The sequence below is a fragment of the Desulfovibrio sp. 3_1_syn3 genome, from assembly GCF_000145315.2.
GTDB classification, from domain to species: domain Bacteria; phylum Desulfobacterota; class Desulfovibrionia; order Desulfovibrionales; family Desulfovibrionaceae; genus Desulfovibrio; species Desulfovibrio fairfieldensis.
The window spans coordinates 1,795,001-1,850,767 of sequence record NZ_ADDR02000001.1 but is presented as its reverse complement, the minus strand read 5'-3'; the positions used below and the strand labels follow the sequence as shown (position 1 = coordinate 1,850,767).

Annotated in this window: 53 protein-coding genes, 1 tRNA gene, 2 rRNA genes and 1 other RNA gene (2 of these 57 only partly in view); 11 read left to right on the top strand and 46 right to left on the bottom strand. The window is 57.3% G+C overall.

Translation table 11 applies throughout. From position 1 onward, the window contains the following. Positions 1 to 158: the 3' portion of a hypothetical protein gene (locus tag HMPREF0326_RS07845; RefSeq protein WP_008684791.1), read on the top strand. Its footprint begins 55 nt before the window's first position; 158 of the gene's 213 nt are visible here — the last part of the coding sequence; its start codon lies off the left edge, out of view; the stop codon is at positions 156 to 158. Between the two features lie 359 nt (positions 159 to 517). On the opposite strand, the gene HMPREF0326_RS07840 is transcribed toward HMPREF0326_RS07845, so the two are convergent. After that, positions 518 to 832 carry a hypothetical protein gene (locus HMPREF0326_RS07840; protein WP_020990418.1) on the bottom strand — a complete coding sequence of 105 codons (315 nt, stop codon included), beginning with the start codon at positions 830 to 832 and terminating at the stop codon, positions 518 to 520. 353 nt (positions 833 to 1,185) lie between these two features. On the opposite strand from HMPREF0326_RS07840, the gene HMPREF0326_RS07835 reads away from it, so the two are divergent. Next, complete coding sequence (locus HMPREF0326_RS07835; protein WP_008686331.1) at positions 1,186 to 2,124, top strand: IS1595 family transposase; 939 nt, start codon at positions 1,186 to 1,188, stop codon at positions 2,122 to 2,124. Here the strand turns inward: HMPREF0326_RS07835 and HMPREF0326_RS07830 are convergent. The 10 genes from HMPREF0326_RS07830 to trbL form a co-directional block, all read right to left on the bottom strand. Continuing rightward, positions 2,114 to 2,857: a DNA-binding protein gene (locus HMPREF0326_RS07830; RefSeq protein WP_008686332.1), complete on the bottom strand. Its 744-nt coding sequence runs from the start codon at positions 2,855 to 2,857 to the stop codon at positions 2,114 to 2,116. The genes HMPREF0326_RS07835 and HMPREF0326_RS07830 overlap by 11 nt on opposite strands. 1,825 nt (positions 2,858 to 4,682) lie before the next feature. After that, entirely contained in the window at positions 4,683 to 5,297 is a 615-nt protein-coding gene (locus HMPREF0326_RS07825; RefSeq protein WP_020990416.1) for a phage tail protein, read from the bottom strand. Positions 5,298 to 5,324: 27 nt separating this feature from the next. Then, the gene (locus HMPREF0326_RS07820; RefSeq protein WP_020990415.1) at positions 5,325 to 5,852 is read right to left on the bottom strand and encodes a hypothetical protein; all 528 of its coding nucleotides are present in this window, start codon (positions 5,850 to 5,852) and stop codon (positions 5,325 to 5,327) included. 67 nt (positions 5,853 to 5,919) lie between these two features. After that, positions 5,920 to 6,201 (bottom strand): hypothetical protein, encoded by a 282-nt coding sequence (locus tag HMPREF0326_RS07815; RefSeq protein ID WP_020990414.1) that lies wholly within the window; start codon positions 6,199 to 6,201, stop codon positions 5,920 to 5,922. Beyond that, on the bottom strand, positions 6,161 to 7,015 hold the full coding sequence (locus tag HMPREF0326_RS16020) for an HNH endonuclease signature motif containing protein (RefSeq protein ID WP_020990413.1): 855 nt from the start codon (positions 7,013 to 7,015) through the stop codon (positions 6,161 to 6,163). The genes HMPREF0326_RS07815 and HMPREF0326_RS16020 overlap by 41 nt, the downstream gene beginning before the upstream one ends. A 5-nt stretch (positions 7,016 to 7,020) precedes the next feature. Next, a complete protein-coding gene (locus tag HMPREF0326_RS07810; protein WP_008686436.1) occupies positions 7,021 to 7,296 on the bottom strand; it encodes a hypothetical protein in 276 nt (91 codons plus the stop codon). 88 nt (positions 7,297 to 7,384) lie between these two features. Further along, positions 7,385 to 7,648 carry a hypothetical protein gene (locus tag HMPREF0326_RS07805; protein ID WP_008686434.1) on the bottom strand — a complete coding sequence of 88 codons (264 nt, stop codon included), beginning with the start codon at positions 7,646 to 7,648 and terminating at the stop codon, positions 7,385 to 7,387. Between the two features lie 19 nt (positions 7,649 to 7,667). Next, positions 7,668 to 7,973 carry a hypothetical protein gene (locus HMPREF0326_RS07800; protein WP_020990412.1) on the bottom strand — a complete coding sequence of 102 codons (306 nt, stop codon included), beginning with the start codon at positions 7,971 to 7,973 and terminating at the stop codon, positions 7,668 to 7,670. Next, positions 7,960 to 8,256, bottom strand: coding sequence for a hypothetical protein (locus tag HMPREF0326_RS07795; RefSeq protein ID WP_020990411.1), 297 nt, complete (start codon positions 8,254 to 8,256; stop codon positions 7,960 to 7,962). The genes HMPREF0326_RS07800 and HMPREF0326_RS07795 overlap by 14 nt, the downstream gene beginning before the upstream one ends. Positions 8,257 to 8,361: 105 nt before the next feature. Beyond that, on the bottom strand, positions 8,362 to 9,516 hold the full coding sequence (trbL, locus tag HMPREF0326_RS07790) for a P-type conjugative transfer protein TrbL (protein WP_008686419.1): 1,155 nt from the start codon (positions 9,514 to 9,516) through the stop codon (positions 8,362 to 8,364). Here trbL and HMPREF0326_RS16750 point away from each other — a divergent pair. Next, positions 9,482 to 9,853, top strand: a complete 372-nt coding sequence (locus HMPREF0326_RS16750) for a hypothetical protein (RefSeq protein WP_147568393.1) — start codon at positions 9,482 to 9,484, stop codon at positions 9,851 to 9,853. The two genes, trbL and HMPREF0326_RS16750, sit on opposite strands and share 35 nt — an antisense overlap. A gap of 8 nt (positions 9,854 to 9,861) precedes the next feature. Here the strand turns inward: HMPREF0326_RS16750 and trbJ are convergent, their stop codons facing one another. The 5 genes from trbJ to HMPREF0326_RS16010 all read right to left on the bottom strand — a co-directional run bounded on the left by trbJ (position 9,862) and on the right by HMPREF0326_RS16010 (position 13,194). Further along, on the bottom strand, positions 9,862 to 10,662 hold the full coding sequence (gene trbJ / locus HMPREF0326_RS16015; protein ID WP_020990409.1) for a P-type conjugative transfer protein TrbJ: 801 nt from the start codon (positions 10,660 to 10,662) through the stop codon (positions 9,862 to 9,864). A gap of 40 nt (positions 10,663 to 10,702) precedes the next feature. Then, positions 10,703 to 11,461, bottom strand: coding sequence for a nucleotide-binding protein (locus HMPREF0326_RS07780; protein ID WP_232224921.1), 759 nt, complete (start codon positions 11,459 to 11,461; stop codon positions 10,703 to 10,705). Beyond that, positions 11,448 to 11,861, bottom strand: a complete 414-nt coding sequence (locus tag HMPREF0326_RS07775) for a TraK family protein (RefSeq protein WP_147568392.1) — start codon at positions 11,859 to 11,861, stop codon at positions 11,448 to 11,450. The genes HMPREF0326_RS07780 and HMPREF0326_RS07775 overlap by 14 nt, the downstream gene beginning before the upstream one ends. 23 nt (positions 11,862 to 11,884) lie before the next feature. After that, the gene (locus HMPREF0326_RS07770; protein WP_020990406.1) at positions 11,885 to 12,919 is read right to left on the bottom strand and encodes a helix-turn-helix domain-containing protein; all 1,035 of its coding nucleotides are present in this window, start codon (positions 12,917 to 12,919) and stop codon (positions 11,885 to 11,887) included. 201 nt (positions 12,920 to 13,120) lie between these two features. Further along, positions 13,121 to 13,194: hammerhead ribozyme type II (locus HMPREF0326_RS16010), an RNA gene on the bottom strand. Between the two features lie 12 nt (positions 13,195 to 13,206). On the opposite strand from HMPREF0326_RS16010, the gene HMPREF0326_RS16745 reads away from it, so the two are divergent. Beyond that, positions 13,207 to 13,692: a plasmid fertility inhibition factor family protein gene (locus HMPREF0326_RS16745; RefSeq protein ID WP_147568391.1), complete on the top strand. Its 486-nt coding sequence runs from the start codon at positions 13,207 to 13,209 to the stop codon at positions 13,690 to 13,692. Here the strand turns inward: HMPREF0326_RS16745 and HMPREF0326_RS15540 are convergent. The 3 genes from HMPREF0326_RS15540 to dsrO form a co-directional block, all read right to left on the bottom strand. Next, positions 13,652 to 14,227, bottom strand: a complete 576-nt coding sequence (locus tag HMPREF0326_RS15540; RefSeq protein WP_020990405.1) for a hypothetical protein — start codon at positions 14,225 to 14,227, stop codon at positions 13,652 to 13,654. The two genes, HMPREF0326_RS16745 and HMPREF0326_RS15540, sit on opposite strands and share 41 nt — an antisense overlap. Positions 14,228 to 14,507: 280 nt before the next feature. Beyond that, complete coding sequence (gene nrfD, locus HMPREF0326_RS07755; RefSeq protein ID WP_008686416.1) at positions 14,508 to 15,455, bottom strand: NrfD/PsrC family molybdoenzyme membrane anchor subunit; 948 nt, start codon at positions 15,453 to 15,455, stop codon at positions 14,508 to 14,510. Next, positions 15,448 to 16,185, bottom strand: a complete 738-nt coding sequence (gene dsrO / locus HMPREF0326_RS07750; RefSeq protein WP_008686415.1) for a sulfate reduction electron transfer complex DsrMKJOP subunit DsrO — start codon at positions 16,183 to 16,185, stop codon at positions 15,448 to 15,450. The genes nrfD and dsrO overlap by 8 nt, the downstream gene beginning before the upstream one ends. Before the next feature lie 302 nt (positions 16,186 to 16,487). Here dsrO and HMPREF0326_RS16005 point away from each other — a divergent pair, with 302 nt between their 5' ends. Then, entirely contained in the window at positions 16,488 to 17,192 is a 705-nt protein-coding gene (locus tag HMPREF0326_RS16005) for a DUF2726 domain-containing protein (RefSeq protein WP_198012618.1), read from the top strand. Positions 17,193 to 17,736: 544 nt separating this feature from the next. Here HMPREF0326_RS16005 and HMPREF0326_RS16000 read toward each other — a convergent pair. After that, the gene (locus HMPREF0326_RS16000; protein WP_020990403.1) at positions 17,737 to 18,969 is read right to left on the bottom strand and encodes a reverse transcriptase domain-containing protein; all 1,233 of its coding nucleotides are present in this window, start codon (positions 18,967 to 18,969) and stop codon (positions 17,737 to 17,739) included. Between the two features lie 860 nt (positions 18,970 to 19,829). Between HMPREF0326_RS16000 and HMPREF0326_RS17395 the strand changes: the two genes are divergently transcribed. Further along, positions 19,830 to 20,273, top strand: a complete 444-nt coding sequence (locus HMPREF0326_RS17395) for an ATPase (RefSeq protein ID WP_232224919.1) — start codon at positions 19,830 to 19,832, stop codon at positions 20,271 to 20,273. 47 nt (positions 20,274 to 20,320) lie between these two features. Here HMPREF0326_RS17395 and HMPREF0326_RS07735 read toward each other — a convergent pair whose 3' ends face one another. From HMPREF0326_RS07735 to HMPREF0326_RS07710, 6 genes are all read right to left on the bottom strand, one after another. Then, positions 20,321 to 20,692 carry a hypothetical protein gene (locus HMPREF0326_RS07735; protein ID WP_008686411.1) on the bottom strand — a complete coding sequence of 124 codons (372 nt, stop codon included), beginning with the start codon at positions 20,690 to 20,692 and terminating at the stop codon, positions 20,321 to 20,323. Between the two features lie 145 nt (positions 20,693 to 20,837). Beyond that, positions 20,838 to 22,100 (bottom strand): MobV family relaxase, encoded by a 1,263-nt coding sequence (gene mobV, locus HMPREF0326_RS07730; protein WP_020990402.1) that lies wholly within the window; start codon positions 22,098 to 22,100, stop codon positions 20,838 to 20,840. 87 nt (positions 22,101 to 22,187) lie between these two features. Further along, complete coding sequence (locus HMPREF0326_RS07725) at positions 22,188 to 23,987, bottom strand: AAA family ATPase (protein ID WP_020990401.1); 1,800 nt, start codon at positions 23,985 to 23,987, stop codon at positions 22,188 to 22,190. Further along, positions 23,980 to 24,207 (bottom strand): helix-turn-helix transcriptional regulator, encoded by a 228-nt coding sequence (locus HMPREF0326_RS07720; RefSeq protein WP_008686408.1) that lies wholly within the window; start codon positions 24,205 to 24,207, stop codon positions 23,980 to 23,982. Before HMPREF0326_RS07720 ends, HMPREF0326_RS07725 begins: the two co-directional genes overlap by 8 nt. A gap of 102 nt (positions 24,208 to 24,309) precedes the next feature. Then, a complete protein-coding gene (locus HMPREF0326_RS07715; RefSeq protein WP_008686407.1) occupies positions 24,310 to 25,509 on the bottom strand; it encodes a tyrosine-type recombinase/integrase in 1,200 nt (399 codons plus the stop codon). Between the two features lie 264 nt (positions 25,510 to 25,773). Then, positions 25,774 to 25,860 (bottom strand) — tRNA-Leu (locus HMPREF0326_RS07710). A 403-nt stretch (positions 25,861 to 26,263) separates the two neighbouring features. Between HMPREF0326_RS07710 and HMPREF0326_RS07705 the strand changes: the two genes are divergently transcribed. After that, complete coding sequence (locus HMPREF0326_RS07705) at positions 26,264 to 26,824, top strand: hypothetical protein (RefSeq protein ID WP_020990400.1); 561 nt, start codon at positions 26,264 to 26,266, stop codon at positions 26,822 to 26,824. 13 nt (positions 26,825 to 26,837) lie between these two features. Here HMPREF0326_RS07705 and HMPREF0326_RS07700 read toward each other — a convergent pair whose 3' ends face one another. The 10 genes from HMPREF0326_RS07700 to HMPREF0326_RS07655 all read right to left on the bottom strand — a co-directional run bounded on the left by HMPREF0326_RS07700 (position 26,838) and on the right by HMPREF0326_RS07655 (position 39,361). Next, positions 26,838 to 27,395: a histidine phosphatase family protein gene (locus HMPREF0326_RS07700; protein ID WP_269545671.1), complete on the bottom strand. Its 558-nt coding sequence runs from the start codon at positions 27,393 to 27,395 to the stop codon at positions 26,838 to 26,840. A gap of 23 nt (positions 27,396 to 27,418) precedes the next feature. Next, the gene (locus HMPREF0326_RS07695; RefSeq protein ID WP_008686404.1) at positions 27,419 to 28,654 is read right to left on the bottom strand and encodes a DVU_1551 family NTP transferase; all 1,236 of its coding nucleotides are present in this window, start codon (positions 28,652 to 28,654) and stop codon (positions 27,419 to 27,421) included. Continuing rightward, on the bottom strand, positions 28,651 to 29,799 hold the full coding sequence (locus HMPREF0326_RS07690) for a DVU_1553 family AMP-dependent CoA ligase (protein WP_232224916.1): 1,149 nt from the start codon (positions 29,797 to 29,799) through the stop codon (positions 28,651 to 28,653). Before HMPREF0326_RS07690 ends, HMPREF0326_RS07695 begins: the two co-directional genes overlap by 4 nt. Beyond that, a complete protein-coding gene (gene trsS / locus HMPREF0326_RS07685) occupies positions 29,796 to 31,238 on the bottom strand; it encodes a radical SAM (seleno)protein TrsS (protein WP_008686402.1) in 1,443 nt (480 codons plus the stop codon). The genes HMPREF0326_RS07690 and trsS overlap by 4 nt, the downstream gene beginning before the upstream one ends. Then, the gene (locus HMPREF0326_RS07680; RefSeq protein WP_020990398.1) at positions 31,235 to 31,720 is read right to left on the bottom strand and encodes a DVU_1555 family C-GCAxxG-C-C protein; all 486 of its coding nucleotides are present in this window, start codon (positions 31,718 to 31,720) and stop codon (positions 31,235 to 31,237) included. The genes trsS and HMPREF0326_RS07680 overlap by 4 nt, the downstream gene beginning before the upstream one ends. Next, positions 31,717 to 32,445 carry a DVU_1556 family methyltransferase gene (trsM, locus tag HMPREF0326_RS07675; protein ID WP_008686400.1) on the bottom strand — a complete coding sequence of 243 codons (729 nt, stop codon included), beginning with the start codon at positions 32,443 to 32,445 and terminating at the stop codon, positions 31,717 to 31,719. Before trsM ends, HMPREF0326_RS07680 begins: the two co-directional genes overlap by 4 nt. Next, on the bottom strand, positions 32,442 to 32,657 hold the full coding sequence (locus HMPREF0326_RS07670; RefSeq protein WP_008686399.1) for a DVU_1557 family redox protein: 216 nt from the start codon (positions 32,655 to 32,657) through the stop codon (positions 32,442 to 32,444). Before HMPREF0326_RS07670 ends, trsM begins: the two co-directional genes overlap by 4 nt. Continuing rightward, complete coding sequence (locus HMPREF0326_RS07665; RefSeq protein WP_008686398.1) at positions 32,654 to 35,119, bottom strand: pyridine nucleotide-disulfide oxidoreductase/dicluster-binding protein; 2,466 nt, start codon at positions 35,117 to 35,119, stop codon at positions 32,654 to 32,656. Before HMPREF0326_RS07665 ends, HMPREF0326_RS07670 begins: the two co-directional genes overlap by 4 nt. 433 nt (positions 35,120 to 35,552) lie before the next feature. Next, a complete protein-coding gene (locus tag HMPREF0326_RS07660; protein ID WP_008686397.1) occupies positions 35,553 to 38,276 on the bottom strand; it encodes a molybdopterin-dependent aldehyde oxidoreductase in 2,724 nt (907 codons plus the stop codon). A 59-nt stretch (positions 38,277 to 38,335) separates the two neighbouring features. Next, positions 38,336 to 39,361 (bottom strand): molybdopterin-binding protein, encoded by a 1,026-nt coding sequence (locus HMPREF0326_RS07655; protein ID WP_442852258.1) that lies wholly within the window; start codon positions 39,359 to 39,361, stop codon positions 38,336 to 38,338. Between the two features lie 451 nt (positions 39,362 to 39,812). Here HMPREF0326_RS07655 and HMPREF0326_RS07650 point away from each other — a divergent pair, with 451 nt between their 5' ends. Together HMPREF0326_RS07650 and HMPREF0326_RS07645 are read left to right on the top strand one after the other, a co-directional pair. Continuing rightward, positions 39,813 to 40,211, top strand: a complete 399-nt coding sequence (locus HMPREF0326_RS07650; protein ID WP_008686395.1) for a DVU3141 family protein — start codon at positions 39,813 to 39,815, stop codon at positions 40,209 to 40,211. 202 nt (positions 40,212 to 40,413) lie between these two features. Next, positions 40,414 to 41,979, top strand: coding sequence for a polysaccharide biosynthesis/export family protein (locus tag HMPREF0326_RS07645; protein WP_008686394.1), 1,566 nt, complete (start codon positions 40,414 to 40,416; stop codon positions 41,977 to 41,979). 78 nt (positions 41,980 to 42,057) lie between these two features. On the opposite strand, the gene HMPREF0326_RS07640 is transcribed toward HMPREF0326_RS07645, so the two are convergent. Next, a complete protein-coding gene (locus tag HMPREF0326_RS07640; protein WP_008686393.1) occupies positions 42,058 to 42,651 on the bottom strand; it encodes a hypothetical protein in 594 nt (197 codons plus the stop codon). A 250-nt stretch (positions 42,652 to 42,901) separates the two neighbouring features. Here HMPREF0326_RS07640 and HMPREF0326_RS07635 point away from each other — a divergent pair, with 250 nt between their 5' ends. Continuing rightward, entirely contained in the window at positions 42,902 to 43,759 is an 858-nt protein-coding gene (locus HMPREF0326_RS07635; protein WP_008686392.1) for a DMT family transporter, read from the top strand. A 7-nt stretch (positions 43,760 to 43,766) separates the two neighbouring features. Here the strand turns inward: HMPREF0326_RS07635 and HMPREF0326_RS07630 are convergent, their stop codons facing one another. Next, positions 43,767 to 44,399, bottom strand: coding sequence for a helix-turn-helix domain-containing protein (locus tag HMPREF0326_RS07630; RefSeq protein WP_008686391.1), 633 nt, complete (start codon positions 44,397 to 44,399; stop codon positions 43,767 to 43,769). Positions 44,400 to 44,531: 132 nt separating this feature from the next. Between HMPREF0326_RS07630 and HMPREF0326_RS07625 the strand changes: the two genes are divergently transcribed. Further along, the gene (locus tag HMPREF0326_RS07625; RefSeq protein ID WP_020990397.1) at positions 44,532 to 45,365 is read left to right on the top strand and encodes a nitroreductase family protein; all 834 of its coding nucleotides are present in this window, start codon (positions 44,532 to 44,534) and stop codon (positions 45,363 to 45,365) included. A gap of 51 nt (positions 45,366 to 45,416) precedes the next feature. On the opposite strand, the gene HMPREF0326_RS07620 is transcribed toward HMPREF0326_RS07625, so the two are convergent. From HMPREF0326_RS07620 to HMPREF0326_RS07585, 8 genes are all read right to left on the bottom strand, one after another. Continuing rightward, positions 45,417 to 47,063: a Ppx/GppA phosphatase family protein gene (locus HMPREF0326_RS07620; protein ID WP_020990396.1), complete on the bottom strand. Its 1,647-nt coding sequence runs from the start codon at positions 47,061 to 47,063 to the stop codon at positions 45,417 to 45,419. After that, positions 47,048 to 47,857 carry an HD domain-containing protein gene (locus HMPREF0326_RS07615; RefSeq protein WP_009301900.1) on the bottom strand — a complete coding sequence of 270 codons (810 nt, stop codon included), beginning with the start codon at positions 47,855 to 47,857 and terminating at the stop codon, positions 47,048 to 47,050. Before HMPREF0326_RS07615 ends, HMPREF0326_RS07620 begins: the two co-directional genes overlap by 16 nt. Positions 47,858 to 47,882: 25 nt before the next feature. Beyond that, positions 47,883 to 50,048, bottom strand: a complete 2,166-nt coding sequence (ppk1, locus tag HMPREF0326_RS07610; RefSeq protein ID WP_008686387.1) for a polyphosphate kinase 1 — start codon at positions 50,046 to 50,048, stop codon at positions 47,883 to 47,885. A 139-nt stretch (positions 50,049 to 50,187) separates the two neighbouring features. Then, positions 50,188 to 51,429 carry a pentapeptide repeat-containing protein gene (locus tag HMPREF0326_RS07605; RefSeq protein WP_008686386.1) on the bottom strand — a complete coding sequence of 414 codons (1,242 nt, stop codon included), beginning with the start codon at positions 51,427 to 51,429 and terminating at the stop codon, positions 50,188 to 50,190. Positions 51,430 to 51,863: 434 nt separating this feature from the next. Next, positions 51,864 to 52,685, bottom strand: coding sequence for a DUF4851 domain-containing protein (locus tag HMPREF0326_RS07600; RefSeq protein ID WP_008686385.1), 822 nt, complete (start codon positions 52,683 to 52,685; stop codon positions 51,864 to 51,866). A gap of 470 nt (positions 52,686 to 53,155) precedes the next feature. Further along, positions 53,156 to 53,647, bottom strand: coding sequence for a hypothetical protein (locus HMPREF0326_RS07595; protein WP_020990395.1), 492 nt, complete (start codon positions 53,645 to 53,647; stop codon positions 53,156 to 53,158). A 314-nt stretch (positions 53,648 to 53,961) separates the two neighbouring features. Then, a 5S ribosomal RNA gene (gene rrf / locus HMPREF0326_RS07590) occupies positions 53,962 to 54,076 on the bottom strand. A 45-nt stretch (positions 54,077 to 54,121) separates the two neighbouring features. Next, a 23S ribosomal RNA gene (locus HMPREF0326_RS07585) occupies positions 54,122 to 55,767 on the bottom strand (it continues 1,286 nt past the right edge of the window).

Genomic DNA, 55,767 nt, shown 5'->3' with positions numbered 1-55,767 from the left:
CCGCGTGGTGGGAAAAGCGAAAATGGGCGATTGCCCTTGGTGTCGTCACTGTGACCTTGTTGCACGCCCTCATCGGCATGGGCATCATTGATCTGCGGGCCACGTTTGTTTGGCTGGCCATCTGGACCAAGCCTCTTACAGGGCTTTTTCTCTTCTGAAGTATCTTTTCAGCATTGCCGGGGGTGGGCTTGCCTGCTAGGCTGACCCGGCACGGCTACCCTCTGGCCTGAAAGCGTCGGCACGGCGCAAACGGAAAAAGGAGGGCACAGCCATGCGGAAACTTGTTTTCGCTCTACTTGTCGCTGTGGCCCTGGTCCTCTTACTGACGTCTGACGTCAGATAAGAGTTGACCCGGCCCATCTGCGGTGGGCCGGGTCGAAAAAAGTAAACCCGTATTGGTAGCCGTGCATGGGGCGCTAACCGCGCCGTGCCAGCCCCGGTATCTGTCCCCACAGATGCCGGGGTTCCCTTTTTAGATAAGGCAGCAGCGGGTGAATGTCCAGCTACCTTTCATCTTCTAAATAGCCTTAATCTGCTGGAGTAAAATATCCATCTTCACCGGAACGCCGGGGATTGTTCCCTTTCCACGGATTTTATCACCTTCCAGAGTCCCGGTAATGGTTAATTCATTGCCCCCTCCCCCCATATTATACCCACCGTGGGCGTGCTGGATACGGGTTAAATTGGCAGAAAGAGCTTCACCGGAAATGGTGTAAGTTCCATAAAAGGCATGTGTTCTGTCACTACCATAAATTTTTCCATTATCTATGAATACAATACCTTCGTTCCTATCCCCCGGCACACTATAAATAGCTTTATAAAGTCCGTTCATTTTTAGCACTCCTCCTAATTTTTTGTTAACATAGTAACTAATCGCCCAGAGTCAATGCTGTTTACGCTAATTTTACCATGCTTTTGTAAATAATGAGGAAGTGATACCTAGAGATGCAGCAGAAAGACATGCAGGAACGCCATTGGGATGGTGAAGCTGCTATGTACCCCGACCGGTCAAAGTCACTTTCTGGGGGGATTTATATGTTTAACTCCCACTCCTTGATTGGTACTTCGATGGCTTCCTTACAAAATAGCGGAGCTGTTTTTCAAAACATTTTATATACTTTACTACCATAGAAAGAAAGGTTATACTTTTCTTCAGTAGGAAGAAAAGTCGTAACGGAGTGAAAAATGAGCCGAAAGTATCTTCCCCGTACCACGGTCTCTGTGCCTGAGTTCATGTCCCGTTTCCCCAATGAGGAATTGGCCAGAAAACACATTGAGGAAATCCGCTGGCATGGCAATCCCATCTGTCCCTTCTGCGGCACCGAGAAGGCGTACAACCGTGGCGATACCGCCCCCGGTTACTACCGTTGCCGCAAGTGCCGTCAGGACTTCACCGTGCGCGTGGGGACTATCTTTCATCGCTCCCACATCCCGCTGCACAAGTGGCTGCTCGCCATCTACCTTGTGATGACGGAACGCAAGGGCGTTTCCAGCGTCCAGTTGGCGCAGGAGCTTGGGATTACGCAGAAGTCGGCATGGTACATGCTCCAGCGTATACGTGAAGCGCTGGGCAAGAACGATCCCAGCGGTTCCGGGGGTGGCTTCCTGAAGGACGTGGTGGAAGTGGACGAAGCCTACCTCGGGGGCAAGGCTGAAAACCGCCACGACGGAAAGTCTAATCTCAGCAAGGCCGTTATCGTGGGCTTGAGGGAACGCCATACGGGACGCACTCGGGGCTTTGTGGTGGGAAACACCACGAAGCCCACGCTGCAAGGACTTGTCTATGAAAACGTGGTTGCGGACAGCATCGTCTGTACGGACGACAGCATGGGCTATGTCGGCCTCAACGAGAGCTTCATCCACAAGAGTGTGAACCACTCCGCTAAGGGATATGTTGACGGCATGGCGCACACCAACGGGATCGAATCCTTCTGGGCTGTCCTGAAGCGCGGTTTTTACGGCGTGTTCCACTGGTTCACAAAAAAGCACACACAACGTTACGTCAATGAATTTTCCTTCAGGATGGATGCAGGCTCGGTCTATCACCACACGTATGACCGTGTGAATTCCGCCCTGGAAAAGATGTTCCTTGGAAGGACGACCTACGCTGCCATCATTGCATAGACTCTGAATGTTGATTGGCGGCGGCCTTGGCCTTTTTCTTCTCGTTCTGCTTCCGCTTCTTCACCTGAAGATACTGGTATCGCCATTCCCTTTGAGCGGGCGTCAGCTCTTCGTTCCGTCTCTCGGCTATTTCGTATCCTTTCAATCCGTCTATCATCACTCCCCGGCTCTCCACCCGCTTTGGCGGGGATGTCTTCGCTCGCCTTCTCTGTTGCTTGATCTCGTTCAGTTCATCCCTGTATTTACGGTACAGATCCTGCTGGGCTGGCGTCCTCCGCCCAGGCCTCATCCTGCGGATCTCGGCAAAGGAGGCTCCATCCACCATCAAGCGGGCCTTGGCGGACTCGCTCTTCATGGCTGCTTTCAGGATGCTGCTGTCGGTGATCCGGGTCACAGCAGCCTTGCCCGTGAGGACGTTGGTCAGTACGTCCACTTTGGCCTTTAACTCTTCGTTCTCCCTGGCGAGTCTCTGAAGCTCCTCGTTAGGCTCAAGCCGTCCCATCGCCTTGTTTTCGCCCATAAAACGCTCAAGCGCCTTTATGAGGTAGTCCGGGAGTTGGTTCTTTACCCTCACGGGCGTGGGAAGGTTCAGTGCCTTGATGATCCGGGAAATCCGATCCTGTGTTCCTCCGCCCATGAGTGCGCGGACGTTCCTGACGGTCGGCACTTCTCCGTTGGCGTAAAGTTCGCGAGCAGCCTGGGCGATCCTTTCATCTGTGAATATTAGTCTCATCCTCTGCCTCCTGTCTTTTTCATACGATCATATACGAAGGAGCAGATGGTAGAGAACGTCCTGTTTAAAATGGAGAAGAGGAAAGCCCTTCTCATTGCTGGAGTTATGCGGGCTGGAGGAGGAAATTTTTTTACAGGTTGATAAAAACAGGCGTTTAGAACCTCCTGATTTTGTTTATGTAGTCAAGTATATAAATCCGCTTTCTGGGGGCCACGTTCGCGTACCCGGAACTGTCCGCGCTTCTCGGCAGCCAGGTGCCGGATTTCAGGGGGTTATTTCTCAGGGGGCACGGAGGAAAATCGGCGGAGCTGGGCGTCCAGCAGGGCGATGCGATACGAAACGTAACAGGTACTTTCGATGCAAGAGTAGCGGGAATGTGGCGAGAGGGAACAGGACCGTTCAGAGTCGGAGGCGGCGGAGGGCAGAAGGTCGCCGTAGACGGATACGGCTATCCTTACGACGTTAGCTTTGACTTGTCGCGATGCGTGCCCACCGCCTCCGAAAATCGCCCCGTGAATCAGGCCGTGCGTTACCTGATCCGCGCGCTCCCGTAGCCCTTTATAACGGCCCAGGGCGCGTACCCGGAACTGTCGGCGCTTCTCGGCGGCCAGGTGCCCGATCTGAGGGGGTTATTTCTCAGGGGGCATGGCTCACAGGACCACATCCAGAACAACGGCACGACCGTGGGCATTACGTCCACCACGCACAGTTCTGGAGCCCTGGGGCAAGTACAGGGCGACGGTACGAGAAATGTTACCGGAACAATTGGTCCGTCTATTGATGCCGGTTCATCAGGTATTGTATACCGGAATGGGCAATCAGGTTATATGCTTCCATCCGCAGCCCATTATGCAACTGCTTTTCATCACATAGACATCTCACGCGTTGTGCCCACAGCAGCGGAGAATCGCCCCGTGAACACCGCTGTTCGTTACCTGATCCGCGCCCGGCCATAGGCCGTTTTCTGGCCAGTGCGGCGCATACCCGGAACTGTCCGCGCTTCTCGGCGGCCAGGTGCCTGATCTGCGGGGGCTGTTTTTGAGGGGGCACGGGGGGAACAGCGCTGAATTAGGCTCACCTCAGGGGCATGCCATGCGCGACATATCTTCAGCGGGCAGCATCAGCGTAGGGTTCGGAGGGTATCTGACAGGAAATGGGATTTTTAAGCCTGTTGGTAGTCATGGCGTGGTTGTCATTAGGGGCTCGTGGGACGGCAATTGGGGGAGCACTGCTTATGGACTTGATCTTTCTGCCGGTGGTGTACCTGTGGCCAATGAGGTTCGGCCTGATAACCAGGCGGTACGATTTTTAGTCCGCGCCCGCCCGTGAATTATGCTCTCCGCGTGCCACCCGGATTTTTGGTCAGAGTCCGGGTGACTCGCAGGAGTAACACGAATGATCTTGCGGTCGCTGATCCGGAACCAGGCTGGCCAATAACGTAACCTGTTGAATTTCTACAGAGCGGCTTTTTAGGCCAGTAGCACGAAATTACAAAATCCCATTTTCCTATGGCCGGGCACGGACAAGGTACCGAACCGCCTGATTGACAGGGCGAGTTTCATCGCCGGTGCCGGGCAAGGTTGTCCATGATCCTCCTGCCTGGGGATATGGAGCATAGGCCCAGCCGTCCCATCCTCCGCCGCCCAGGTCGATAAAGGCCGTGGCTATTTGTATGCCGCTGCTGGCGGTTGCCTGGTCCTGTGTGGTCCCCAGAGCGGCGCTCTTGCCTCCGTATCCACGGAGAAAAAGCCCACGCAGATCGGGCACCTGGCCGCCGAGAACCGCGAACAGTTCCGGGTATGCGCCGCACTGGCCAGAAAACGGCCTATGGCCGGGCGCGGATCAGGTAACGAACAGCGGTGTTCACGGGGCGATTCTCCGCTGCTGTGGGCACAACGCGTGAGATGTCTATGTGATGAAAAGCAGTTGCATAATGGGCTGCGGATGGAAGCATATAACCTGATTGCCCATTCCGGTATACAATCCCTGATGAACCGGCATCAATAGACGGACCAATTGTTCCGGTAACATTTCTCGTACCGTCGCCCTGTACTTGCCCCAGGGCTCCAGAACTGTGCGTGGTGGACGTAATGCCCACGGTCGTGCCGTTGTTCTGGATGTGGTCCTGTGAGCCATGCCCCCTGAGAAATAACCCCCTCAGATCGGGCACCTGGCCGCCGAGAAGCGCCGACAGTTCCGGGTAAACTGACGGTGATATGCTTTGTCCGTTACATTCCAGCCAGTTATCCATATCTTCCGGATTCTGGCCAACTGGCCACGCGAGGATCATTCCGACCGGGACGCCGCCGGAGCCTTTGGCCTTAACTTCCACCCTCGTGGGGTCAAAGCTGGTGGCGTCAGCGCCGTGGATCGGAGAGGACGCCAGAAGGGGCAGGAGGAAAAACAGCGCTGCAAAAAGGCTTAAAATGCGTTTTTTCATGTGGGGGCTCCTGATTGTCCAAATCGGTTACTTGCAGCGCAGGGTGTATTCTTTTTTCTGCGCTGAGTAGTCCAGTTTGCATTGCTTACCATTGAGCCAGAGAGTAAGCGCCTCAATGTCCAGAGCCATGTCGCCCATATCCGCGTTGAGCGAATAAACGGCAATCGCCTTGTCCTGGTCGCCCCCCATGGCTTTCGGCGGCCTTTCCGGCGTGAACGTCACCTTGCGGATGTTTTTCAGATTCACGGAAGACGGGCCATAAATCATTCCCGTATAGCGGATGATCTTTCCCTGGTGGAATTCAATCATCTCCGGGGAGGACGGGAACGCGATCTGAAGCCTTTCGGCCTTGATGGGAATGTTTTCGAGCATGTAACTGAGACAAGCCCCGTCAAAGCCCGGCCCTGTGACCACCATCCAATCACCGAAATCAGAACCCTCCGGCGGACTGGAAAAAACCTTGGAGACAGCCGCATGCGCGGACATCGGCACGCTGACCAGCAGAGGCAGCAGCAGGAATGCCGCGCAGAAAAGGGAAAGAATGCGTTTTTTCATGGAGTCTCCTTAATTATTTTTCAATGCAAATAATTTTTTATTGTAAAAAATATTTGCATAAAAATTGTTATATGTTGTCCGGCCTTGGGTGCTGGGCCTCAAGGATTTTCTGCATTCGGGGCGAAAGGAGGTGTTTGAACTTCCAGGCGAGGCGGGTCAGTGCGCGCTCCTGGGCGTTGTCCAATTCTCTACGTATTTGCGCCTCAGTCAGCGAGAAATCCACTTTCTCACTTTCTTCTTTAAGAGCCGTATTCAGATAGCGGTCCACTTCCGGGTCGTCAGAATCGTAAATATCGTCCAGAAACAATTCAGGCTTCTTCCGGCTGATTCTCTTTCTCTGGTTCTTCATCGTCGATCTCCTTTTGGCGTTCTTCTGCTTTGAGAAATAGTTTGACAATGTTTAATCCTGCTTTTGTGTATTCAGGATCGGAAAATCTTAATTTGCGTTTGTTCAAGTGGAAGTGTTCTTTTCTATTTACCTTGATAAGATTGTTTTCGTTAAAATTTGTTTTGTCTCCATCAGCAAATATGATACAATATCCGTCTGGTACTGGCCCGTTCTTTTGCTCCCATAAAAATCTTTGCTTTGGAATCCACCCTTTTTTGGTTTTTATAAGGTATCCATCCTTACCAAGGTGTTCTGTGAATAACGGTTGATCAAAAGTGACTCCATTAAAAAATCCAAGGCTGTAGCATTTATTTTTCAGAATGCTTTTTGAGATGTTAACAGAAAAATATTTATTGAATTGAACTGTTAATTCATTATAATTTATATTTTGTATATTTTTTTTGATGAACTTAATCATTTCATCCGTAAATACAAAGTGTTCAGAATTTTTTTTACCTTTCCCGTTATATATCTTATGGTAAATACAAAAAGATTTTATTTGTCGAACTGATTTATTAGTTTTAAATTTTTCATTAACTATTTTTGTTATTTTACTGTAGCTTAATCCTGATATGATATCTTTTATAAATTCTTTAATCTCGTTGTCATATCTAACTTTTTTACATAGTTCATTATCAAAGCAAACTCTCTTAATAGCCCGAATAGATTTGTTTTGTCCAAATCTTTTGTTAAATTCTTTTGTGAGCTCAATATATTTCATTTTCTCTTTATGCTCACGAAGAAAGCTGATCATTTCGCCTGAATATCTGAACATACAGTCTACTCCTCAAGAATTTCAGGCAGTATCTTGTTTCCGATCAGCAGATTATTAGCCGCTACTCTGGACCGGATTACAAGGGTGTTGGCCGCTATGATCCGGCCTGCAATTCTGCTGATGGCCCTGGTACGGCCAGCTTCATTCTGAATATTCTCCTGGGTCTCTTCTTCGTCATCTATGGGCAGCTCTGACAGATGATCCAACTGCTTCCGAATCGCTTTTCTGGCCTTGCCCTGATTGTGGATAGCCTTCTGCATTCCGTGCATTCTGTTGGGCATTCTGAATACTCCATATGAAGAGGATGAGGGCAAGGCAGACGCCGGGATCAGACGGATTCCGGCGTCTGCCTTGGTCAGGCAACACCCCTTATTGCCGTGTGTCCGCGTCCGGCCCGTAGTCCGCGCCGAGGATCGAGGGCAATATATTATCTCCCCGGACGGTGTTGTCCGCGGCGATCCTTGCCCGCAGCATCAAGTCACCGCTATTGATAATGCGGTCGGCTATATGCCCCACCGCCAGCGAGCGCTTGATCTCTTCTTTGAGAGCCTCGCCCTTCAGATTTTCGTCTCCAAGGCGCTCTAGCTCGGCAAAGAGATGATCATTCAGGTTAATGATCTTGTTCTTGGCCATGAGGTTTTTCTCCTTGCGATTAGGCGGTGGGAAGCGTGTCGGATTGTTCCAGGGAATGCACCAGGCTTTCCAGGCATTCGCATTGAGCCTGAAAGCATTTCTCAACGTCAGGGTGGCGGATCAGGAGCATGGGGGCCTCGTTCCTGATCTGCTGGAGCAGCATCATGTTTTGCGGGATCAACTGCGCGAGCTCTGCCTTGAGGCTGAGCTTTTTGGAGCGGGCCAGCTCCGCCTTCATGGCTTCGCCGTTCAGGTTTACATTGCCGAGTCGCCCAACCTGATCAAGAAGCTCTTCATTGATCTTCTGGTGGTTAATCTGAGACATGGGCATTCTCTCCTTTGTTTTTCTTGATATTTGTAATGTAGTTTTTCAGAAATTTAATATAACTTTTTTTATCGTCTTCACATTTCACCTTGATGCCAACTATCACCACGGCTTTTCGTAAGCAGGAAGAAATATTGAGTATGCATATTCCTCTTCTTAAATTACGCTCGGCATCTTCAATAAATTTATTACCAATCTCCTCCTGTTCATCTAGGTAATCCTCTATTTCCCCTATGATGGCATTAAGCTCTATTTCTTCCGACGACGCATCGAAGTTTTCCACGACTTACCTCCTACCCGGAGCCCCGCAGAGCTCAGTTGTTATTTGTGGGTCCGGCAAGTCGAGGAGCCGAACCAGATTAACCAGGAACTTTTCTTACTCATGGGCTTAGTCCTTCTTGCTCTGACTTTTGGCTGCACTTTCCACGCGCGCCCTTTCAATCTGATCCCGTAGCGACGAAGCGACACTGCCCTGGCGCAGGCCCTTCTCGTGATTGGCTTCTCGGCTGGCGTTCCAGAGATTGCTGGCCGTGCCCCTGACCATGCCGCCTACTCCCTCCGCCCCCTGGGCCTTGGCAGCCTGGGCGGCCCGGCCTATATTGGCGATGCCGGAGCCAGCGGCCATACCCGCGCCAGCAAGCCCGGCCCCCATAGCCATGACCGTGGAGGTCAGAGCTTGGCCGGAGCTGACGTGCGAACCCTGGATGATTCCGGCCACTGTGTCGGGGAGAGACTTGACCAGAGCATAGAGAACGATGGCGACGCCGATGATTATGCAGATAGTAGGTAAGTCCGCTTTTGGAGTGATGGCATCTTTCATAAACGAATACCCAATACCTATAACAAGCTGCATGACAAAGAGCTTGAATGCTACGGCTAAAATATATTTTAATACATTTACTGCATAATCTCGAAGAAAAGTTGTTGCACCAAATCCAACTAAGATACAAGCGGCAAGCATGGCAATGTATGCTTCACACTTTATAAATATTACCTGAGCTGTTATAAGACAAAAGCATACAATAACTATGAATAAGGCGATTACCATGCCAAAAATAGTCCCTATTTTTGTAGGGCTTATAGTGCCTATGACCTCCCAAACTTGACCGCACAAATCCAGCCCCATCTTAAATACATTGTCTGACGAATGCTGAATGTCACCCATTTCACCAGCTATTGAAAGCATTCCATTGATTACTTGGTGTGACCATTCTTGATAGTTATTGATGACAGCTAGAAAGAATCCGGCCGCAAGCAATACAAAACAAAAATTTTTGATCGTTTCACGCATGTCAGAAGTGCCAAGAGACATTTTTACGCCAAGCCATGCAACTTCTAAGACCGCGCACCAATAGAAAACTATTTTTGCATATTTTTGAGCTACGCTTGTCCACTTGTCGGTTTTACTTGCAAAGCTATTGACAATTTTTGCAACAATGTCAGAATCGGCATTGCTAGCAAATGCAACACTGTTTGAAAACTCTAGAATAAAAAGAGAGGAAACAACAATGAGAAGTATTTTTATTGCTGTGCTTATTTTCATTTTTATGCCTAGTATTGTTTTTGCATCATCAATGAGTGATATGTTTGGATTTTGGATCAGTGAAATAGCACTTCCAAGCACGGGAAAGAAAGAAGTTCTAATTATTAATCAAGATTCTTTTCAAGAAGGAAAACAGCCTCCGATAGAATGCGAATTTCACAAAGATGATGGCGATATAATTATAGATTTTACTGGTCCTTTTGGAGTTAAGTTAAAATATATTGTAACTATAAAAGATAAAAAATTATTTCTCGATTTTCCTAGTGCAGTTGGTGGACGTTCACAACGAAGTTATACTCGTATTAATGAAGAAGAAGCTCGACAGTATTTGAAATAGACACATATTTAAAATTCTGGATCGTCTATGGGCTTAAGATTGAGCCTTTTGAAATCTGTAAGCTCACGCGCCACTTCTTCAGAAAACTGTGATTGCTTTTCCGCCTTCACTTGGCCCGCCAAGTCCGATTGAACCTTAGTCGCTATGAGTTCGCGGAGTTGGCGGGCTTCTTGTATCTGGAGCGCCGCAAGCTGATTCCCGGCCATAAGGGCCTTTTGCTGGCCGTCAGGCGAGGAAAGCAGCTCGTTCATGTAGGCTTCCAGTTCGCCGGATTCTTCCAGGTCTTTGAGTTGGCTTCCTGAGAGCTGGAAAGTGGCCCTGGTGGACTCGTCCACCCGGCGGCTCCAACTGTCCCAATTGGTCCGGTAGGTAGCGCCGCCCTGGGAAAGCATGTTCTTGGGCAGACCGGCCAGTTGCTTGAACTCGTCCTGGGTCTGATAAAGGGCGTCATAGACGTTTCCCAGCCCGGCGACATCGTTGCGCAGGGTGTTCAGCGCGCCCGTGATCTGGCCGACCTTGGAGAGTTCGGAAGAAATCTTCCGAATAATATTCGCGGGCAGCATGACGGTATTCTGCACCATATTGGTGTACTGCTCGATGTTCTGTTGCACCATCTGAAGTTGGGCGGCAGTCTGTTCAATAGCCTCGTCGTATTCCTTGAGCAGTGTTTTGAGCTGTTCAAGACTGGTGGCCTTCTCAATGGCCTGCGTCACTCTCGTGCTGCAATTGGTGCAGTATACCGTTCCGGCATAGGCGTTCAGAGGAGCGGAAAGAGTCAGAAGATAAATCATCGACAAAGAAATTCTCATGGCTTTTCTCCCTGGAGTTGCCAACGGTCCAGGCCGCCGCCTACAGAATATCCGCCTGCTCAACGCAGGAAAGAAGCTGGTTCCAGTACCTTTTCAGCCGGGCCTTCACCGCGATGGAAGTGGAACTGCCGTTGATCCCCGCCTCGAAACTTTGCCGCTTGGCCAGAAGGTCTTCCAGGTCTTTGCCGATCAGCGCCCTGTTGCCTTCCGGCAGCCGGATCAGGGCATGGAACTGGTGCGAGTGATCCTTGTAGATTTTGAAGTCCTCGAAGCTCATGCCGTCCATGGAAATCTCCCCAAAGAAGGAATTGAGCCAGATCACCAGCGGTGAATCGGGGAAGCCCCGTACCAGCTGGACAAGTCCCTGAATCGTATCGCCCAGGGCCTGGCCGCCGGTGATGATGGAATGGAAAAAGACCGTGTGCCCGGCATCGGCCAGGAGCGACAGCACATCATTTTCTTGCAGATACGCGCCCAGGGCGATGAAGGAGGAAGCGCCGTTGTCAACGATGACGTGCGAACCTTCCGGCGCGGTTACAAGCGCCTCAAGCAGGACATCGAACTTGCGGGCGTCAATGTTCCCGTCCCTCATGATGGCGAGCGTGGTGACATTGAACTCCTTGAAAGCCGCCAGCGTGGCATTGACCGGGTCCGTGTCGTAGGCGATCACGTCTTTGCCGAAATGCCGCAACGACTGGTACAGAAAGGACGCGACCATGGATTTTCCCACGCCGCCTTTGCCCTGCAAAATGAAGTGGACTGTCGCCACCGCGTACTCCTTGTGTTCAAAAAATTTCATCAGGATCGACTTTCACCTGACCAAAGGGGGCTTTTTTTTCCACCCCCGCTTTTCTGGGGCCGCTCCTGGCCGGGGCGCTTTCTTGCTCTGCCGTGGCCGGGGGGCTCGCTTGCCCTGGAACCGCTGGAAGGGCCGCAGTTGCCGATTTTTCAGGATCAGACGGCGTTTTTTCAGCGTGTTGTCTGTGCTCATGCTCCACCAACGCATCTTTGTCCTTTTCGTCCTCTTTTTTGAGATAGCGACCGGATACATAGCGCGAGAAAGTTGTGTAGCTCATGGTTATCTTTTTCCCGGAGACAAGTTTCCTGTATATTGCCGCAAACCTGTACCCGGCGGATAACATTGCCTCTATCTCCTTTTTCAAGGATAGAAATTCCACATATCCCATGCCGTATTGCATAATCATGTCTCAATGCCGCTTTTCTAAGCCGCAGCTTCTTTCATGGGCCTGAAAGACCAATCCTTGAGGAAGTCTAGGATGCCCATAGCCGTATCAGCCTCATGGGCTCTTGGCGCTTTTCCCTGACGGTGGAGCAGGGACCACAGGCCCCAGGCCGGGCCGCGCTTTCGCTGGCCATCGGCAAAGCGTGACAAAAAAGCCTCAAAGGCTGGCCGTGCAGCCTCCAGAGCCGGATCAGTCCGGTGCTGATCCTCCAGGCGCTTCATGCAGCGCCGGACCTGTTGGGCTTGCTCCGGCGTCACGGTCTGCTTATCCACTGCCGACGCCGAGGCCTCGGGCGCTTCATCCAGCCAGCGCCGACCACGGAGCCAGTTGACGAGGTACGGCACAAAGCGGCCATGTTCTCGGTTCCAGCTCGTCGAGGACCGGAAGCGATCCAGGGCCGCCAGCAAGGAGTCCAGGGCCGGAAGTTCGCCACGCCGCCAGAGCTGATGCCATATGGCGCGGGCCTGTTCTTTGGCTTCATTGCGCGGGTAGGTCGCGCAGAGCCGTTCAAAAGCTGAATTACTCAGAAGGAAATCCCCCCCACCCCCACGGCCTTTTCGCTCCACTATTCCGCTGCGTGACGTTTCATGTTGTTTTGACGTTGGGGGGTAGGGGGGAAATTTTTCTAGATTTTTCCTAGAATTATTTATGTAGCCAAAGTTTGCCTGGGGGTGGTCAAAGTTTGACCCCCTCCTGACCGGAGCGGCGGAGGCAGTGGACGCCGCCCCGGTACGGGGCCGCAGCAGCACATAGGTGGAGGACCGGCAGGCCGCGCGGCGGATGGTCAACAGCCGGGCGCGCACCAGCTCGCCCAGCCAGTTTTTGATGCTTGAAACGCAGTAGCCCAACTCCTGGGCCAGGAACCTATGAGATGGCCAACAATGGTCTTTATCGGAAGCGTGATTGCAAAGAAGCGCGTAAAGCATCTTTGCACCGGGAGAAATGTTTTCCCGCAGCACAAATGCCGGTAGAATAGGGCCGGTGATCTGACCCTTGGGGGTGAAAGTTTCCATGTCTGCTCACTCCAGGCCACGAAAAAGAGCGTAAAACAGAGCTGCGGAGCTTGACGCCGCTAAGCCTTTCGACTAGAGTTGAGCTACAAAATTTGCGGTAGCTCACTCCCGCAGATGAGCCTACGTGTTTGCCGCACGTAGGCTTTTGCCTTTTCTGGGCCTATGCTTTTCTCAAATACGCTCCTGCGCTTGAGTGAATCCGGGCGGCTGGCTCGTCAGGCCGTGGGCTCCGATCCCACGACGACGCTGGCCGCAAATGCGCCAGCGTTTCGCCATAGTGAGGTAGCATGTCAGAGCATCCTTTTTCCAAGCACGTTTTTCCCCCTTGTTATGTTCCTCAAATTTTAACTATCTACAAAGTTCCAATCAAAAAGTGCACTGACTTTGTCTATATGAAGCCAAATCAAAATGTTGATAGCTCATATTCTTGTGTTTTTATTGCTTCAGAAAAGTTCCGTGAAATATGGAAAGATCGAGTTCAAGTAGACTCTCCTCCATTCTTCAGGGGAATGCTTTATACCGAAACAGAAGCATTGTGGCCTCTTGATAGAAAAATCCTTTCTGGAAATATGGACGTTGTATTTTCTTATGGAATAAATAATCCTGTTCCAGCTTCTATAGTTGACATATTTTCAAATTCGGAACTTCATTTGACTGATGGAATTACAAGAATATTGTATCTCCTTTTGAATAAGGCAGAAGCCTTTCCGATCATGTGCCCCAATAAATATGTTAATGATCTTCTAGCGATAGCTGGGATTGAGAACTTTTAATGTCCACCTCGCGTTTTATATGTTCGGCAAGACTTCGCGCAATAATTGCAGGGTCCTCCCCGGATGGGGCATTGGGCCGACCTGTCCACGGACGAGGAAAGAAGGGAGAAGGCCGGGGCTGCTTTGCATCAAGGAGAGTAAGAAGGCAGTTAAGGAACACATCAGTATCCCGAATCCAGCTCTCTACCCACACGGCTTTTTCCAAAAAGTCTGGAAGTTCTTCTTGCAAAAATTGAAGGAGTTGCCGGTTTTCATCAATTTGCTTCCAAATTCCCCGTCCGCAATCGAATCTTTTGCAAAGCAGCTCAATACACGCCAGCTTGCGCACAACTTTAGCGCTGGTCTGTGAAGGAACTAGATACTGTTCTCCTTCTCCTGTACGGACCCAATGTGGGTTCAGACCGAACCGCTCTAACAGCGCCAGCAGGATGTCCGGACTGATATTGAAAATTCCAAGTTCTTGGATCAGCTCCGTTTGTTCGGTACAGCCCGTGGCTCTCAGTATCCGGGCATAGGCTTCAGAAAAGGCTTCCATCTGAAAATGCTCCTGCAATTTGCAAAAAAGTTAATCATTTCAATGAGTCGCATTTGGCTAGCAATGTTTTGATAATAAAAAAAGAGTGTCACACCAGATAGGCGTAACACTCTTTAATCATTAACTTCTTTTTAATATATCGCTACATTTGAAAGGCTGCGCAGTTTCAAAGTTTCATCCCGCCGAAAACAATGTTTTTCGGCTGAATCCTCGCCGCGTTGCGGCGCGCCGCACCATGTACGGCGTTAGAGCCTTTCAAAGTTAAAAAGCCCAAGTCGGCTCAGGCGGGTTCTTTCGCCGCATTCCAGGGAAAAAGCATGGAAAGCAGCAAGGCCAGCGCCAGCCAGAGACCGGCGCCGCCTGCCAGAATCAGCAGGGAACCGGGAGAAACAATATCCAGAAAAGCCGCCCCATCGGAAAACGTGGACGCATTTCTGCCGAAGGCTTGTCCCATATGGATGATTTTCCAGAAGACCATGAAGGCGCTCACACAGGTCATGGCTCCGGTCAGGCGGAACCAGCGGCGGGGGCGGATTGCGGCGATGACGGCGGCGATCAGGCAGATGGTTTCAGGCGCGTGCCACCAGTATGTGGCGAATTGGGCAAAACCCTCGGGCGCGCGAAAGGCTAGAGCCGCCAGCGCGCAGACAAAGGCGGCTGCCGCGCTGGCCCAGGGCAGCAGGGAAAAGGCGCCATCCGTGCGCGGCGCCATAAGACAGGCGAAACCAAAGGCCGCGCTCAAGCCCGCGAGAATGAAACCCATGGGCAGCAGAGGCCGCGCCCAGAGCACACGGCCCACGCAATCCATGATCTCGCTGTCCGCATAGATGAAAACGGCGCAGGCCGCCCCGATGGCGGGCAGAAACCAGAGAGGATGCACGCGTCCTTTCCGGCGCGGCCAGACCAGGGGCGCGGTGCACAGCAGGCACAGCGGAATCAGAAAGCCGCCCCAGGCCGTCCAGGAAATGAAATGCGGACGGAGATACAGCTCATAGGCGCGCAAGGGTTGTTCCAGGCCCATCAGCAGGCAGGCTTGGCCGGCAAGGCCCGAGGCCAGCGCAACCACGCCGAACAAGCGCCCCGCTCCGGCGGACGCGCGCCGCCAGAGGGCCGCGCAGGCCAGGATGGCAGCCGCCGCCCCGACAGTCAGAAAGAAAAACGCCAGCGGCTCCCAGACGCCCCAGACTTCCGGCGGCGCGATATTGGAAAGCTCCATGAAACTAGGCATGGCTTTCCTCCTGCTGCGGCAAGCGCGGCGACATGGGGGTCGCCACGTTGTCCGCGGCAACAAAAACGTCGTCAAGATGCAGATAAAACACAAAGGGCTCCGTGCCCTTTTCCGGATAGAGCACCTTCAGCGCATCCTTATGGGCGTCCAGCGTGCGCCGGATCAGACTGTCGGGCGCGTTGAGATCGCCGAACAGGCGCGCGCCGCCCACGCAGCTTTCCACACAGACAGGCAGCAGCCCGGCTTCCAGGCGATGGGCGCAGAACGTGCATTTGTCAGCCGTGCGGGTCTGGCGGTTCAGAAAGCGCGCGTCATAGGGGCAAGCCTGCACGCAGAAACCGCAGCCGATACAGGCGGAAGCGTCAATGACCACAATGCCGTTGTCGTGTTGGTACGTGGCTTTGACCGGACACACCGGCAGACAGGCCGGTTCTTTGCAGTGATTGCACAGGCGCGGCAACGGCGCGATATACATGCGCTCTTCCCCTTGCGGCCTGAGCGCGTACTCTCCCACGCTGGTCCGGAACGCACCCGGCGGCACGGCATTCTCCATGCAACAGGATACGGTGCAGGCCTGGCAGCCCACACATTTTTTCAGGTCAATAAGCATGCCGTAACGGGGGCCGCGCCCCTGCTCCGAGGCAGGTACGCCGCCTTGGACCGGCGCGGCAAGCCCCAGACCGGCCATACCGGCCAGCCCGGCAAGCTGTAAAAATTTTCTTCGCTGCATATGAAAACCACTGTGATTTCGGGTTAGTTGCACTTTTACGGCGGATTACGATACCCGCCCAAGGATAATGGTTACAAACATACCCGATATGCCCCCACTGTCAAGAATGGGCGAGAAAGACAGCGGCAACTCAACACGAAATGCGGAAACAAAGAGGAGAGAAAGGAGGCGGCGAGAAAAATGCCCGAAACGCTGCGGACCTAAAACTGCGGGAAAGCGAGGGCCAGGACTACTGCCCTCCGCGCACGGCGCGACACGGTGTCCGCAAGGCCAGACTGCCCTCGATCAGGGAGAAGTGCTGGTTGAAATATATTTTTGGGTCAGCAACCGCTCATAAATTTCAAGGGCGTGAGCATGATGTAATAATCATGAGTACTGTTTTGGATAGTTCGTGGAGCGCGGAAAAAGGGGGCGGCTTTGTAGATGAAGCGTGCCTGGTCAATGTGGGTGTTTCACGAGCACGGAAGCAATTCGTATTGGTAACGGACAATGAATTATTCCAGAAAAATGGACATCATGTACATGAGCTGTTGAGGTATATTCAATATAATACGTTAGATGAACACATAATCAATAGCCAAATTGTTTCCGTTTTTGACTTGCTGTATAAAAATTACTCGAATAAACTTGATACGTTGAAGTCAAAACTACTGTATAGATCTAGATTTATGTCAGAAAATATCATCTTTACGGCTCTGAAAGAGATTCTTCAAGAGCCAAATTATTCTCACTACGATATAGCTGAGCAAGTCATGTTGCGCAATATAATCAGGGAAACAAGCAGACTTGATACTCGTGAGGCCGACTTTGTCAACAACGGAGCTTCTATTGATTTTGTTATATATAATAAGCAAGACAAAAAATGTACTCTTATTATAGAAGTTGATGGTTTTGAGTACCATGAAAATAATCCTGAACAGCTAAAGAGGGACGCGGTTAAAAATTCAATTCCGGATAAGTATGCTATACATCTTCTACGATTGGCTACAAACGGGAGGGAGAAATAGAAAAGGTAAAAATCAAACGTGATGGAGTGAAATGATCTCAAGCTCATGGACGCTGAGATTGAGTAGGTGATCACGTCTGAGTCTGGACAAATTTTTCTGCACCAAGTGCATAGAAGTTGCCGCCGTTATCTAACGAATCCTGCCGAAACCTGTTGGTAAATTTTCAAATCGAGGCAATTCTCGGAAAAAACAAACAAAAAGACCGGAATTCTGATTTTTCAGAAATTCCGGCCTTTTTAAATTTGTGGTGAAGGGGAGACTCGATTGTATCATTATTACACTGATTTATTTGAGTAAAAAATATTTATTTTTTTGAATACCAGCGCCTGTACCAACAGTACTCGCCGATGTTGGGAGTTCGAGTATGGTGGGGCCATCTATCAAGAAAGACAATCTACTGTAATACTTAATTCAGCCTCTTCCCGCTGGTCTTTAAAATACAAAGAAGGTACCATGAGTTAACTCATTGATAGACACACAGTTTTTGATCGGTTCAATCCACAAGCTAGAATTGAGTTAGAGTTTTTGACGTCAAAAAGAGTCATTAGAATTTTGAAAGTACAGATTGAAAACCAAGGAGTAAATATTTCTCGCGATCCGTACGTTGCGCTTGTATAATTTTGTGTGTAGCGATCATATATTCTTCGACAAGCTTGGCAATATCTCGGTCAATTTGAGTAAGATACGCTTTGTCTGTACAGAATCTATAAGCGTCTGCCCATCCTTTTACTTTAAGTCTAGTATAATTGAGTACTGCTGAGTATGAATGCTTCTTTACATCAAAATCTTTATCTTCATGCATCTTTGCGATACTTTTACTAAATTTTTCACTCAAGCCGCCAAGTAAGTTATTTCTTGACTTGTTTGACGGTCTTATCGCTCCTGGCTGGATAAAACACCCAAGAAAATTCACACCTTGTTGTAACAATCCTCTTTCTGCTTTAGTATCAGGCTCATCGAGCGTATATACGTTTAACTTGAGTTCTGACAACATCTTTATTGCAATATCAAACGACTCAAATACCTGCCGTTCTCCACCTATAATAATAAAGTCGTCAATATATCTGATACATTCTGTATGCCTTGAATGCTGTTGCTTATCAAATTCATAGAGCAACATATTGCCCAATAGAGGAGAAAGGCAACATCCTTGGATAATTCCAATTTGATCCTTAGGAAATAAATCAATATATGTTTCTATATTGCTTGCTGTAGCATTTTCTAATTCACAATGTATAGCATTTTGAAGCAATTCATTCATACTGTCATCAGGGAGAAGCTTAAAAATCGAGCCGAGTGCATTACTATGCGGTATTGAGCCAAAAAAATTCTTTATGTCTGTTTTTATAAAAAATCTAGCTCCATTCCTAGTTTTCTCATTCAGAACACCAATTGCTTTTCTAACTCCACCCTCTTTATTACCTCCAAAACTATTTTTATTATTTACAGCATTTTTTATTGAGTTTACTTCAAGAAGAGTATTTAAAATAGAACGTTGTATTATACGATCATCAATACGTGCGATGCCAATGGGGCGGTATTTCCCTTTTCCCTTCTGTAAGAGAACTCCCTTTACAGGAGAAAAAGAAAAGCTACCCCGACTTAATCGTCGTTGTAGCTGTTCAAGATTTTTAAAGAGTTCACCAGAATAGTTTTCTACGTCTGACCTTATTTCCAAATTAAGAGACTGGCTACCAGAGGCATGCACGGTTTTCCATGCCTCAAACAGGCTTTGCTTTGATATAGCGCACTTGAAAAGGGTCTTACGTCTCGGCATACGATGTCTTTTCTGGGGCGGGCTTGTCAGTTAACCATGCCCAACCATACAGCATTGTTGCATCTCGTCAGCTTCCCGTACGGGCCATCTGAAACGTTGCCACTACGAGCGACGTTGCACCTCCACTCCATCAGGCCAGCTATCAGGCTGACTATCCGGGCCAGTGCCAAGATGGGCCAAAGCGAGAGACGAAGCCTCACCTGGAAAATCGCTTTGGCACGTTTTTGCATGCAGCTTTAGTCATGGTGTCTCCTTTGAGTTAGGGTAGCTTTTTCACCTTGGCTGTCAACTGTATGCGTCCGGGGCCATCCTCCGCCGCACAAATAATGCTGCTGACCGCCTGACAAGGCCCGCGCAGGGTAATGGTTACGGTCACACTAAGTATGGTTGGGCGGACGTTGCATCTCGTCAGCTTCCCGTACGGGCCATCTGAAACGTTGCCACTACGAGCGACGTTGCACCTCCACTCCTTCAGGCCAGCTATCAGGCTGACTATCCGGGCCAGTGCCAAGATACAAAAGGGACATAATCATAATTAACCGCACGTCAAGGCAAATTCTAAAAAAACATAGCGCTGCCTTTCAACGCTTCCAAACTTCATGCCTTGACTATTGCGGCGTGGTGTGCTTTTAGTTCTCCAGGTGCCTAAGAACACCTTTCCAGCGACGGCTCCCACCCTGTTAGTTTGTGGGTTTTCTTGCGCCCTTTTTTGGGGCGTGATTCCTGCATTATGTCTCCGGGTGTGGGTGAAATACAACACCGGCTTGCCGGGAAATAGCCCGCCGTCTCGCTGGCGGTTCTTAGCACCCGGAGTCTTTCATTTTGAAAGGCTCCAATAAGAAAACCCAGCGAGGTGTCTTATGTCCAGTGTTGAATCAACTCCGCATTATTCTCAATCTTCTCCCACGCCTCCTACTCTTCTCGATTTTGCCGCTCTGGCTACGTCACTCCAAGAGATCGCACAATCTCTGCTTGTCTGTGCGCCACAGGGGCCGACAAACTCCACAGCCATGCCGTCAGCAAGCCGGGAAGATGGGGAAACCCGTTCCTTCTATTTTCCCCAATCCGCCATTCACATGGAAAGGGAACTTCTGCGCAAGTATCGGGCGACAGATTTTCAAGGGTTATTGGAAGAAGTATATACGTTACTGGTCGGCTTGGTCAAACTCATGCAGAGCGTCCACAAGGATGTGCGCGTGAGAGGGTATGTCATTTCAAGTCTGGGAGCACAGCTTGACCACGCAGCCGCGCTTGTGCTCCGGATGCGTCACATTTATGAAAGGGTAGTACCGGTACAAGGATAGAAACCTGAAAGGCCTCCGGTTTTTGACCGGGGGCCTTTTTGTCCAAGCTACAAATCTTCCGTGCCTTGTGCGGAGAAGAAAGTTGTCCTTTTTGTCATACCCGACGTATCCTCTTGCGTCGCGTTTTCAGTGCTCACAGGCGGCGGGGGTGTGTCTTTCTTTCCTCCCTTCTCGCGTCTGGATTCGTTCAGGTACTTAGCCAGTGTGGGCGGCTTTATTTCAATGCCCTTCTCATGGAGTTTTTCGGCAATCTCCTGGATATCGAAGCCGCGCTTTTTCATCCGTTCCAGCGTCGAGGCCAAGGCGAAAATCGCCTCCTTCACGGTGAGGTTACGATTTCCGTCGAGAGTGACTTTTACGGGCTTGAGCTTGGCGAACTCCGTTCTGATTTCCTTAACTTGGGTAGCGTTGATGTCCATGTTATTTGCCTTCTATATTTGTAGCGGGGTCATGCCCCGGATTTGTCTTTCTGCCTTTGGCGGTCGAGCGGCACGGTCGCCCACGTTTTACGAAGTAAAGCATAGTGGGCTATGCTTTTGCCTTTCGCAAAGACTCGACGCGGACTCAACGGCCCATTCCCATACCGCGCGGCCTCTGCTCCATGCACTGCACTCTTTCCCGTTCGCGCTCCAACTGCTGCGCCTCTTTTTCTTTCGTCAATTCAGCTTCTCGACGCTCCTGCTGTTCTCGTTCTTGGGCCAGCCGATTTTGCTCCGTTGCTTTCCGTTGTGCTTCCTGCCGTTGCTCTTGTAAGTAATCAAGGTGCATTTTGTTGGCCTCCGGATTCCAGCGGAAAAACTTTTCGATTTCTTCCAACCGAGCGGATAAATTGCTATGGTCTTTCATCCATCTCATCAGTGTTTTGTCGCTTCTTTGCTGCTGTTCGTTTTTTTCTCTTTCCAGCCGCGCAACCTGTTCCTTCAAAGTGAACACAGCGTTACTCAAGCCCTGAATCTCGGCCTCCTGTTTTTCACTTTTCGCGGTGACAATGCCTTTTGCCGCAATCACCTTTTTCTGGCGTTCGATAATGGCTTGATCGGCTTCCAGCGCAACCTTGTAGTTGAGCATTGACGCCTTGGGAATTTCGGTCTGCTCGGAGAGTGCTTTTTCCGCCTCCTGAGCTTGCTGCTCATAGGACTGTAAACGCTCTTGCATGGCGAATTCTTCTTGCTGGCGCTGTTCCAACTCGGCATTCACGGCCTGAGCTTCCCGTTGCAGACTGTTCAACGCTTCTTGTTGCTGTTTGAACTCACGGGTATCCAGATGCTTTTTCGTCGCTCCCGGCATTTGCTCAACGCCACGCTGCACATTGAAGCCTCGGCTTTGCAGATACGCGGGCAACTCTGTTTGCAACTTTTTCAGGCTTTCCCGCGTGTAGATTTTGTTAGCGTTAAGTCGCCCATCAGACGTTACCGGCACATGCAGGAAGTGCATGTGCGGCGTTTTCTCGTCCATATGAACCGTTGCGGAAATGACGTTTTCCGAGCCTACGAAATCCGCCAGAAACGCTTTGCTTTCCTCGAAAAAACGCTTGGTTTCCTCCGGAGGGAGCTTTTCAAAAAAGGCGCTGTCCGACGAGATAATGAGGCCGCACATATGCACAGCATCCTTCCGCACGGCCTTGACCAGCAAGAGGTCATCAATGCGGTTCTGGATGACCTCGACGTAGTTTCCGGCGATGGGTTCGTGCAAATCGTAGTTGTGTCCGCTCCGCTCGTAATCAATATCGGGGTTGGAATGACTTTCGCGCTCACGCCTATTGTGGCTCTGAATACCCCTGACGGCCTCTTTTTTGAATTTATCCATGTGTAAGACGATGTAGGACATAATCGTACTTCCTTGCACTACTGGCAGCTACTGTACCGCTGTACCGCCCCTTAGAGGGCGGTACAGCGGTACACCTGAAACGGCTACTCATTGCTCCTCTTCCAGCTTCTTTTTCAGCCGCTGGATTGCTCCCTTAGATTTGCCCATTTCCTCGGCACAGTCGCGTATGCTGTAGCCTTCGCCCAAGAGGCGTTTCAGTTCCTCCAATTCCACGTCTTCCAACTCTTTGGTGTGCCATTGCAGCACATTGCCCTCTGTCACCAGATTGGCTTCAAAAGGCTTGGCGTCATCGCCCAATATGCCCCGCGCTTTTGTCAGATGAACTTCAAAACGTGCACCCTCGGCCATGCTGTATTCCCTGGGTCTGCGTAAACTGATGACCGTATCCATGATGTCCTCCCTGGCACTGGTTCCGCGCTGGTCACCGGACTTTCCGGCATGGTGAATCAGCAGGACGGTTATTCCCCTGCGGCGCAGTTCTAGAAGCCATGCCTGCATAGGTTGCCAGGATTGGGATTCGTTTTCTTTCCCGGTACGGCACAAGGTCGCAATATTATCCAGCACAACCATATCCACGCCTTTCAGAAACGGTTCCAGCAGCGTCTGCCCACTCACGGTGGACAAATCCGGCATGGGGCAAGGTTGCAAATCCGGCGTGATGAGGGACAGATTTTTCAAGGCGTGTGGAGGAACGGACATGCCGCTGACAAGGGACGTAAGACGGCTTTGCATCGATGTGGCGGGCATTTCTCCGTCCACATACAACGTCTTTTTGGGCATTGGCGCCCGCCAGTTGAAAACGGCACCGCCGGACGCCACCGCAACGGCAACGCTCAAGGCCGCAAAGGTCTTGCCGATACCGCGTGGGGCGTACATGATGCCTATGCCTTGAACCGGGAGAATCGGCGAAAGAAGATACCCCCGTTCGGGGATGGCCATGGAAAGAAATTCTCCCATGTCCAAGGACACCAGCGAAGGGACGTTGCCGCCAGGGGCTGAAAGATGTTCAGACGCTTCCAACTGGCGGCGAACCTCCTGTAACCCTTCGCTTTGGTGGAGGTCGTTAAAATCCGTGCCTGCTACTGTAGTAAAAAACGGAAGGACAAGCCGCGCTTGCGCCTTTTGCGCGGCTTCCTCCCCTTTGCTACGGCCCGCTTCATCATCGTCGCCGCAAATGAGTATGGTTTTACCGGGAAGCTTATTCCGCAGAGCGCCCGCCACTATGGGAAGGTTGTTAGCCGAAAAAGCCACATACACCGTACCTTCATACGCGAGATGAATACTGGCTCCAGTGGCGTACCCTTCACAAATGGCTATAGGTTTTTCTGGTTTGCCCTGAATAACGAAATATCCGCCGTGGACTTTTCCACCCATGAGAAAGCGCTTCTCGCCCTCTGGGGTTATACGTTGCATACTTTGTAAATTGCCTGAATCATCTCTGACCGGAACAAGCAGCGCTCCATGCTGGTCTTGCCGTATCTCCGCAAGTGCGGGAACGCCTTTACGCCGCAAATAGGGATGTTCCTGGGAACAAGGCATGGAAGCATTTAAGTCGCTCTGCGCCTTTTGCGCTGCCTTTGCTTGTCGCCGGGCAAATTCAGCTTCCCGGCGTAGTTTCATGGCCGCTTGGCGCTGCTGTAATGCCTCTTTTTCCACTGGGGAGAGTGTTCTTTCTTCTGCTTCGGAAAACGTGCCTTGTTCACCGCTTTCCCAGTTGCACCACCAAAGTGTAGCCGGGGTATCAAGGTGGGCGATATACGCGCCATTCTGCTTGTGCGGTTTGGTTTGGGTGGGGCAACGGCGCAATTCTCCATCCGCTATGATTTCAGACGGCATCAGCCCTGTGTCGTTCAGAATGTTCTGGAAGGTTTGCAGAGTGTTACTCATTGCCGCCCTCGTTCTGCTGCTGGCCGTTCACGCTTTCAATGAACGCCTTGATATCCTCGGCTCTCCATACGGTTGTGCGGGGGCCAAGCTTCACCGGCTTGGGATAACGCCCGGTGCGGCATCCTTCCCACCATGCGCTTTTGCTGATGGGGAAGATGGCAAGAACCTGGGGAAGACGAAGAAAACCGAAAGCGGGGATTGTGGGTTGATTCTGATACATAAAAAACCTCCTGAATCGTGTTGGATTTCAGGAGGCTATAAAAGAGGCTCGTTGGAAATGTACTGGAAGAGAGTTGGAATTATTTTGACATATGTGCCTCTCTTATATGGTTGCCGAGCGCAATCCGTCCAGATAATCGGCCCAGGATTGCATGAGGTTACACCTTTCGTCCATATACTCCGCCCGATTGTAGGCCAGCCGCACGGCGTCCGGTTCCTTATGGGCAAGTTGGGCTTCAATGACATCGGCCCGGAAGCCCAGCTCGTTGAGCCGGGTACTGGCCATGGCGCGAAAACCGTGCAGGGTCATGACATTCTTGCCGTAACCCATGCGGCGCAAGGCGGCCAGCGGAGCCATGTCGCTGATGGGCGTGCTGGCCGCCCGGATACTGGGAAACAAAAAGTCGCCGTTGCCGGTGTAACGCTGGAGGTCGTGCAGCATGACAACCACCTGCCGCGCCAGGGGTACCACATGTTCACGCCGCATCTTCATGCGTTTGGCCGGGATGTGCCACACAGCACCCTCCAGATCAAATTCACTCCAGTGGGCAAGGCGTAATTCTGACGGGCGAGTGAACACATAAGGAAGAATTTTCAGGCAAAAGAGCACTGAGGTATGCCCGGCGTAGTCGTCGATGTCACGCAAAAGCCGCCCTATGGCTTCCGGCTCTGTGACCGCCGCAAAGTGGATGTTCTGCACAGGCCGCAGGGCCTCGGTGAGTCCGGCGGCCACATCATACTTCACGCGCCCGGTGATACGGGCATAGCGCGTCACCTGCCCGCACAGACGCATAAGTTTATGCGCGGTTTCATGATGGCCCATGCGCTCTGCCGGTTGCACCACCGCCAGAAAATCCGCCGGTTCCATTTGCGACACAAGTTTACCCCCGACTACGGGAAACAGGGTATTTTCCAGATAGCGCCGTAGCTTCTGTTCGTGCTTGGAGGAAAGTGTAGGGCCATATTTTGCGAACCATTCCCGCGCCACCGATTCAAAGGTATCGCGTTCTTCGCGTTCCTTGGCGATGATAGCGGCCTTGGCCTCGCGCTTTTCCGCACCGGGGTCGATACCCTTGGCAAGCTGCTCCTTAGCTTCTTCACGGAGTTTACGGGCATCGCGCAAAGATAGTGCCGGATACGCGCCAAAACTGAGCAGCTTCTGTTTGCCCTCAAAACGGTAGGCCATGCGCCAGAGCCTGCTGCCCGTGGGCGTCACGTGCAGGTACAGCCCGCCGCCGTCAGACAGCTTCTGCACCTTGTCTGTGGGCTTAAGGGCACGAAGGGCGGTGTCGGTGAGTTTCATGTTGGTATCCTCCAAAAATGTCCAGAATGACACGGCGATGACCAACAAAATATACATATAACCACTGAAATATATTTAATATTTTTTCAGTGTTGGTACTAAGCCGCGCCGAAATGTTGCCGTGGTATTGGTACCAGCAGAAATACCAAGACTTTGGAAAGGTGTCCACGTTGGTACTTGGATTTATGGGGACAAACGAGAAAGGCCGGAATCACATTTTTCTTAGTGATTCCGGCCTTTTCAGGACTCTTTTGGACTATTTGATGGTGCCGAAGGGGAGACTCGAACTCCCACTCCCTTGCGAGAACTAGACCCTGAACCTAGCGTGTCTACCAATTCCACCACTTCGGCGCGAAGATGTATTTAGCCTAAGCGACACCGGCTGGCAAGTATTTTTTTCAAATCAGGCAAAAAAATTTCCATAACTGCCGAAAATCCTTACGGGCCGCCAAATTGCAGAGCACGAAAGAAATTCGGCGGCGTGCATGAAAGCGAACGGCACTCCACTGCAAACGGCAATCTCTGTCGCGTTTGACAGAGTTCGCATCTTGGGGATAGGGGAAGATAGATACAAACCGTGCATCTTCGCGCGGATAGCGCTCATTTTTATTTTCTAGAGCGTTTTGATATTAAAAATATCTCAACACTCTGTGCGGGTTTTCCGTGGAAAGCCGCACCGCGAAATTATCGCAAGGCGAATTTACTTCGCCGTTAAGCGATAATTTCAAGCGCAAAATGCTCTAAAGGACATCCTATGCAAAAACTGCAAAAAGGTTTCTGGCACTATCTTGAGCTCTGGCGGGCGCTCTTTCCTCGCCGCCGTCCGTTGCGCTGGCGCGGCGACTGGCTGCAAAACGGCTATTGCCGCGACTGCCGCTACTGCTGTGGCCCGCAGGACTCAAACGTCCCCTTCCCCATGGCCCTGCTGCCGGGGCAGCTCCGCCCCAACCTCAGCGATGATTTCTATCTGCTCAACGCGGATACGGCCTATCTGGACGCCAGGGGCTGCAAGTCCGACACGGACCACGGCTGCCGCCTCATGCGCGCACAGCGGCCCGTGGCCTGTGGGCTGTTCCCGCTGGTGCCGGCCAACGGCAGCCTCTATCTCTATAAGACCTGCCCGGCCGTGATCTTCACGCCGCTGGACCGTCTGGCCGACCTGGGCCTGGAGGCCGCCCGCTGGCTGAGCGGCTTCAACCTGGCGGATCTGCGCCACATCTCCCTGGAGCTTCCGCTCCGGACTCTGGCGGACCACTATATCTCGCTGAACATCACGCTTTTTGACGAAAACGGCGTGGAACTGCGCCTGAATTGAATGCGGGGCAGGCTTACCAGCCGGGCAGGAATGTCCGGCTGGCATAGCCCTGCGGAATGCGCAAAAGATCGGCCAAGGGCAAGGCCAGATAGCGGGCCAGAAGGCATCTGTTCAGCCCGGCATGCCCGGCCAGGAGCAGAAGCCCCTCGGGATAGCGCGCCCGCCAGCGTTCCAGAGCCGCCAGGGACCGTTGCTGCACCCGGACGAAACTTTCGCCGCCGGGCGGGCTGAAATGAGCGAAATCCCGACCGCGCGAGGCGTACTGACCGGGAAAGGCCCGCTCCACCTCCGCGGGCGTCAGCCCTTCCCAGTCTCCCAGACTGATTTCGCGCAGATCCGCGTCCGCATGCACAAGCAGGGGCCGCCCGGCAGCGGCGGCAAGGATGGCCGCCGTTTCCCGGCAACGGGACAAATCCGAACTCAACAGAGCAACAAGGCGCGGGTCGGCCAGCACCGGCGCAAGGTCCACAGCCAGGGCCCGAATCTGGGCGCGCCCGGCTTTGCTCAGCGGCAAATCACGCGCACCCACGAAACGCCGTTCCGGGTTAGGCGGCAATGCGCCGTGACGCACGAGCCAGAGGCCCCGCTCCGCCGTCACGTATCGCCTCTGCTACTGTTCGGTTCGGCTTCCGGCTCCCCGTCTTTGGCCTCGGGCAGGGCCTCAAGGGCCTGCCGTGCAATATCCGCCGGGGGCCGCCCCATTTCACGGGCCAGACGCGCCTCCAGGGCCCGGGCACGCCCCAGACGGCCCCGAATGGCCGCACAGGCGGCGGGATCGGCGGCATACAGATCCAGCTTCTGGCCGAAACGCAGTTCCAGCGGCACAAACTCCCGGCCGTGACAATACTTGTCCGCCAGATAGACCAGTTCGCGCTCAGTCAGCGGCGCGGCGTCGGGTACGCTCAGATCACGATGATCCGCCACCAAAGCTGCGGCCACGGGCAGGCCCAGCTCCGCCAGGAAGCGGCCCCCGGCCTTTTCATGCTCCGGCAGGCCCTTACAGATATCGTGCAACAGCCCTCCGGCGCGCGCCAGCTCAGGATCCGGCCCGGTCCCGGCCCATCCCCGCTCCGCCCTGCTCTCACGCAGGACCTGAGCCAAGGCAGCCGCCACGGCGCCCACGGCGCAAGCATGGCGCAAGCCGCGCTCAAGGACGCGGCACAGGCGCAGCAGATTCCAGGCCTCGGCGGGCCACAGCGCCTCCCGCAACGCGGCCAGCGTCCTCAGACGGGCGTAATCCTCAGGGCGGTCCATATCTTCCAGAATAAAGGAATCCGCCACCGGCACATACCGTCGGGGAAGTCCGGCCAGTGCGGACCGCAGGCCGCCCTCGCCCCCTTGCCGCGCATGGGCCAGGATGTGCTCCCGGTACGCGGCGGGCAGCAGCGGCGGATGACCTTCCTTGCTCTCATAGGTGGGAATCAGTACGGAAGATGATCCGTGCTGAGATTCACTTGCCGCCGCGTCCAGCAGCGCCCCCAAGGTCAGAGAGCGGACCAGAGGCACGTCCACCGGATGCACGAAACAGGCGGCGCAGCCGTCAGGCACGGCGCGCAGCCCGGCGCAGGCAGAGGAGAACATGCCCTCTTCCGGCCGGGGATTGCGGACGACGGTCAGCCCCAGCCCGCGCGCCGCCGCCTCCACCTCCGCCGCATGGAAACCGCTGACCAGCAGAATGTCTTCCACACCCACCCCGCGATAACAGCGGACCAGTCCCTCCAAGGCGGAACACGGCTCGCCGCCGGACAAAAGAGGCAAAGACAACAGGGCCTTCACCGCTCCCATGCGGGAGGCCCGGCCCGCCGCCAGCAGAATGGCACATGCCTTCACAATCCCACTCCTTCAGGAAAACGCGCCGCATCCAGATGTTTCGCCCGTGACGCGCCGCTGCCCTTGGCCGGGTGGACCACACGCACGCCCTGCCCCGCGTCCGTATCCAGCCGCCCCAGCAACGGCCCCAGACGCGGCAAGGGGCTGCCGCAACGACAGGGTCCCGGCAGCAAACTCGCAATGTCGCCGGTACGGTACCGGATCAGCGGCATGGCCTCGCGGCTGAGCGTGGTCAGCACCACCTCGCCCGTTTCTCCCCAGGGCAGCGGTCGCCCGTCGCGCGGGTCCACCACTTCCAGCAGGGCGTCCAGGGCCCGCAAATGATAGCCGTCGTGGGCCGGGCATTCCACGGCGCAGCCGAAGCCGCTCTCCGTCAGGCCGTAGTGATCCAGTAGTTCACGGTTCCAGGCCGCGCGCAGCCGTTGCCTCAGGTCCGGGTCAAGCCGGTCCGTGCTGGAAAGCACTCCGCGCAGGTCCGGCGGCGCGGCCCTCGGAAAGCTGCGCAACAGACCTTCCAACTGCGCGGGCGAGGCCACCAGAGCCTGGGGCCGGTGCTCCGTCAGCCAGTGCGCACGCGCGGCAGCTCCGGCGGGGGTCATGTCAACGGCTATAGCAGAGGGCAGCCCCTCCACCATGACGCCCAAGGGGCCCAAGGTTCTCCGCAATAGATCCGCCACGCCGTCGGGGCGCTCCGCCCCCGGCAGGAATACGGCCAGGACTTGGCCCGCCCGCACAAGTTGCCCCATGCCCACCTGAAAAAAGTCGCGCGTGCGGGCCAGATCGTGCTCCGTAAAGGCCAGGCGCTTGGGCGCGCCCGTGGTGCCCGAAGTTTGCAGGCTGACCATGCGCTGCACGTCGCCCTGCGACACGCAGCAAAAATCCCGCCAGTCACGCAGATGGGTGGCCGTGGTCAAGGGCAGGCGAGCCAGATCCTCGGGCCCGTGCATCTCCAGATCACAACCGGCCAGATGCCGGGCATAAAAGGCGCTGTGCCGCGCGGCATGGCGCAGGATATGGTTCAGGGCTTCGGTCTGCGCCGCGCGCAGCCGTATCGGAAGCGCCGCCACGCTTTCCGCGCCGCAGGCCTGGGCCAGCCAGCGGTCCATGGGATGAGGGCAAGGGCCGAAACAACGCTCTCGGCTCACGCCCAGGCCCCGCTATAAAGACGAGCGCCGTCGCGGGCCGTGAGATTGTGCAGGCAGAAAGGCACCAGCCGCCCATCCGCCTGGACCACATGGATGCAGCAGCCGCGCACCCGCTCCAGATCCAGACTGTAGGCGTCCTGAAAGGCCATGGCCGAAACGGTGAAACGCCGCTCCGCTCCGGCCCGGTTCAGAAAGCGGCTGAAATCATCGGCACGTTCCGGACGCGCCGCGCCGCCTGGCGCGTCCGCCTCCGGTATCCGTTCGGCTCCCTTCCAATGCAGAGCCACAAACTGCCTGGCCTTGCGCGCGCCTTCCGCCGCCAAGGGCGGCACGGAAGAGCAACAGGACTGCCCGGCCTGAGGCAGCCATTCCAGTGCGGCGCCATCAGCGCCTGTGCGGCGGTAGGCCGCGCTGAAGGAACAGAGCGCATGCTCGCAGCCCGGCGGGTGGAAATGCTCCATCCGGACCAGCTCCGGCGCCTGCCGCACCAGCGCGGCCATAACTTCGGGCAGGGTCAGCCGGGGCGCGTCGCTCAAGGCCCAGGGATAACGGCCGAACGAGGACACGGGCTGAAAATGCACGCCGCGCACCGCAGGCCCCAATGCCAGAGCCAGGCGGAGCAAGTCCCCCACTTCACCGTCGTTGACGTGGCGGGCCAAGGTGGCCACCAGCACCACGCCCAGGCCGGCGGCGGCGCAGGCCTCCACGGCCCGGCGCTTCAGGTTCAGGCAGGCTCTGCCGCGCAAGGTCTCGAACACGGCTTCGCGCACGCCGTCCCATTGCAGGTACACGGAATCCAGACCCGCGGCCCGCAGCCGGGCGGCGTAGCCCGCGTCACGCCCCAGACGCAGGCCGTTGGTATTGAGCTGCACCAAGCCGAAGCCGCGCTCCCGCGCCAGCGTCACTATGGCGGGCAAATCCTCGCGAATGGTGGGCTCCCCGCCGGAAATCTGCACATTGCAGGCCCCTGACGCCGCTTTCAGACTGTCCAGTTGCGCGGCCAGCGCGGCTAAGGGAGGATCGGGCGGCAGGGTCCCCTCCGTTTTGCCCGCTCCGGCATAGCAAACCGGACAGGCCAGATCGCAACGCATGGTCACTTCCACCAAGCCGGTGCAAGTGTGCTGGGCGTGCAGGGGGCAGAGCCCGCAGTCAAAGGGGCAGCCCCGCGCCACAGCGGTACGGGGCTCCTCCGGGTAGGAGGGACTTTTGGGCCGCGACCAGGACTCGAAAGGCGGCGCATTCACAATGCCGGGTACGGCGCCCTGTGCATCAACAGGCTCAAGCGCAACCCAGGCCGGCACGCTGAACACGCCATGTTCCGGGCAGGTTTTGCGCAAAAAGACGCCCTTCTCCGCCCCCGCCGTTTCCGGGCGCTCGTACACGGCCTCAATACGGCGCAGACAGATGGGGCACAGGCTTTGCGTGCGGCGCAGAATCACGGCATCGGCCCCGTCTGGACGGCAGTCAGATCCAGCTCATAATTCTCGGCCAGTTCCAGAATTTTTTCCCAGCATTCGGCCAGCAGATCGCCGCAGGCCACGGGATCGGGCGTCGCGTCTGTTACTGCCCCGCCGGAAGCGGCTCCCAGGCCCGTGGCGATACAGCCGCAACTGATGCCGCCGTAAGGATTCACGCGCTCGTAAAACCAGGTGGCGTACTCATTGAGCAGAGGCGTGAGCATGGGATGGGCCGTCTCGTCGTCCGTACCTTTGCCCGCGGCCAGAGCCAGGGCGCAGGCCCCGCCCGTCAGCAGGCCGCAGGGGCCGTCCGACTGGCCGATGCCGTGGCAGAGCCCTTGCATGGCGCGCACCAGATCAGGATTCTGCTGGTCACGCGCCTGCAACATGAGCAAGATCAGCAACTGGCTGCAACAATAGCCCTGGCGGACCATGGGCAACAATTCCAGCATGAGAGGATTCATGAGCCCTCCTTTTGCGCTATCCACAGGCCGTAGCCGACAGCCCCGCGCCTACCGCCGCAGGCGCAGCCGCAGCCGCCGCGCAGCCATTCGGGCGCGGCCTCGGCTCCGTACCAGAGCAACCGTGCCGCCATTTCGACCAGCGCCCGGCTGTGGTCCTCAAAACAACGCGGTACAAAACCGGCCCGGACAAGCAGGCCCTCCCAGACGGCACGCGAACGCGCCCCGGCCAGGCAGCCGGATTCCGGGGGAGCCAGGCTCGCGTCTCCCTCCTTCGGCATGTCCCCATGTCGGAAAAGATCGCTCATCAGCAACGCGCCGCCGGGTCGCAAGGCCCGACGGCAGCCGCGCAACGCGTCCAAAGGATCAGGCAGGAGGGAGAGTACGCATTCGCTGAGCACGCCGTCCACGCTGTTGTCGGCGAGGGGCGGGCAAGCGGCATCCCCTTGCAGAAAAATCACGGCTGGGCTGCGCTCCGCTCCGGCTGCCCGCTTCTCCCAGGCCGCATGCGTGCGCCTGTCCAGCCCCAGAGGGCGGTAGCCCAGCCCGGCCAGCAGTTCCAGGCTTGCGCCCGGACCACAGCCCAGGTCCAGCAGACGCGCGCCCGGCGCAAGGCCGCATCGGCGCGCGGCCAGTTCCAGAGCGCGCCGGGTCAGCTCCGGACCGCCCGGCCGCCAGATCTCGCCCGCCACGCGCTGAAAATCTTCCTGTTCCCAGAGAGGCTTCACTTGTCTTCCAGCAGAGCTTCCACTTCCAGCATTTTACCCTCGGCCAGGGATTTGGGCACCATGGTCAGCCCGCACTGCGGGCAACGCGGCAGAAAGACGTCAAAAGCGCTGTTCAGATAAAAGACCTGCACTTTGCCCTGCTCCAGCGGGCAGCCGCAACAGCCGCACCGCCATTGGCCGCCGTCCGGCGGATAACTGGGTCCCATGGTCATGCGCTTGCACCTCCCTGCTCACAGCAATCCCGGCCGTCCCCCGCGTCGGAGCCGCCGGGACCACCGGGCCCACCGGAACCAGGCACGCGCATGCGGTGGCACCAGGCGTCGTACAGGACAAGCTCGCCGTTCTCCCGGCCGTATTCCACCCAAAAGGTCACCTGACGGGGCCGCCAGGAGCCCAACCGGTGCCCGTTTTCCTGATTTTCAAAGTATTGTCCGCTGGCCTCCACCCCGGCCACGGCCTCTTCCACGTCCGAGAGCAGAATGTGCTTCTCTTCCAGGCGGGCCAGCAAGTCCGGCGGCACATGCAGCGTGCCGGGGGCCGGTTCCGGAAGGTTTTCGCCCAGATAGTCGCGCAGCAGACGGCGGCGCAGGGCCGCCCGGTTAGCCCGGCGCGCCGACAGGCCGGGCCCTCTGCGGGTGCCTCTCCCAGTGCCTTCTCCCGCATCAGAGGCCGGGAAAAGCAGGTCCAGCAAATGCCAGCATTCTTTGCCGTCCGCCACCAACCGGTCCCGGCACATGATGCAGGAGGCCAAGGCCGGATACGGCAGCTCGGCGGCGCGGTGTTCGCTCATGGCTTGGGCCAGCTCGGGCTGCGCGCACCAGACCAGGCCGCCGTAACCGCAGCAGGCCGTGGTCGCGCCGGTCAGGCGCGGTTCCTCAAGGCGCGCGCCGCATTTCCGGGCCAAACCGCGCACGGCTTCCAGCCAGGCCCCATCCCAACGGGCCGTGCAGGGATCATGAATGGAAAAGACCTTGGGCAATCCGGCTTCGGCCCGGTCCTTTGCCTGTCCGTCCACGTGTTCCGGCGGCAGAGGCAGGCCGTTCAGCACTTCCCAGACGGATACGGGCCGCGCCTCGGGCAAAGCCAGACGCAGGGCGCTCACACAGGAAGAGCAGGCCGCCATGATCCGGGGCCGCCCCAGAACGTCCCACTCTTTCCGGATTTCCGCAGTGCGCTCCTTGAACAACGCCTCGCGACCGGCCCAGCGCGCCGGGATGCCGCAACAGGAAAGCAGCAGGGACACGCCGCCCTCCCCGTCCCGGTAAGGCAGGACCGCGCGCAAAAAAGCATACAGCGCCGCAGTCTGCTCTCCGCGCGAGGCGGCCAGCTGACAGCCGGGAAAGAACAGCCAGGACGCGCATGCGCCCTCGGGCAGCGCCACATCCGGCAAGGTCAGGGCGCATTCCGGACCGGAGGCATTTTCCATGTCCTCCAAGGCGAATTCGTGGGCCGAGGGCGGCATGAAATCGCGCTGTACCATATCCTCGCGCGCCGCCAGGCAGAGCTCGGCCATGGAGAAATTTTCCGGGCACAATTCCTCGCACTGCCCGCAGAGCGCGCAGCCGTTGACCAGAGCATTGGCCGTGTGCAGGCCCTTGACGATGGAGGCGTTATTGTGGATCTGACGGGCGTAGACGCGCGGGTAGCCTTTGTATTTCTGCAGATAGACGCATTCCCGCACGCAGATCAGGCACTGGCACTGCAGGCAGCGCCCGGCCTCCAGGGCCGCTTCTTCCGTGGTATAGACCGGGCCGGAGGGTTCCACCCGCGCCAGGGGGGCGATGCCGTCCAGAGGCGTGTGCAATGGGCCCTGCACCTTTTCACGCGCCGCCGTCAGCGACACCTTGCCCACCAGCCGTTCCAGGGTCTGGGCAGCGCGGCGCCCCTGCCCGGCCTGCGCCGAAGCCGAGGCATAGACGTGTCCCGTGGGCGTCCGGCTGAGCCAACCGGCGCAACAGATATTGTCGCGCCAGTACAGGGTCCACGCGTCCACGACGTTCACGCCATCCACGGCGTCCATGCCGCCGGGCGCATTCTCCGCCGGGGCAAAATTTGGAGCCAGACCCGGGGCCGCGCCCGCGTCTATGAGCACGCCGTCGAACTCCGCCGCCACCCGAGCCAGACAATCTCCGTCCAGCGCGGCGGGGCTGAACGTCACCTTCTGGCGGCCCAGCAGTTCCCAGTCGCCGGCCAGGGGATCATCCTCACGGCCCGGGCGCAAGGCCGGGTACTGTCCCAGCAGAACGCTTTGCGCGTCGCCCTGATAAAAAACCGTCACCGGGTAGCCCTTGCGCGAAAGATCCCAGGCTGCCGCCAGACCCGCCAGGCCCGCGCCCAGCACGGCCAAGCTGAATTTTTTGCGCGGCATGGGCAGGGGACGGCTCTGCGTGCCCACGGCATACACGCAGGCATGCTCCAAGGCGTGGATGGCCAGGCTGCCGCCCAGGTCCAGCCGCAGGCAGACGTTTTCACAAGGATGATCGCAAATCCGGGCCAGAATACCCGGCAAAGGCAGATGGCGCTCCAAAATTTTCCGGGCTTCCGCCGGGCGGCCTTCGGCCATCCGGGCCATGAAGGCCCGCACATCCAGATTGAAGGGGCAGGCCGCCTGACAATGCGGCGGGCTCTCCTGGGTACAGCGGGCCTCGATTTCACGCAGACGGGTCTGATCCATTTTCCCGGCCTCAGTATGTGGACATTGGAAATTTCACGCGCGGGAGACTCCCGGCGCGGGGCGGAACCTGTTCGCAAGTATGGCACGGCGGGGATTTACACGCAAATCCCCGCCGCGCGGTCCACAACGAATAAACGAACAAGGGGGAGGTTGCCCTCCCCCAGACTGACGACAAACCCCGCTTACGCGGTGTTTGCGCCGCCATCGGCTCGTTTTCAGGAAAACTCGCCGGGCGGAAAGGCACAAAAATCAGTCGCTACGCTGCTGTCTGTTTCCCTAAACCGCGTTGCGGCTAAAGGAAATGCCCGACGCTGCCGGGCACCCTTGGGGCAGCTAACGGCACGGCAAAGCCGTGATCTACCTCTGATTTTTGGTCGCGTTGACTTTGCCAACGCTCTGGGGGAGGTTGCCCTCCCCCTGTTTGCAGATTGTCTTACTTGGGCATGGCCTCCAGCACCTTTTCCGGATAGGCGGGCAGGTGCGTGATGCGCGCGCCGCAGGCATTGTAGATGGCGTTGATGATGGCCGGGTGCGGCGCGGTGAGGGGCATTTCGCCCACGCCCGACGCGCCGTGCGGGCCGTCCTTGCGCGGAGTCTTCACATAGACGATTTCCATTTCGTCGGGAATCATCTGGATGGAAGGAATGCCCGCGCCGACCATGGTGCTCTGCTTCTTGATGTCCTCATAATCCTCGGACAGGGCCAAGCCCACGCCTTGGGCCAGGCCGCCGTAGATCTGGCCGTCCACGATCAACTGGTTGCAGAGTTCGCCGATGTCGGCCACGCAGGTGAGCTTTTCCACCTGAGTTTTGCCGGTAGCCTTTTCCACGGCCACTTCGGCCATGAACAGGCCGTACATATAGCAGGCAAAGGGGCTGCCCTGGCCGTTGGCGTCGCAGTCCTTGGCCGGGGCGGACCACTTGCCGTCATAGCGCAGCGGACGGCCTTCGGCCTTCATGCCCGCGTAGTCCAGGAAGCCGCCGGCGGGTTTGCGCATGCCCTCCATGAGCATTTCGCAGGCCACGCGAATGGCGTTGCCCGTGACCACCTGCGAGCGCGAACCACCGGCCGGGCCGGAGTTGGGAGTTTTGCTGGTGTCGTTCATGACCAGGCGGATTTTCTCCGCCGGGATGCCCATCGGACGCAAGGCTTCATGCGCCGTGCCCAGCGCGCCGGAATCCGCGCCCTGGCCGTGATCCTCCCAGGAGGAGCCCACGGTCACGCCGCCGTCCTCATTGAGTTCCACCCAGGCCTCGGAGGTGTCCGGGCCGTCCAGGCCCGCGCCGTACACGCCCAGAGCCACGCCCACGCCGCGTTTGACTTCGGGGGTGGAGAGTTCCTTGGCGCGTTTCTTGGCGGCTTCATACTTGGGCCGCATGATGTCGAACATCTCCGGTAGGCTCATGACTTCGGGGGTCTGGCCCGTGGGCGTGGTGTCGCCTTCCTTGTAGCAGTTGAGAGCGCGCAGCTCAAAGGGGTCCATGCCCAGCTTCTCGGCCAGCATGTCCATAAGCACTTCGGAGGGGAATTCGCTTTCCGGCGCGCCGTAGCCGCGGAAGGCCGCGCCCCAGCAGTGATTGGTGCAGACCGTGCGGCCTTTGCCCCGGATGTTGGGGATGCCGTAGCCCGCGCCGATGTACTGCGCGCCGCGCAGGGTCAGCAGGTCGCCGAATTCCGAATACGGGCCGTGGTCCACGGACCAGTCCGTTTCCATGGCCAGGATTTTGCCCTGCTTGTTGGCGGCGTAGCGCATAGTGGTCCAGAAAGGCGAGCGCTTGCCGGTGTACTGCTGCTGTTGTTCATAGTTGTAGCGCAAATGGCAGGGGCGGCCCGTGGCCATGACGGCCACGCCCAGCAGGGCTTCCATGGTGGGGCTGAACTTGTAGCCGAAGGTGCCGCCCGTGGTGTTCTGCACCATGACCAGATCCTTGGGGAATTCCAGGCCCAGGCCGGGCGCGATCATCAGGGCGTGCAGATGGATGCCCACGGATTTGGAGTGGATGACAACCTGGCCCTGCTCATTGATATACGCGTAGCCCACGTCCGGTTCAATGGGCAGATGGGGCTGGCGCTGGGTATAGAAGCTGCCTTCCGCCACCACATTGTCGGGGTCGTCGAAGAAGGGCTGGGTTTCCGCCCCCTTGGCTTCGTTCTGGTCGTAGTAAACGTTGGGCGTGCCGGGATGGATTTCAATGGCGTCCGGGGCCATGGCTTCGGGCGCGCTCATGTATTCGGGCAACAGCTCCAGGTCGAATTTAACCTTCTCCGCCGCAGCGCGGGCATTGGCCTCGCTGTCGGCGCAGACGATGGCCAGGGCGTCGCCATACTGGAACACCTTGGTATCATTAAGAATAGGCCGTTCCCAGCCGTCGCCCTTGTTGGTGGGGAAGGTGATCAGGCCGGTGATGCGGTTTTTGCCCTTGACGTCCTTATGGGTCAGCACGCGATACACGCCGGGCATCTTTTCGGCTTCCGAGGTGTCGATGCCCTTGATGATGGCATGGGAAACCTTGGCCTGGGCCAAGGCCAGATGCAGGGTGTCGGGCGGCATGCGGTAGGCGGCGTCGGCGCCGAATTCCGCCACGCCCGTGACCTTGGCCACGGCGCTGGGCCGGGGCAGGCGCGAACCCCAGATGCGGCCGTCGGCGGGCATCTTGAACTGGATGTCCTCCAGCGTTTTTTCGCCGCGCATCACGGCCGCCGCGTCCATGACCGCGTCCACCAGCGGTTTGTAGCCGGTGCAGCGGCAGATATTGTGGTGTTTCTGAAACCAGTCGCGCACGTCCTCACGGCTGGGATTGGGATTTTCATCCAGCAGCCCCTTGGCCGACACGATAAAGCCCGGCGTGCAGAAACCGCACTGGGCCGCGCCGTGGAAAATCCAAGAATGCTGCAACGGATGCAGGCAGGTGGGCGTACCGATGCCCTCCAGAGTGGTGACGGCGGCGTTTTCCGGCACACGGCGCATTTTGGTGATGCAGGAACGCACCACCTTGCCGTCCAGAATCACGGTACAGGCGCCGCACTGGCCCTTGCCGCAGCCCACCTTGACGCTGGTCAACTGCAACTGCCCGCGCAGCACGTCAACCAGGGTGTCGTCGGGGTTGACCAGCAATCGTCTGGGAATGCCATTAACCACAAGCGTTTTTGTTTCCATGTGCGACTCCTTGGTAATGTATGGATATCCGTGCCGAAGCGGCCAATCCGCCCCGGACTTCATTTGCCGAAAGGACAGACGGGATAACGGCACTCCGGACAGGCGGAACAGAAACCGCCGTGCCCCAGCACGGCCACGTCTTCCGCCGTCACGTCAAGTCCGGCCAGCAGGCGCGGCACCAGCAGATCGAAGATGCTCGCCTTGTGGTACATGACGCAGCCCGGCAGGCCCAGCACCGGCACGCGGCCCTTGGGCGTGCGGGCGTAGGCCAGCAGGAACATGGCCCCGGGATAAACCGGCGCGCCGTAGCTGACCACCTCCGCGCCCGCCGCGCGGATGGCCGCCGGGGTGCGGTCGTCAGGGTCCACCGACATGCCGCCGGTGACCACCACCATGTCCGCGCCCTGTTGCAGAAAGGCGGCAATGGCCGACGCGGTCATCTCCACGTCGTCGCTGGTCAGGGTCTGGCCCATGACGCTGCTGCCCAGGCCCGCGAATTTTTTGCGCAGCACCGGGCCGAAGCCGTCCTGAATACGCCCGTAAAACACTTCGCTGCCCGTGGTGACCATGCCCACCTGGAAACGGCGCAGGGGCAGCACCTCCACCACCGGAGAACCGACCATGCCCTCAAGGGCGCGCAGCTTTTCGTCGCCAATGAGCAGCGGCACCACGCGGGTACCCGCCACGTCCCGGCCCTTGTCCACTTTTTGCAAGCTGTGCAGCGTTGCCAGGGTGATTTCGCCCAGGCTGTTGATGCGGCTGAGCGCGGCCACGTCCACCCGCAGCAGGCCGTCACAGGCGGCGGAAAAATTGATCCGCCCTTCCTTGGGCTCGCTGAGCAGGATGTTGGCCCCGGCCGTGACCGCGGCAATGCGGGCCGCCGCCTCGTTTTCATGCACCATGCCCGGCAGGGGCTCGAACACGAAGAGGTGCTCCTTGCCCACTTCCAGCAGTACGGGAATGTCTTCTTCCCGCACCACATGGCCTTTGCGGAAGACCGGCCCCTTGCTCTGCCCCGGCACGATGCGGGTGATGTCGTGACAAAGCACGCTGCCCACGGCATCGCGCACATCAATGGTTTTCATGGCCGCCGGTTTCGACATGGCGTCTCCAAAGCCTTAGATATGAGATAGTTGTCGTCCCAATGGTTTTTTACAAATATTTCCCGCGTCGCCGGGGTGTTGCGAAAGCAATCTCATTGAAGTTGTGCATATTTCTGAACTATGCTTTTATCAACATATTACCAATCCCGCCATAATATGCAAAATAAAAAATAGGCATTTACAAATCGTGGACATTTTAACAGGCTGTCTTATAATACTTTTTTCTATCTATTTTCTCTCTTTTCACTGAAAACGTGACTATTGGCGAAAGACGGGAGCGCGGGGGATCACTTTTTTCCCGCGCAGGACAACGGATGAGGGCGGGAATTGACAGGAGCCCTTTTTCCTGCAAGAGGAAGCAGAAAAACACGCTGCCGCTCCTTGGCGGCACAGCGCACGGCACGGCGTCTTGCCGCAAGCCGGAGAACTTGCCATGAACAGATTCTTTTGTCGTCCGTCCCGGCCTCGGCGGCCTTCCATGTCGGTTTCCGCCCGGATTCTGGCTCTGGCCCTGCCCGCGGGTTTTCTCCTGGCCGGTTGCGGCCTTTTCTCCGATCCGCCCCCGCCCCCGGCATATCAGCCCGGCCCGGTGGAAGCCTATCTGATTTCCGCCTCCGCCGGGGAATCCACCACGCTGGACGACCCGGCCTTCGGCAAGAGCGTCCGCGTCACCCTGGACGACGGTTTTACCTCGGCCAAGGGCGAGGAATGCAAACGTGCCACCGTGCTGGCCGGGCAGAAAGAGGCCGAGGTGGTGGTCATCTGCCGGGACGGCGAAGGGCAGTGGCGGATGGCGCCGAGGGTTTGGGGACAGGGTATCGACACTCCCTGACTGAAAGGACGCCTTTTGCCTTCTGGACTGCGTCAGAAGGCGATTGCGGCCCGGGCCTGTACCAAAGAGTACTATTCCTGAGCCGCAATCGCCTTCTTCCTTGCCGAAAAACAAAAATCGTCCTTTCAGGCTGTCGCGCAATACAGCTCTGCGCCGCGTTCACGCCGCACGGCCCGGATCAACACAAGGCGTGATCACAACCATGCTCAAATCATTCCGCTTTGTTCTCGCTCTCCTTTGTGTCGGCCTTGTCTGCGGGACGGGCCCGTCCGCCCGGGCCGCCGACAGCGTGCTGCCCTACGGGGCCAATCTTTTTCAGGGTAATTTCGCCAAAAGCCAGGAAAACGGCGCGGTGGCTCCCGGCGACCGCGTGGTGCTGCGCCTCTGGGGCGGCGGCCTGAATGTGGACGGCACCTTCACTGTGGACGCGCTGGGCCGCATCGACCTGCCGGAAGTGGGCCCCCTGCCCGTGGCGGGGCTGGCCCACGACAAGCTGGTGGACGACCTGCGCAGCAAGCTGGCGGCCACCGGCCATGCCGACACACAGGTTTATGCGGCTCCGCTGGACGCCCGGCCCGTTTCCATTTTCGTGACCGGCGGCGTGGCCAAGCCCGGCCGTTACGCGGGCTCGCCCAATGATCCGGTGCTCAGCTTTCTGGACAAGGCCGGAGGCATCGACCCGGTGCGCGGCAGTTACCGGGCCGTGAACCTGATCCGCGACGGCAAGACCATCAACAGCCTGGACCTCTATCCCTTTGCGCGCCGGGGCGAGCTGCCCTCCGTGCGCCTGCAGGAAGGCGACACCCTGGTGGTGGGCGACAAGGGCCCGACGGTCACGGCCACAGGCGCGGTGCGCAACGCCGCGCGTTTTGAGTTTCTCAAGGGCCGGGCCACGGGCGCGGCGCTCATGGAACTGGCCGAACCTGAACGCCGGGCCTCGCACGTCGCCCTCAACGGCACGCGCAACGGCGCGCCCTACAGCACCTATCTGCCGCTCAAGGAATTGCGCCATCTCAACCTGGAGGACGGCGACCGCGTAGAGTTCATGGCCGACGCCACGGGCAACACCATGATGATCGAAGTTCAGGGCGCGGTGCGCGGCACGTCGCGTTTTCCGGTGCGCCGGGGCGCGCGCCTCAAGGACGTGCAGAACTTCATCGCCGTGGAGCCGGGGCGGGCCAATATCAAGGCCATGTACATCAAGCGCAAAAGCGTGGCCGCCCGGCAGAAGAAAGCCATTGCCGACTCCCTGCGCCGCCTGGAGGAAACCGCGCTCACGGCCTCGTCCTCCAGCTCCGAGGAATCACAGATCCGGGCCAAGGAAGCGGAGATGATCGCCAAATTCGTGGAACGGGCCAAGAGCGTGGAGCCCGAGGGCGTGGTGGTGCTGGACAACGGCGCGGACAGCGGCAAGCTGGTGCTGGAGGATGGCGACGTCATCGTGATCCCCGGCAAGAGCGACGTGGTGCTGGTCAGCGGCGAGGTCATGGTGCCCCAGGCCATGCTCTGGAACGAGGACAAGGATCTCCGGGATTACATCAAGGGCGCGGGCGGCTACAGCAACCGGGCCGATCGGGATCATGTGCTGGTCATGCACCAGAACGGCTCGGTTTCCCAGAACGGCGACGCCATCCGCTCCGGCGACCAGATCCTGGTGCTTCCCAAGGTGGAATCCAAGAATATGCAGGCCGTCAAGGACATTTCCCAGGTGCTCATGCAGGTGGCTGTGTCCACCGGCGCGGTGCTCGGCCTGCCGTTCCTGCAATAATCTTCCATTTGACGAACAAAACGGCGCGCGCTCTTCCGGTGAAGAGCGCGCGCCGTTGCAGTTATAAAAGAAAAAAACTTACACCGTCAGGTCAAGAGCTCCGGGCAGCGCACCGGCTTGAGTCGCGGAGGTTCCGGCAGCCTCGACCGGCGCTGCCACCGAGGCTGCCGCGGCAACGGCGGCAGTACTCTCCGCGCCGCCGGTATCGAATGCCGTGGTTGCAATCAGCCGCGCCCCGCCGTCAGTACGCCCTTGCGCGGGCTTGGCAGTCGCATCAGCCGTTACGGAGGCAGACGCGCCCTGTTCATCCACGGAAGATTCCGAAGCAGCCTTCCGCTCGTCCGAACCGTTCAGGATTTCCTCGGTCTTTTCTTCCAGGCGTTTTTTGATCTCATCCAGATTATCCTGAGACTTTTCAGCCACGTTCTGCCGCATGTCCAACTGCATCCGGCGGGCGGCTTTCTGTCCCTCAAGAACCCTGCGGCTCATACTCGCGCCATTGGGGTCAGCAGCCATACAGGCCGCCATGCCCGCGAGAAGCACGCTGTCCTGGCGGTTGGCCATCTGACCGCGCGCCTCGGCGGCGATCTGCCGGGCTTTGCTGTATTTGGACTCCTGGCTGTCGGTGGAAACGAAATTCCCGGCCATGACATTGATGCCGTCCACGCCCATACAGACCTCCTCTACTCCGCCTCTCCCACGCCGCAACGGGCGGCACGCAGAATATTCCAATTCCCCTATTTCATATATCGCTCTTCCGGCCGTAAACTTTAGAGCAGCGGCTGCTCCCCGGTGGAAAAACCCGCTTTTCCTCACCGCCCGGCAGAAAAACGAATATCCGCTTCCCACCGCAGCCGGAGCGCAATTTTATCCAAGCGGGCCGCCGGGGCGGCGCATAGCATATCCTTCAAAAGGAGATGCCATGTCCGCCTGTTATTGCAGCCATTGTTACGCGCTCTGCGCCGCCGTGCTCTGGTCCTCGGCGTATGTCTTCACCAAGGTGGCGCTGGCTTCGTTCACGCCCGCGACTCTCGGCTTTCTGCGGTGCGCCGTGGCCGCCCTTGCCCTGCTCTGCCTGGCCGCGCGGCACGCAAAGCCTGCCGCGAGGGACTGGCCCGTATTCCTGCTTTCCGGCATTCTTGGCTTTTCCCTGTATCTCTGGCTGTTCAACACGGGACAGGCCGGCCTGACCGCCGCCACGAGCTGCGCTCTGATCTCCACCGCGCCCCTGATCACGGCGGTCATGGCGGCCGGGCTGCTGCGGGAAAGGCTGCGTCCCTCGGGCTGGCTCGCTCTGGCTCTGGCCTTTGCCGGAGCCCTGATCCTTACGCTTTGGGACGGAAGGCTTTCCCTCAATGACGGGATTTTCTGGACTCTGGGAGCAGCCGTCTGCATCAGCGGCTACAATCTGCTGCAACGGCGCTATGCCGGGCGCTGCGGCACGCTGACGCTGACCGCCTGGAGCTTCGTCTGCGCCGCGCTGACGCTCAGCCCTTTCGCGCCCGAAGCCGTGCGCCGATTCTGCCTCGCGCCCTGGACGCACTGTTGCGCGGTCGTCTTTCTGGGGCTTTTCCCCAGCGCCCTGGCCTATCTGCTTTGGGCCAAAGCGCTGGCCCTAGCGAAAAGCACCGGCACTGTAGCCGCCTATATGTTTCTGACCCCGCTCTTTTCCTTTTTGCTGGGCTATGCCGTTCTGGCTGAGATGCCCGGACCGGGGACCTTCGCGGGCGGGGCCCTAATTCTGGCCGGGCTGGCATTGTTTCAACGTGGCCGGAGTTGACCGCCGGTCAGCCCCAATTCTCCCAGAAAATGCAGGCCTCGCGGTAAGCCCTGGGGCTGACGCCCAGCGCCCGCTTGAAACAGCGGTCCAGATGACTCTGATCGCAAAAGCCGAGCCGAGCGGCCAGGTCGGCAATGGACGGCGCGTGCGCGAGCAGGTGGCGAGCCGCGCGGACCCGGCTTTGCACAAGATACTTGTGCGGCGTGAGCCCCAGTTCCCGCCTGAAGCGGCGGATAAAATGAAAGGGACTGAGCGCATCCGCAGCGGGGGCCGTGTCCGCGCCTTCCTCCTCCGGGAGCTCAAAACGCCGCAGCGATGCGCTGACAGCGGGATGCAGCGGCGGCCGCCCGTCCCTGGCCGGCATTCCCGTCTCCGGAAGCAGGGTATTCAGGCCGGTCAGCAGCGCGCCCGCGTCCTCCGGGCGTAGCAGGCCCTTTTCCCGCAGCAGGCCGCAATACTCCGCGCAGACGCGTTTGAGCGCCTCGCGGCGCAGGGCCGCGCAACGTTGCAGGTCAATGCAGAGGGAAACACAATCAAAATCGTCGCTGTAGGCCGGACTGTGCGGCTCATGCCGCGCCACGGCATACACGCTGCCGCGCGGGTAAACGCATTCCGTCCGGCCCCGCCGCAGGCAGACCACGCCCCGGCGTACCAGGGTCAGGGTACAGGTTGCTCCACGAGATGCGGGGCCCCATGCCGCCGCTCTTGTCAGGCCGGGGCCCCGCGCCTATCATGGCTCCATCGGGCGTCTGCGCCCGCAAAGGAGTTTATAATGCTGCAATTTACTGTTGATAAAGATAGATGCGTTTCCTGCGGCGCCTGCGCCGAGGACTGCCTGCCCCAGGCCATTCAGATGCGGGATCAGTATCCGGTTATCCCCAATGAGGACATCTGTATGCGCTGCCTGCACTGTCTGGCGGTCTGTCCCGTGGGGGCCATTTCCATTCTGGGGCACAGTCCTGCGGAAAGCAAAGCTCTCAAAGGGAACCTGCCCGCGCCGGAGCAGGTGGCGACCCTGATGAAGGGCCGCCGTTCCGTACGCCGCTACATCCGGAAAGACGTGGACCCCGCGCTGCTTCGCCAAGTGCTGGACGTGGCGGCGCAAGCGCCCACGGGGGTCAACGCGCGTAAGCTCTGGGTGACGGTCATTGACGATCTTGAGGTCATGGATGACTTCCGGCGCGAAGTCTACCAGCGCCTGGAGAATCTGGTGCGGGAAAACCGTATGCCGGAAAACCCGCGCCGCCGTTTTTTCACCACCGCGCCGGAGCTCTGGCGCAACGGCCAGGACCCCATTTTCCGGCAGGCGCCCCACTGCATTCTGGTTTCCAATGCCGTGGACGCGCCCTGCCGGGAGCAGGACTCGCTGATCTATCTTTCGTACTTTGAACTCATGGCCCAGAGCGCCGGTCTGGGCACGGTCTGGTGCGGCCTGCTCTACTGGTGTCTGCGGCTGGTGCTGCCGGAACTGCTGCCCCGGCTGGGCATTCCGGAGACGCATGAACTGGGCTACGCCATGCTTTTCGGCTCTCCGGCGGTGTACTATATGCGCACCGCGGAACACGGCCCGGCCGAAATCCACCGCGTGGTCTGGTCCGGCCGCTGAGCGGGCCGCCGGTAGCCGGACTCGCGCCCGGCGTCTGGTACCGTGTGACGTTTAAACGTCACACGGTACCAGACGAACGCCCACCTTCTCCCCCAGCACCTTGTGCAGCAGTTTGCGGCTGCGCTCCATTTCGCGCAATTCCATGGGGCAGGCGGCCACGGTTTTGATGTGGAGCTCCAGTTTTTTGCCCCGGCGTTGAAATTCCGCCGCGCGCACCAACTGGCAATGGGTTTTGTCCAGGCGCTCGGCCAGGGTCAGAAAAAGGGAAAGAATCCGCACGGCCTCCTGCCGGGCCGGAGCGAGTTGCGCGAAAATTTCGTATTTGGGCGAAGCCCGCTTGCGGTGAAAATAGACCGTGGCAGCCAGCACATCGATTTCCTCATCCGTGAAGCCCAGCAGTTCCTTGTTCCGGATCAGATAGTGGCTGTGGGCATGGTGGTTCTCAAAGGAAATGAAAATGCCCACGTCATGCAGCAGGCCCGCGTAACGCAGAAGTTCGCGACGGCCCTTGCCGCCTTTGTGCAGCCCCAGGCTGGCGGCGCTGTCGAAAAGCATCAGGGCCAGATCGCCCACGTGGCGGGAGTGGCGCTCCTCAAAGCGGCAGAGACGGCCCAGTTGCAGTACGCTCTGCTCCCGCGTGGGAATGCCCTCGGGGAAGACATCGGGCCGGGTCCGCATCAGATAGTCCAGCAAAATGCCGTTTTGCAGGCTGCGGTTGCTGACGCTGATGCTCTCCACGCCCAGCTCTTCCATCAGGGTCTGGACAATGGCCGCTCCGGCCACGATGACGTCGGCCCGTTTGGGATTGATGCCCGGCAGAGCCCGGCGCTCCTCCAGAGTGCAATTTCGGATTCTGTCCGCCAGGGGCAACAATTTGTCATAGGTCAGAAAGCGCGCTTCCGGCGCTTTTTTGCCCAGTCCCGTCTGGTCGGCGGCAGCGGCCATGGCTGCCAGGTTCTGGATGGTGCCGGAACTGCCCACGGCCTCGGCCAGATCGTAACCTTCAATGCGCTTGACCGCGTGCAGCAGTTGATTGCGGATGGCGTCCTGCACCTGGCGGTAACGCGCCGCGGATGCCGGGCCGTCGTCCGCGCCGAAAAACTGGTTGCTCAGGCGCACACAGCCCACTTTCACGGAATCCAAATTGGAGAAATTGTGGGAATTGCCCACAATCAGCTCCGTGCTGCCGCCGCCGATGTCGATGAACAGCCGGTTTTCCTCGCTGTATTCCAGGCCGCTGGCCACGCCCAGATAGATCAGGCGCGCCTCCTCCCGTCCGGAAATGACGGTGAAGGTCAGGCCCGTATGCTCCCGGACCCGCTTGAGAAAAACCGGGGCGTTATCCGCGTCGCGCACGGCTGCCGTGGCGCAGGCCACAATATCCGTAACGCCGTAAGCCGAACACATCCCGGCCATGCCCTGGAGCACATGGACAGTGCGCTGCATGGCCTCCTCGTGCAGGCGGCCGTGCAGAAACACGCCCTCGCCCAGACGGACCATATGCTTAACCTGATTGAGCACCGTGCAGGAGGCATTGACCGGCCCCACCCGCACCAGCATCAGGCGCACGGAGTTGCTGCCCAGGTCGAAAATGCCCAGCACCTTGCCGGGCTGAACGGCGGTTCCGGGGGCCTCGCCCGTTCCCACTGACCCAGCGGGAACGGCGGCATGGGCCGGGGACTTCATTGCGGCAGGCATGAACAGCGCAGCTCCCTGCCGAACTCGGCTTCAAAAAGGTCTCCCTTGACCTTGGCCCGGCGCATTTCCTCCGGGCAGGGGGCCTTGGCCTGCAGGCACAATTCCACGCGCTTTTTGCCGATCCGGGCGCTGATGTCCTCCACCAGGCCCTGACGGCTGTAATCCAAGGCGTCGGCCAAGCGCAACAGCGCGGCCAGACGCCGCACGCATTTCCGATCATCCTTGCCCAACGCTGCGAAACGCCGATGCCGGGGCGAAGGCCAAGCCCGCCGGTGATAGCGTGCCAGCAGAGCCACCAGGGAACGTTCCGTCTCATCCGGCACCAGGGCCGGATCCGTTTCAATAAGCCGCATGCTGGTTTTATGGTGCTTTTTCCGGCCCTCCACCCAACCGATATCGTGCAGGCGGGCGGCGGCGCGCAGGCGCTCTTCCCAAGGGGCACCCAGCTTGTGCAGCGGCGCAAATTCGCGGAAAAGCGCGGCGGCAAGGTGCTCCACCTGTCGGCCGTGAACCAGAGCCCCGGTGTAGACCGGGTCATCGGGCAGGCTGGGTTCGTAGGCCACGTCCACCGGCGCGACCGTGCAGTGCGCGGCAGCGCCGTCCACGGGCTTCGGCGTCTTGGCCGCGGGGGCCTTTGCAGCGGCTTTCGGCGCGCTTTCAGCGGCGGGCGCCGATGCGGCCTTGGCCGTACCGCCGCTTTTGGCGCGGGAAGGCCGCTTCCTGGCCGGGGGAGCGGGTTTGGCCGTTGTGGCCGTTGGAGCCAGTGTTTTGTTTTCGTCGTTGTCTTTTTTCATAGTTTGGTCGGCGTTAGGGTTGGCATTACTTCTGAGAGGCACTGTACAATTCTATCAGGCTCTCCTGAGAATTGACAAGCTTGTCCTTTTTTCCGGGCTTGATGCGAAGATATTCACCGTCGGCAAGCATTCTGTAGCACTGTACAGTGTCTTTCAAATGCAGTTTCAGAACAGTATTGCGAAGATAGTCGCGCAGTTCCTTGTCCAGCACGGGCGTCAGAACTTCCACGCGGCGGTTGAGATTGCGCGGCATCATGTCGGCACTGCCCATGTACAGCTCGTCAGCGCCGTTATTGCAGAACCAGTAGATGCGCGGATGTTCGAGAAAACGCCCCACCACGGAGGTGACGTCGATATTTTCGCTCACCCCCGGCAGGCCCGGTCTGAGGCAGCAGATGCCGCGCACCTGCAGGTCAATGCGCACCCCGGCCTGTGAGGCGCGGTACAGCGCGCGGATCAGCCCTTCGTCCACCAGGTGATTGCATTTGATGATGATCTGACCGTTGCCGCGCTCCCGCTGATGCTCGATTTCGCGCTCAATGCGCGAGAGCAGGCCCCGGCGCATATTGACCGGTGAAACCAGAAGGCGCTGATAGCGTTCGTGCACGGCGTAGCCGGTCATGTAGTTGAAAAGATCCGTTATATCCGCGCAGATCTGCGGATCGGCCGTGAGCAAGCCCATATCCGTATAAATCCGGGCGGTGGAAGGATTGTAGTTGCCTGTGCCGATGTGCGCGTAGCAGGTCAGGCCGCGCCCCTCCCTGCGGACCACAAGGCAGAGTTTGGCATGGATCTTCATGCCCTTGAGGCCGTAGACCACGTTGACGCCCGCATCCTCCAGTTCCTCGGCCCAGGTGATGTTGCGTTCCTCGTCGAAGCGGGCCTTCAGCTCCACCACGGCCGTGACCTGCTTGCCGCGCCTCCGGGCCTCCATGAGCGCCCCCACGATGGGCGAATTGGCGCCTACCCGGTAAAGGGTCTGCTTGATGGCCATCACGTCCGGGTCCTCGCTGGCCTGTCGGATAAATTCCAGCACGGCACAAAAACTGTCGTACGGGTGGTAGAGCAGCCTGTCCTTGGCGCGGATGGCCGGAAACATGCTTTCCATGCCGCAGATGTCGGGCTGACGGGGGTGCTGCGGCGGCAGCTTGAGGCCGGGCCTGTCCACGCCGTAAAACGGCAACATCTGGGAAAAAGCCAGGGGCCCCCGGATCTTGTAGATTTGAAACGGCCTCACCTCCAGATGCCGCGCCAGAAAATCAACCAGCATGCGATTCACCCCGCTGGCGAACTCCAGGCGCACCACATCGCCGAAGCGGCGCTGGTCCACCAGGTCCCTGATGGCTTCCAGTAGGTCGTCGGCTTCTTCCTCGGCAAGCTCCAGGTCCGTATTGCGAGTGATCCGGAACAGGCCGCAGGCCAGAATTTTATTGCCGTAAAACAGGGTTTCCAGATACTGGCGGATCAGATCCTCCAGCAGAATCACGTCTGTGTCGCGCAGATTGCTGGACAGGCCGAGGCAGACGTAATCCTTGGCCGCCTTGGTGCGCGGCACGAAAACGAAACGCGAAACATTGCTGGGGCAGCGCAGCCGGGCAAAACGGATGGTATTGTCCGGGCACTGGAGCTGGACGATAAAGTTGATACTCAGATTGGAAATGGTGGGAAAGGGATGGGCCGGATCAATGGCCTGGGGCGTCAGCACCGGATAGACTTCGGTATGGAAAAAATCATCCAGAAATTTACGCTGTTTTTCCGTGAGCTGGCTGTAGCGCCGGAAGCGCACGCCTTTTTTAGCCAACTGGCGTGAAAGTTCTTTCCAGTGCTTATAGGCTGTTTCCTGCAGGGCCAGAACCCGCTTGCGGATTTCCGCCAGCTGGCGGGCCGGGCGCAGCTTGTCCGGCGTGCCGCAGGGCAGACCGTTCTTGTGCTGCTGCACGATGCCCGCCACCCGGACCATGAAGAATTCATCCAGGTTATTGTGAAAAATAGCCAGAAATTTCAACTGCTCCAGCAGCGGAAAACGCGGATCCAGCGCCTGGTCAAGCACCCTGGCGTTGAATTTCAGCCAGCTCAACTCGCGGTTCAGATACAGATCCGGGCAGCTCAGATCTTCAATCGCCGCGGCGCAGCACCCCGCTTGGCCTTCATCAACCTCGACGGACCCGGTTGCAACGGCATCCTTGGGCATACGATCTCCTCAGTGAGCGTTGAACAGGCACGATCCAGGCACGGCCCCGCCCGTTATGATCCGCTTGTTCAGCATACAGCACACGGGACGGCAGACAAGAAGCAAAAGGTGACATTTTCGTGACATTTTCCGGGACGGCTCACCGCCCGCCGATCACACGCCAAGCAATGCCCCAATCCTCGGGCTCGGGCACATGCACCTCTTCCCAGGCAAAGGGCGTGGGCCGCCGCGTCACGCCAAAATACAGAGGCCCTTCGGACTCTTCAACCTCACTCCAGGGCTCCCCTTGGGGAAATTGCAGATTATAGGCCGCTACATTTTCCAGACGGCTTTTGTCCACAATGACAGGCGGCTCAATGACCACATTTTCCCATTGGCCGCTCAACAGACGCAAATAGCGCCAGCTGCCGCCTTTGATCTGCACATTGCGCAAATCCAGGCGCCGGGTGACTTCCCCGGCCTTGCTGCCCAGTATCGGCGACGCCAGGACAATGTCCCGCGCTTCCAGGTTGCCGCCGCCCAATGACAAATGCGCCGGAGCCGGGTCACGGTGCAGGACGTATATTTTGCCCTTGCCCAAAGCATGCGCGCTGTTGCCCGCCCCGCCCTTGCCGGAGGAATACAGATTATAGACCAGATAGCCCTTGACCGTGCTGAGCACCTCCGCACCGGACAGGCTGGAGTCGCGCACAATCAACTCGGCGGCTCCCAGACGGGAATCGGCGATGGTGCAGTTCTGCATGAAAATGGCGTCGCAATAGACTGAAAAGCGGCTGAAAATGCTGTTGCGCGCAATCAGGAAGCTTTTATTTTTTTCAGCCATGTGGATTTTGATCTTGCCGCCGCTGATCTGCGAATCTTCCACACAAATCCGGAGCTCCTGGCCGGACAGCAACAGCCCGTAGTTTTCTTCGGGCACGATATCGGTCATTTTCTTGAACGACACCTTGCCGCCCGCTCCCTGAAGTTCGGCCAGGCGGACTCTGTACAGACGGCTTTGTTCAAAAAGCACGTCCTTCATGGACGAGCCCTCGAACGTGGTCAGCACAAGCGTGCCGTCGGCATTTTTTCCCGACTCCAGAGCGCAATTCCTGAACACCACATTTTCAAATGTGGAATGGCTCAGATCCACCCGCGAAAAGCGGCAGTTTTCAAAAATAATGTTGCGGAAATGCGCTCCGCCCGCGACCACGTCTTCAAACACCATGTCCCGGATGACCGTATCCGCCAGGCGCAGGTCGCAGAGGCGGACGCCCACAAAGGTATGCCCGCTGAGTTGTTTGCCCGCACCGGAAAGACGCACCTCCGCGCCGGAGGTCTGGCTGAAAAAAATAATAAACGCCGCCAGAAGCAAACTGAAACGGCGCATACTGCGCAACATAGGGTCTCCTCCGTCCAGGGGCTCCGCCTGTCCCGGACTGCAATACTCTTTTCAAGACATAATAATCATTTATCTGATCATAGGGTAGCTGTCCACAGCGGCAGCCGCCGTTTTCGCGGTAAAACGGCCCGACAGGGAACAGCGAAAAAAGAAAGCCCGATTGCCGAAACAGCCGGGCTTCACGCTTCTTGCGTGAAAGAAGAATACGAATCTACAAATCGGCCACTAACCCTGGCTGGTTAAAAACACTTTTTTACAACATACAGCATGCCGCGCTTTGGCTGACGATCCTGCTAAAACTAAAAAGCATGTTCGAAATTTTTGCAATCAGCCATCAGGGGCTGTTTCTAAATTCTGGAGTAAAAAGCATAGGTTGACGAATCCGGAAAGCAACAGGACTGAGTCAGAAACAGCCCCTAGAGAAAAATCGCACTTCAGCGCCGGAAATAGGAAATGATTTCACGAACATCATCCGCAAACAGCGAAAGGTATTCAAAAAAGCTCTGTTTGCGCAACAGCATGCCGGTCATATCCGCAAGCAGCTTGGCATCCACTTCCGGAGGCGAGAAAGGCAGCGCACCTGAACCGCCGGGCAAAGGAGCTTCCCCGCTGCCCCTGATAAGCCGGAACGAGGCCTGGGCGCGTTCCACAAAGTCCTGGGGCACGCTGTCATCCTCGGCGAGAGGCACGCCGGGCCGGGCGCGCATATCCGGCTCACGGTAATCCACAATAATTTTAAGCTTGTTTTTCTTGGTCAGAAACATCATCCGGTAGGCAAGGCTGCCACGGTTCCAGGGGCCGGATTCATGCGCATTGAACCAGGGGTCGTTCTCCGCCGTGGGCAGCACTGTGGTGCCCGTGCCCTCAAGTTCGTCATACCGTAGGTTGACATGATGCAGACCTACCACGCCGGTGACCGCATCCGAAGCCCAAGAGAGCGTTCCCGAAGTAAAAGCCAGAATAACGATCATCCGGGCGGGCGGACACGCCTCATCCCCGGCGCCGTTGGCATACAGGCCATACCAGACATTTGCGGGGTAGGTTCTCATGATCCTGGCGCTCAGCCTGGGAAAAATCCTGGTCCGGCGGGCGTCAAGCAGGTCGAAGTCCTCACGGCAACGCACGGCAAGCGAAGGCGCATAGGCGGAAATCAGCATACCATCCGCCGACACAACGCGCCGAGCCTTGGCCAGCTTATAAATAATGCCAGCCAGGCACACGAGCGGGACCAACAAAATGAGCACAAGACGCGCCATACAACCTCCTCGCGGCGAGTGCCATGCAACACTTAAAACTTCGTTTTACGTGTTAAGACCACTGCGCCGGAAAGCGTGGTTATCTTTGCCGTCGATGTCCGTAATTCGCTTCGCTCAAACGGGCACGGCACTTCGCACCGCCTTCGGTCGCTTCGGCGTGAAGATCGCACAGCAAAAAACGTGTTTTTTTGCTGTGCTCTCGCCACATGCGACGGTGCGCAACCCCTTACGGGTTTGCGACATGTGTCGATCTCGACGCGACACCAGATTGTTTCTGTAGTTCGGACTTGCCCGGAAAACAGGGGAAAGTCAACGAGGCGGAAGACGCGGCCCGCCTCGCTTGAGACCCATTGTGATACGGGACAGAAATCCCGCCGCCCAACGCTGTCGGGATTTCCGCATTTCCAGGAGATAAAAGGAGGCCGCATGGCTTCGCATACAAGCCGCTGCGGGCAGCATCAAAAAGACTGCTACGGATTTTTTTCAATCCCCCGCAATGTGCCGTTCTGAATGTAAAAAATATGACTAGACCGCTTCGGAGGGCTCTCCCCCGGCGTGGGTTTCGAAAACGGCCGCACATGCATAATTATCATTTTTCCCGCAGTGGCCCTGCTCACTTTCATGCAGTAATTGAAATCTCCTATTCCCTCGCGCTCCAATTCCGCGCGTACCAGATTCTCAGCCTCTAGAATTTCTTCCTTGCTCGGCAAATCGACATTAAATTCCTTGTCAAACGCAATGACAAGAGTGCCGGTCAGGCAATCGTCTTCGCCTGACGGCAAAATGCGCAAACGCTGAAAAGCGGCAGCGGGCACGCCGATAACTGTCAAAAGGCAGAAAAGGGCACAGGCGAAGAGCAAGGCGCGCATCGGCCTGAATTCTCCACAAATACTGCCCGGAACGGCACGCCAGATTTCCGGCTCTTCGGCAATGGCCATCTGAGCGCAATATCTGATCATCATGTGGTTGTCCACCACACATAGGGTGGAGGGCAGGATACGCCGGAGATACCGTCAAGGAAGCGGCGTGCAGGCGCGAAGAAGCCCGAGAGGATATCCCCCAGCGGCAAAAAAGCTCCCTGGGCAGTTTTAGAAGCGGCTCCGAGGGTTTTCCAGCCTGGCCGGTTCAAGGTGATGTGATGAAGGGAGGGATGGATGAAGGAAGCGGTGGGATGGTTCGGGAATTCGCGGAGTTGGGGGGGCGCAGGCGCGGCAGCATAGGGGGACAAGAGAAGCCCCCCACGCGCTGAGAGCGGCGAGGGGGGCTTCCGAATAATTTTTGGCAGCGGCCTACTTTCCCACATGACGTTATGCAGTATCATCGGCGAGGAAGAGCTTAACTACCGAGTTCGGAATGGGATCGGGTGTACCCTCTTCTCTATGGCTGCCAAAAAATTTGTCAAAATATAATTGACAGGGAAGGAAGGAGTTTTTCAAGAGAACAAGCCTCACGGGCTATTAGTACTGGTCAGCTCCACGCCTCGCGGCGCTTCCACCCCCAGCCTATCAACGAGGTAGTCTACCTCGGCCCTTCAGGACTTGCGTCAGGGAGAACTTATCTTAAGGCAGGCTTCCCGCTTAGATGCTTTCAGCGGTTATCCCTTCCGCACATAGCTACCCTGCTATGCCGTTGGCACGACAACAGGTCCACCAGGGGTGCGTCCATCCCGGTCCTCTCGTACTAGGGACAGGCCCTTTCAATTCTCCAACGCCCACAGAAGATAGGGACCAAACTGTCTCACGACGTTTTAAACCCAGCTCGCGTACCACTTTAAACGGCGAACAGCCGTACCCTTGGGACCTGCTTCAGCCCCAGGATGTGATGAGCCGACATCGAGGTGCCAAACCGCATCGTCGATGTGAACTCTTGGATGCGATCAGCCTGTTATCCCCGGCGTACCTTTTATCCAATGAGCGATGGCCCTTCCATTCGGGACCACCGGATCACTAACACCTACTTTCGTACCTGCTCGAGATGTCTCTCTCGCAGTCAAGCTCCCTTATGCGTTTGCACTCGACGGCTGGTTTCCAATCAGCCTGAGGGAACCTTTGCATGCCTCCGTTACATTTTAGGAGGCGACCGCCCCAGTCAAACTACCCACCAGACACTGTTCCCTCGCCGGCTTACGGCTGAGGGTTAGGGACCTGAAAAAACAAGGGTGGTATTTCAACAATGGCTCCCTCCATACTAGCGTACAGAGTTCACAGCCTCCCACCTATCCTACACATGCAGGTTCAAATCCCAATGTCAAGCTATAGTAAAGGTGCACAGGGTCTTTCCGTCTTTCTGCGGGTACACGGCATTTTCACCGCGACTTCAATTTCACCGAGTCTCTGGCCGAGACAGTGTGGAGATCGTTACGCCATTCGTGCAGGTCGGAACTTACCCGACAAGGAATTTCGCTACCTTAGGACCGTTATAGTTACGGCCGCCGTTTACCGGGGCTTCAATTCGGAGCTTCGCTTGCGCTGACCCCTCCTTTTAACCTTCCGGCACCGGGCAGGCGTCAGTCCGTATACGTCGTCTTTACGACTTCGCACAGACCTATGTTTTTAGTAAACAGTCGCCACCACCATTTCTCTGCGGCTCCCTCAGGCTCAACAAGTGAATCGCTTCACCTAAAGGAGCACCCCTTCTTCCGAAGGTACGGGGTTATTTTGCCGAGTTCCTTGGCCAGAGTTCTCTCGAGCGCCTTGGATTATTCATCCCACCCACCTGAGTTGGTTTCCGGTACGGTTTGCGTGTTCTAAACTTAGAAGCTTTTCTTGGCAGCATAGACTCAGCGACTTCAGGGCTTACGCCCACGGACTCGCGTCTCAGCATAAAGGGAAACGGATTTGCCTGCTTCCCATGCCTACTCGCTTGCACCGGGTAATCCAACACCCGGATCGCCTATCTTCCTGCGTCCCTCCTTCGCGCGAACACACAAGTACGTGAATATTAACACGTTTCCCATCAGCTACGCCTTTCAGCCTTGCCTTAGGGGCCGACTAACCCTGGGAAGATTACCTTTACCCAGGAAACCTTGGGTTTACGGCGAACGGGTTTTTCACCCGTTTTATCGTTACTCATGTCAGCATAA

Coding starts and splice junctions, on each gene's coding strand:
- HMPREF0326_RS07840 (WP_020990418.1), bottom strand. CDS start 832: ATGAACGGACTTTATAAAGCTATTTATAGTGTGCCGGGGGATAGGAAC.
- HMPREF0326_RS07835 (WP_008686331.1), top strand. CDS start 1,186: ATGAGCCGAAAGTATCTTCCCCGTACCACGGTCTCTGTGCCTGAGTTC.
- HMPREF0326_RS07830 (WP_008686332.1), bottom strand. CDS start 2,857: ATGAGACTAATATTCACAGATGAAAGGATCGCCCAGGCTGCTCGCGAA.
- HMPREF0326_RS07825 (WP_020990416.1), bottom strand. CDS start 5,297: ATGAAAAAACGCATTTTAAGCCTTTTTGCAGCGCTGTTTTTCCTCCTG.
- HMPREF0326_RS07820 (WP_020990415.1), bottom strand. CDS start 5,852: ATGAAAAAACGCATTCTTTCCCTTTTCTGCGCGGCATTCCTGCTGCTG.
- HMPREF0326_RS07815 (WP_020990414.1), bottom strand. CDS start 6,201: ATGAAGAACCAGAGAAAGAGAATCAGCCGGAAGAAGCCTGAATTGTTT.
- HMPREF0326_RS16020 (WP_020990413.1), bottom strand. CDS start 7,015: ATGTTCAGATATTCAGGCGAAATGATCAGCTTTCTTCGTGAGCATAAA.
- HMPREF0326_RS07810 (WP_008686436.1), bottom strand. CDS start 7,296: ATGCCCAACAGAATGCACGGAATGCAGAAGGCTATCCACAATCAGGGC.
- HMPREF0326_RS07805 (WP_008686434.1), bottom strand. CDS start 7,648: ATGGCCAAGAACAAGATCATTAACCTGAATGATCATCTCTTTGCCGAG.
- HMPREF0326_RS07800 (WP_020990412.1), bottom strand. CDS start 7,973: ATGTCTCAGATTAACCACCAGAAGATCAATGAAGAGCTTCTTGATCAG.
- HMPREF0326_RS16750 (WP_147568393.1), top strand. CDS start 9,482: ATGAGAAGTATTTTTATTGCTGTGCTTATTTTCATTTTTATGCCTAGT.
- trbL (WP_008686419.1), bottom strand. CDS start 9,516: ATGAAAATAAGCACAGCAATAAAAATACTTCTCATTGTTGTTTCCTCT.
- trbJ (WP_020990409.1), bottom strand. CDS start 10,662: ATGAGAATTTCTTTGTCGATGATTTATCTTCTGACTCTTTCCGCTCCT.
- HMPREF0326_RS07780 (WP_232224921.1), bottom strand. CDS start 11,461: ATGAAATTTTTTGAACACAAGGAGTACGCGGTGGCGACAGTCCACTTC.
- HMPREF0326_RS07775 (WP_147568392.1), bottom strand. CDS start 11,861: ATGCAATACGGCATGGGATATGTGGAATTTCTATCCTTGAAAAAGGAG.
- HMPREF0326_RS07770 (WP_020990406.1), bottom strand. CDS start 12,919: ATGGAAACTTTCACCCCCAAGGGTCAGATCACCGGCCCTATTCTACCG.
- HMPREF0326_RS16745 (WP_147568391.1), top strand. CDS start 13,207: ATGTCAGAGCATCCTTTTTCCAAGCACGTTTTTCCCCCTTGTTATGTT.
- HMPREF0326_RS15540 (WP_020990405.1), bottom strand. CDS start 14,227: ATGGAAGCCTTTTCTGAAGCCTATGCCCGGATACTGAGAGCCACGGGC.
- nrfD (WP_008686416.1), bottom strand. CDS start 15,455: ATGCCTAGTTTCATGGAGCTTTCCAATATCGCGCCGCCGGAAGTCTGG.
- dsrO (WP_008686415.1), bottom strand. CDS start 16,185: ATGCAGCGAAGAAAATTTTTACAGCTTGCCGGGCTGGCCGGTATGGCC.
- HMPREF0326_RS16000 (WP_020990403.1), bottom strand. CDS start 18,969: ATGCCGAGACGTAAGACCCTTTTCAAGTGCGCTATATCAAAGCAAAGC.
- HMPREF0326_RS17395 (WP_232224919.1), top strand. CDS start 19,830: ATGTCCAGTGTTGAATCAACTCCGCATTATTCTCAATCTTCTCCCACG.
- HMPREF0326_RS07735 (WP_008686411.1), bottom strand. CDS start 20,692: ATGGACATCAACGCTACCCAAGTTAAGGAAATCAGAACGGAGTTCGCC.
- mobV (WP_020990402.1), bottom strand. CDS start 22,100: ATGTCCTACATCGTCTTACACATGGATAAATTCAAAAAAGAGGCCGTC.
- HMPREF0326_RS07725 (WP_020990401.1), bottom strand. CDS start 23,987: ATGAGTAACACTCTGCAAACCTTCCAGAACATTCTGAACGACACAGGG.
- HMPREF0326_RS07720 (WP_008686408.1), bottom strand. CDS start 24,207: ATGTATCAGAATCAACCCACAATCCCCGCTTTCGGTTTTCTTCGTCTT.
- HMPREF0326_RS07715 (WP_008686407.1), bottom strand. CDS start 25,509: ATGAAACTCACCGACACCGCCCTTCGTGCCCTTAAGCCCACAGACAAG.
- HMPREF0326_RS07705 (WP_020990400.1), top strand. CDS start 26,264: ATGCAAAAACTGCAAAAAGGTTTCTGGCACTATCTTGAGCTCTGGCGG.
- HMPREF0326_RS07680 (WP_020990398.1), bottom strand. CDS start 31,720: ATGAATCCTCTCATGCTGGAATTGTTGCCCATGGTCCGCCAGGGCTAT.
- HMPREF0326_RS07670 (WP_008686399.1), bottom strand. CDS start 32,657: ATGACCATGGGACCCAGTTATCCGCCGGACGGCGGCCAATGGCGGTGC.
- HMPREF0326_RS07665 (WP_008686398.1), bottom strand. CDS start 35,119: ATGGATCAGACCCGTCTGCGTGAAATCGAGGCCCGCTGTACCCAGGAG.
- HMPREF0326_RS07660 (WP_008686397.1), bottom strand. CDS start 38,276: ATGGAAACAAAAACGCTTGTGGTTAATGGCATTCCCAGACGATTGCTG.
- HMPREF0326_RS07655 (WP_442852258.1), bottom strand. CDS start 39,361: ATGAAAACCATTGATGTGCGCGATGCCGTGGGCAGCGTGCTTTGTCAC.
- HMPREF0326_RS07650 (WP_008686395.1), top strand. CDS start 39,813: ATGAACAGATTCTTTTGTCGTCCGTCCCGGCCTCGGCGGCCTTCCATG.
- HMPREF0326_RS07645 (WP_008686394.1), top strand. CDS start 40,414: ATGCTCAAATCATTCCGCTTTGTTCTCGCTCTCCTTTGTGTCGGCCTT.
- HMPREF0326_RS07640 (WP_008686393.1), bottom strand. CDS start 42,651: ATGGGCGTGGACGGCATCAATGTCATGGCCGGGAATTTCGTTTCCACC.
- HMPREF0326_RS07635 (WP_008686392.1), top strand. CDS start 42,902: ATGTCCGCCTGTTATTGCAGCCATTGTTACGCGCTCTGCGCCGCCGTG.
- HMPREF0326_RS07625 (WP_020990397.1), top strand. CDS start 44,532: ATGCTGCAATTTACTGTTGATAAAGATAGATGCGTTTCCTGCGGCGCC.
- HMPREF0326_RS07620 (WP_020990396.1), bottom strand. CDS start 47,063: ATGCCTGCCGCAATGAAGTCCCCGGCCCATGCCGCCGTTCCCGCTGGG.
- HMPREF0326_RS07615 (WP_009301900.1), bottom strand. CDS start 47,857: ATGAAAAAAGACAACGACGAAAACAAAACACTGGCTCCAACGGCCACA.
- ppk1 (WP_008686387.1), bottom strand. CDS start 50,048: ATGCCCAAGGATGCCGTTGCAACCGGGTCCGTCGAGGTTGATGAAGGC.
- HMPREF0326_RS07605 (WP_008686386.1), bottom strand. CDS start 51,429: ATGTTGCGCAGTATGCGCCGTTTCAGTTTGCTTCTGGCGGCGTTTATT.
- HMPREF0326_RS07600 (WP_008686385.1), bottom strand. CDS start 52,685: ATGGCGCGTCTTGTGCTCATTTTGTTGGTCCCGCTCGTGTGCCTGGCT.
- HMPREF0326_RS07595 (WP_020990395.1), bottom strand. CDS start 53,647: ATGATGATCAGATATTGCGCTCAGATGGCCATTGCCGAAGAGCCGGAA.